Below are 54,867 nucleotides of genomic sequence, written 5' to 3' on the forward strand. Positions count from 1 at the left end.
GCTGCGCGAGCCAGTGCCGCAGCAAGCCGAAGTCGGCCTCGGCCACTCGCCGCCACGTGATCATCACGCCTCCCGAGAACCGCGTCGCTGTCGCTCCTGAGGATGATCCCCTACCGGAGTCCCCGAGGGACAGGGCCCCGTGGTCCAGTCGCCTGCCAGCCACGCGGAGCGGTTCGGCGTCTACGGGTGGTGGAGGTCGCGTGCACGGGCCAGGTCGACGGGCCCGTCCTTGCCAAGGTGGAGGAAGTAGTCCACCTGCCATACCTGAGTGCTGCCCGCCTGCCGGTTGGTCGTGGTGACCCAGGGCGGATAGACACGGAACCCCCGCTTCCCACCGACGCCGTTGCGCGAGACGATGCCGCGCTCGCTCAGCACCTCGCGCGGGAAGATGAACTGCCCGAAGCCGTCGTCATCCCGGCTGCTGATGACGAAGAGATCCACGCCGTCGGCCGCGTCGAAGGGCCGGATCGGGCCCTCTTCGGACCGCTGCCACACGGTGACGAACTGACCCACCTTCGTCGGGGTTGTCTTCGCCACGCGGAACCGGACCGCGAGGCCGTCGAGCGTGTACGCGTGCGCCGCGTACTCGCCGCTCTCCGGTTCGGCCACCGGCAGTGAGCAGGAAAAACCGCAGGGGTCGTACACCAACGTCTTCGCCGCCAGCAGATCACCGTGAAACCCCGTCCACGGTTGATTCGTCACCATGCGGTCATCCTGCCAGGCCGACCGCCGAGCCCGCACACGCGTCCGGTGGCCGGCCCTCCGCCCCGTACACCGCACGACGAGCCCATCCTGGCAGGTCAGACGGCCTGGCCAAGGATCAGGGTGACAACGACCGGGGCGAGATACAGGACGGGGAAGGCTACGGTCTTGTAGGAGCGTGCCCGCAGTACGGCAACGACCGCGCCGAGGAAGTACAGCACCAGCGCGATCCCGGCCGCGATGCCGATCCCTGGGACCGCCAGACCGACCAGCAGTCCTGCCGCGCCGGCGGCCTTGGCCAGCCCCAGCAGCGTCCACCAGGAACGCGGGACGCCGTACTCGACGAGCGGCTGCGTCACGAAGTCGGCCCGGCGCAGCAGGGAAAACCCGGAGAAGCCGACCCAGGCGGCGGTGAGAACGGCGACGATGACATAGGCGTTGGACATCGGAAACTCCCGTACGTGTGGATGCAGCGGACGATCTGGAGCAAAGGGCCCGGCATCGCTGCGCGAACCCCCTGCACCACGCTGAACCGCGAGAGTCCTGATGTGTGACACCGTCGGCATGGAAACTTGAAAACTACTTTTGCCCGGCGCACGCCACCCGGCCGCGTCAGCCCTGGTCCGCCACGAAGGACGCCATCCGGGTCAGGGCCGAGTTCCAGTTGACGGTGTGTTCGTTCGTCGACCAGGACTGGATGTCGTCGATGTAGCAGAACTGACCGACGCAGCCCTGGAGTTTGCTCTGCGCGAAGGGGTCCTGGATGCCTGAGTTCGGGCCCCCGGCCAGGGTGCCGTCGGGTGGGTTCGGCTGGCTCGGGTCGAGCTGGTGGGCGTACCACCGTGCGTGCTGGTTGTGGGAATGAGCCTCGCCGTAACCCGTCACGTACGACATGTTCAGTGCGTTGCGGCCGAGGATGTAGTCCATGCTCTGCACGGCGCCGTCCCGGTATCCGGATGCGCCGGTGAGGTCGTAGGCGGTCGCGATGACGACGGCGTTGTGCAGGATCTGGTGGTTGGAGCCCCAGTCGTATTGGTTGCCGTCGGGGGCGTACGGGATGCCGTACGGGTGTGCCGTGAGCGTCGCCAGGTAGCGGTCGGCGCCCTTGATGACAGAACGGCGCACCGTGTCCCGGCCGGGCAGGTTGTTCGGCACGGTTGCCAGGTCCAGCCGGGCCGCGGCCGCCGTCCTGGACCAGTCGTAGCCGAGGGGGCCGAAGATGTCGGCCTGATGGAGCGGGGAGTGCAGGACGTATTCCTTGAACGTCCGCTCTCCTGTGGTGAGATACAGCTCGGCGGCCGCCCAGTAGAACTCGTCGCTGACGTTGTCGTCGGCGTAGGTGCCTCCTCCGGTGCCGTCACTGGCGGAGGCGTACATCCCCGGGTGCGCGAGGGCCGCCGTCCATGCCTTGCGGGCGGCCCGCAGTGCCTTGGCGGCGAAGGCGTGGTCGTAGGGCCGGTACAGGCGGGCCGCCTGCGCGGCCGTCGCCGCCAGGTTGAGGGTCGCCGCGGTGGACGGCGGGTGCAGTTCACGGTTTTGCGGGTCGTCGCTGGGCAGCAGCGGCAGGCCCGTCCACTTCTCGTCGTGGATCTTGTGGTGGGCCATACCGGCCAAGGGTTGCCCCTCGGGCACCTGCATCTTGAGCAGGAAGTCCAGCTCCCAGCGGACCTCGTCGAGGATGTCCGGCACCCCGTTGCCGCTCTCCGGGATGGCGAGAGTGTGGTCACCCAGCTTGGCCGGGTGCCCGGTGCGGGCGTGCAGGGAGCGTTCGTAGGTGCTCAGCAGCTCCCAGGTGGTGATGCCGCCGTTGACGACGTATTTGCCCTGGTCGCCCGCGTCGTACCAGCCGCCGGTGACGTCGAGGGTGTAGTCGCAGACGCCCGGCTGGCAGGGCACCGCGCCGTCGCCCCGGTTGGGTGCGACGTCGACGTGACCGGCGGGGCGGGCGTATCCGGGCCGCAGGTCGTCGCGTATCGCGATACCGCTGCGCTGCGTGTAGTAGTACTTCGCGGCATCGAGGCGCAGTTTCCGGTAGGCGGCCGTACCGATGTCGAAGGGACGGCTGGTCTGCCCGTCAGCGACGAGGGTGTAGCCCTGTCCCGGTGTGCGGTAGGCGCTGAAGTCGATGGAGTGGACGTTCTGTGCGGACGAGCCGTCGATGCCTCGCGGGACCGTCCAGCCCCAGGCGACCGCGTCGCCGTGGGCGTTCTTCAGCTGCCACGGGAGTTTCGTGGTCGCGTCGGTGACGAGCGTGGCCTTCTTCGGGCCGGTGGGGAGGTAGGCGACTTGGTTGACGCGCACACGTGGCCCGGTGTCCGGTTCGTACTTCTCGGGTGGTACGCCTGCCAGCAGCGACGCGTCGTCCACGCAGAAGCGCCAGGGGTCCGCACTGCCGCCGAGCTGGAAGGCGACCTGGCCCTGCGGGGTGTCGACGGGCGAGGTGAAGGTGTACGTGTAGGCGTTGCCAGAGACGCTCAGCTGCGGCGTCACCTCGAAATACGTGTCGTACGGTGACGAGGACAGGCCGACGATCGCCCGTATCCTGTGGCCCTCGGGGGCGCCGTCGGCGTAGAAGGAGAAGCGGTAGTTCTCCCCCTTGACCAGGGCGATGTCGTTCTGGCCTATGCCCGCCTCCCAGGGGTTGGCGGTGCCGCCGGGCACCTGCGCGCAGAGCCGGCCGCCGGACAGGTCCGCGGTGAGGTTGCCGGTCGTCCACCAGGGGTCGCTGGTGGTGTCGAAGGTGCTGTTCTTGAGCTGCTCGGACTCGTCCGCGCCCGCCGCGGCGGGCGGGAACGCGGCGAGACCCGCCGCCAGGAGCGCGGCCAGGGACAGCAGCGTGGTTCCGCGTCGTTTCACGCGTGGGCTCCTCTCAGAGGATTCGGGTGCGACCAGAGCTGGTTGGCGGTGGCCCAGCAGTCCCAGATCTGCGGCAGGGATCCGTTGGTGGAACCTGCCGCCGTCCACCGCTGGTTCCAGTCGCCGGAGCAGTCCCACAGCTGGGCCGGGGTGCCGTCCGCGCTGCCCCATTCGCTGAGGTCCAGGCAGCATCCGCTCTGCCGTCCGACGATCGCGCCGCCCGTCGCGGCGCTCCCGTCGGGCGTGTAGGAGAAGTTCTTCACGCCCAGGCCGGGGCCGCCGACCCACGGCTCGAATCCGGCTTGCACGCTGGTCATGTACCAGGAAGGTTGCAGATAGCCCCGCGCCTTGGAGTCGTTGGTGAAGTCCTTGATGTTCACCGTCAGGGAGTGGACCGGCTGCTGCCTCACGTACGAGACGGTGTTCCACGTGACGGTGACACCGCCGTTGGTGCTGCTCTGCGGGCCGTACCACACGTCCCAGTTGGCGCCCTCCAGCCAGACGGTGCCGACTTGGCGGCCGTACGGTGTCGGGGGGCCCGCGTGGTCGGCCCAGATCATCAGCTCCGCGCCGTTGTTCTGCCCGGTGGGGTGCGGGGCGGTGTCGAACCAGATGTCGTAGGCGGCGTCCCACTGGCCGTCGCCGGTGGTGGTGAAGTCCACGTGGGACTGCGGGTTGGTGAAGGACGACACCTGCTGCGGCAGTCCGTTGCCGCTGGAGCAGTTGCCCCAGTGGCAGCCCGCGTAGATCGACGGATACCCCGCCGGTGCGGGACTGCCGGACAGGTTGTGATACCCCGAGGTGTACGTGAAGCCGCCGTCGAAGGCGTTGATGCACTGCCCGATCGTGTCGCCCCACTCGTTGTTCTGGACGATGTACGTGCCGCCCGACACGGGTGCGCTGCCGTACTGGTCGCAGAGGGGGCCGGTTGCCGACGCCGACGGCGCTGTCACCAGTGACAGCGCGCCTAGGAGCAGGGTGGCCAGCAGACCCGCTGTGGTCGCGGCTCCGTGCCGTAGCCACCTGGGTAAGTCACGCATGGCGGTTTCCTCTCGGTCACCCGGGTGCGTCCCGCCGCACCCGGTGGGTCCCAGTCCGCTTCCAGCAGGCCGAGTTCGCACTTCTGCAACAGCACCGCCGCGCCGCCCGATCCGCCAACTCCTCGGTGGTCAGGCCCCGTTCGACCGCCGCGACGAGCTCGGTGTCGTGCGCGTGCACGGCCCGAGATGCCATCGAGGCCTTCCAATGCCGAAACTTTCAGCATGTTTCGCTGCATCGTTCCGGGCAACGTAGGGCACCCGCACAGCAGCGTCAACGGATATTTCGGGCAGGCCGCAGAGAGTCGACAGGGGTCCGCCATCGATCCCGGTAGGTGCAAAAGTTGCCGAAACACCCGGAGTTATGGCGCGTATGCTGGCCCCGACGCACCGACACAGAGACGAGGTCGCCCATGACCGGCCGACGGAGCAGCAGTGCAACGGCGGTCACGTCCGGGGCCGCCGCTCCCGCCTCCCGAGTCACCATCGCCGAGATCGCCCGTGAGGCCGGCGTGTCGGCGCCGACCGTCTCCAAGGTCCTCAACGGCCACGACCAGGTGGCGCCGGAGACCCGGGCCCGCGTCGAAGAACTGTTGCGGCGGCACAACTACCTGCGCCGCCGCGCCCGTCCGAAGAAGACGGTCGGGCTCATCGACCTGGTCATCCGCGAGGTGGACAGCCTGTGGGCGGGCGAGGTGCTGCAGGGCGTGCAGGGCGCCGCGGCCGAGCACGGCACCGAGGTGGTGGTGACCGCGACCCACGGAACCACCGCACACACCCTGCGCTGGCTGGACAACGTCTCCAAGCGCGGCTCCGACGGAATCATCCTCGCCGTCACCGACCTCACCCCGGCGCAGCGCAAGCAGGTCAACTCCCTGGACATCCCGTTGGCCGTGGTCGACCCGGTCGGCAGTCCCGACGCCGGAGTGCCGACGGTCGGCGCGACGAACTGGCAGGGCGGTATGGCCGCGACCCAGCACCTGCTCGACCTGGGACACCGCAGGATCGGCATCCTGCAGGGCCTGGAGGAAGCCCTGTGCGCGCGGGCGCGCCTCGACGGATACCGCGCGGCGCTCGAGGGGGCGGGCATCGCGGTCGACCCGGCACTCCAGCAGCCCGGCGACTTCTACTACACCACCGGGTACTCCGGCATGCGCAACCTGCTCGCCCTCCCGAAACCGCCCACCGCCGTCTTCGCGAGCAGCGACCTGATGGCCCTGGGCGCGTACGAGGCGATCCGGCAGGCCGGGCTGCGGGTCGCGACCGACGTGAGCATCGTCGGCTTCGACGACGTCCCGAACGCCGCCTGGGCCTCGCCGCCGCTGACCACGGTCCGCCAGCCGTTGCGCGAGATGTCGGCCCTCGCCGCCCGGATCGTGCTGCAGGGCGCGGAAGCGGTACTGCCCGGCCCCACACTGCGGATGGAGCTGGCGACGCATCTGGTCGTCCGGGAGAGCACCGGCGCCGCGCCCGGCGGCAGGTCCGCCGGCTGAGCCCGCCTCCCGACCTCGTCGCGCTGCCGCGCGGGGACGCGGGACGGCGCCAAGGCGGCTGCAGAGCGCTTCGAAACTTTCGGGCCGAGCATTCCATCGTCAAGTCTGCCCGGCCCAATTGAAGTTGAGGGTGCGCAGTGTGTTGACGCCAGAGGAGGGTGCTCCTATGGTCCCTCACGCAAGTCGGGAATGATTCCGAAACTTTCGGACAGCGGAGTACCCGCCTTGACCGGGTGCACCGCCGGACCCTGCCCACCCCCCACCCTGAAGAAGGGGACGAGATGGCATCCCGCACGACCATCGACCCACCTCCTCAACGTCGGCCCCGACGCTCGCGCACCCGCGCCGCACTCGTCATCGGCACAGTCGCCCTGCTCGCCGCGGCCGGCGCTCCCGCCCTCGCCGGGACCACCCAGGCCGCCGGCACCCTCGGCGCCGCGGCCGCCGAGCAGGGGCGCTACTTCGGCGCCGCCGTCGCCGTGAACCACCTGGGCGAAGCCCCGTACGCCTCGACGCTCGACACCGAGTTCAGCTCCGTGACGCCGGAGAACGAGATGAAGTGGGACGCCACCGAGCCCAGCCGCGGCACCTTCACCTTCGGCTCCGCCGACCAGATCGTGAACCACGCCCGGAGCAGGGGCATGAAGGTCCGCGGCCACACCCTGGTGTGGTACTCGCAGTTGCCCGGCTGGGTCGGCAACCTCGGCCCGGCCGACCTCAGATCGGCGATGAACAACCACATCACCCAGGTCATGCGGCACTACCAGGGCAAGATCCACTCCTGGGACGTCGCCAACGAGGCCTTCCAGGACGGCGGCAGCGGCGCCCGGCGCAGCTCACCCTTCCAGGACAAGCTCGGCGACGGCTACATGGAGGAGGCGTTCCGCACTGCCCGTGCCGCCGACCCTGCCGCCAAACTCTGCTACAACGACTACAACATCGACGGCATCAACGCGAAGAGCAACGCCGTCTACAACATGGTCAGGGACTTCAAGGCACGCGGGGTGCCGATCGACTGCGTCGGCTTCCAGTCCCACTTCAACAGCGCCTCCCCGGTCCCGTACAACTACAGGGAGAACCTGCAGCGCTTCGCCGACCTGGGCGTCGACGTACAGATCACCGAGCTGGACATCGAGGGCTCGGGCACGGCGCAGGCCGACAACTACCGCAACGTCGTGCGAGCCTGTCTGGCGGTCTCACGCTGCACCGGCATCACCGTCTGGGGAGTCACCGACAAGTACTCCTGGCGTGCAGGCGGAACACCGCTGCTCTTCGACGGCAACTACAACAAGAAGCCCGCGTACAGCGCGGTGCTGGCCGCGCTCGGCGGCGGCGGCAGTTCCGGCGCCGCCTCCTGCACGGCCACCTACAGCCAAGCCGAGGAATGGAGTGACCGCTTCAACGGCAAGGTGACCATCACCGCGGGCAGTTCGGCGATCAGCAACTGGACCACGACCGTCACCGTCACACCGCCGCAGAAGATCTCCGCAACCTGGAACGGCACACCCACCTGGGACAGCAGCGGCAACGTCATGACGATGCGGCCGAACGGCAACGGCAGCCTGGCCGCCGGAGCATCGACGAGCTTCGGCTTCACGGTCATGCGGAACGGCATCAGCACACCCCCGGTGCTCGGCTCCTGCACCGCGTCCTGACAGCCCGCCACCAACTCCCACCGACTCTCCCGGTACGTGTCCGGTGCGAGGCCCACGCCGCCCGCGCCGGACACTGCCGAGGGGTCTGTTTCTCAGAGGCGCAGCCCCGGCAAACCCCCGCCCATCTACCAGGGCACCACGTTCCCTTCGTAATCAAGAAAGCGCAGACCGCGCTTCCCCTCGTGACGCTCCATGGTCTCCACCACCCCGGGCACGCTCTCCTCCACGCTGAGTTCGGCCTCGGCTCCGCCGAGTTCGGTGCGGACCCAGCCCGGGTCCATGAGCAGCAGTGTCCGTGTGTTCTCGGCGTCGCGGGCGGCGTAGCTGCGCATCAGCTGGTTCAGCGCGGACTTGCTGGCCCGGTACAGGTCCTGTCCGCCTTCGGTGTTCAAAGCGATGCTGCCCTGGTCGGAGGACATGATGCCGATGGTCCCGGTCGGGGCGACCAGCGGGCCGAGGGTCTCCACGACGCGCATCGGGCTGAGGGCGTTGGTGATCATGACCTCGGTGAACATGTCCGTCGGGACCTCACCGATCGGCAGATCGCCGCGTGTGATGGCGGCGTTGACGAAGAGCAGGTCGAGCGTGCGCTGTGACAGCCGGTCGCGCAGAGCCGATATCTGCTCGGGGTCGGTCATCTCCAGCGACTCGATGGTGAGCCGGCCCTCGGACGTTTCGGCGAGGTCGTGGAGGCCGGTGCGTCGGCTGCCGCGGACCGTGCCGATGACGTCCCAGCCGCGACGGAGGTACTCGTCGGCGAGCCCGAGGCCCAAGGTGCGTGAAGCCCCGATGATGACTGCGGTCTTGCGGATGTCGTTCATGTGATCCTCTGGTCTGGTGGGTCAGGGCACCTGGCCGTCGCGAAGCGGCGTTCACGGCGGTCGTTGGTCGACGACTGCTCGCCGTGGAGGGCCGTCTCGGGGAGCAACGCGGCAGTCCCGTGGTGTGGCCGAGGTGCCTGGCGTCATCGTGTGAGCCGGTCACGACCAGCCGCGGAGCACGGGAGTTGACTGCCCGCGCCGACTGCCGGAGTGGTCGCGCCGATCACGCTGACAAGTTTCCGAGCTGCCCGACCGGGCGTCCAATACCCTTACCAACCGCATTGATACCGTGACGGCATGGATCTGGATCTGCGCAAGCTCCGCTATTTCATGGCGGTGGCCGAGCATCGGCACTTCGGCCGGGCGGCACAGGCACTGTTCATCGCGCAGCCGGTTCTGAGCCGGCAGATCCGCGCGTTCGAGCAGGAGTTGGGATGCCTCCTGTTCACGCGGACCACGCGCAGCGTCGAACTGACGCCTGCGGGGCAGCAGTTGTACGACGAGGCGTCGAGGATCACCACGGTGGTGGACATGGCGCTGCGGCGCGTGCACGAGGCCCAGCGGGGTGAACAGCGGCTCGTCGTCGCCTTCTCCGGCGGGCTGCACGTCTCGGAGGCGATCCGGGCGTTCACGCTGAGCCATCCGAACGTCGAGGTCGATGTCCTTCCGCTGCCCTGGTCGGAACGGGACGCGCCGCTCCGCGACGGCCGCGCGCACGTGGGATACCTCCGGCGCCCCTTCGACGACTCAGGGCTGCACACCATCCCCATCGGTCACGACACCAAGGTCGCGTGTCTGCCCGTGACACATCCGCTGGCCGACCGCCACACGCTCACCTCGGCCGATCTCGACGGTGAACCGATCCTCGACGGCCGTACGCGGCGGACGTCCTCCCTGGATGAGAAGTTCGAGCTCATCGCCTCCGGGCAGGGCATCGCGCTGGTCCCCGTCAGTATCGCCGCCTCGTACTCACGCCCTGACCTCGTCTATCTGACCGTGACCGACGCCCTGCCCGTCGAGACCTGCCTGGCGGTACCGGAGAGCAACCGCACGGGCCCCGTACGGAACTTCCTGGACATCGCCACCGCGATACTGCGCCAGAACTCCGGCGACTGAGAGAGGCTGGACGAGGCCAACTCAGGTTGCGTCGGGTGGTGTTACTTCCACGAGGCGGACGGAGGAGAAGCACCAGCGGAGCCACAGGACGGATTCGATGTCCCAGTAGGGAGGGGCCGTCAGCCCGTCCTTGACGGCGAACCTGAAGCCTTGGGTGGCGAGGATCGCGCGGAGGGTGACGTGCACCCCGGCGTAGTCATGGGCGGCCTTGTCCCAGTCGGGAAAGACGGCGCCGTCGTGCACGCGTGCGTATCGCTCGACGAAGGCCGCCCATTCACCGGCTCCCGTGATCTCAAGGACTTCCGCCGCGGGGTCGGTGACCTGGAGTTCCCAGGTGTGCCAGGGCCGTGGATGGAGGTTCGATCCCTGGTCCAGGTACATGCGCCACATACCCGGACCGTCGCGTTGCGCCGTGGAGGTGTACAGACCGAAGTGGAACGGTTTCGTGCTGGGGGAAGCCGGTTCCCCGCGAGGGGTGGTGAACCGTGTGCGGGCCAGCGTGGGCTGCCTTGACGGCATCAGCTCGTGGGGGCCGGTGCCGATCCAGTGCTGGCGCGTACGGTCCAAGGGGCCTCGTACGAGGCTCGGCTCGTCGCGTGAGAGGTGGCGCAACAGTACGCAGCTGTCGGCCACCTCGTCCGCGTCGGCGGCTTCGACGACAGTTCGGCCCCCGGTCCGGGCGGCCGTCTCGGGCTCGGTCCACAGCGACATGACCGCGGTGAAATGGCGCAGCCCCACATCGGCGGGGGCGTCCGGATCCGTCGACGCGTCGAGGTCCGCCGCCCTGCGAGCCAGGATCCGGATCGGTGGGGGGTGCACGCCAGGTCTCCTTCCCGGCGGCACCCCCCGTGCACATGTGGCCGCCTTCCGGTAGCGGCGGATCAGCAGGAGATGGGGACTTCCAGGCCGAGGCCGTTGGCGGACCTGGTGGGCGGCTGGTAGCCGGGCGGGAAGACGACCTTGAAGTACATCCAGCCGCGGTAGTTGCCGGGGCTGCACCGGACGGCCGCGTTGTTCTGCGCCGCACGGGTGTTCCTCTGAGTGCGCAGCGCCGACTGGTTGACGAGCTGTCCGTTCTTGTACAGGGCCGCCCGTGTGGTGATCTCCGGAACCGGCGCCGAGCACGAGACGGTGACCACGACGTTGACCGTGCCGGGTACGTGAGTGGAGTTGTGCGGACGCTGCACCTGCCCCTCACACCGGATGACGGCGGCCGCGTCCGCGTCGGACCCGCTTCTGCCGGCGTCGACGGCTCCCGCGGCGGGGGCCTTTCCCACGGGGACGGTAGTCGGCGCGGACGGATCCCCCGCCGTGGGCCCCGCGGCGGCGAGAGACGTCCCGGCGAGGAGCCCGACCATCGCCATCGACGCGGCCGCAGCCGACATCCTCCGCTTACGCATGTATCTCCTTGAGGGAAGAACAGTGCGACGCGCGGCCCGGCATCCGAGAACCGCACCGGCCTCGCGTGAACGCACGGCAGCCTACCCAACGTATCCAATGCGCTACACAGAGTGGCACAACAGGTCACCCCTGCGCGCTACAGCCGACTCCTCACGACGGCGTAGCGTGATGGCCGCTGAGGTGGATCGGCTGTCACTTCGCACACAGGGCCGTGTCGACGAACCGCTGGACGTTGTCGGTCTCCTTTCCGTTGGGCGGGCTGAGGGCGGTGACGGCGGCGCTGGCGGCGCGGCCGCCGTCGGTGACGGCCGCGATCGTGGAGTAGCCGGGGATGCCGCCCCTGTGGCCCCAGCTCAGCCCGCCGCAGCTCAGCGGCGTGCTCACCAGCCCGAGGCCGAACCGGATGCCGGAGCCCGGCTCGAAGTCGTCGGGGACCGCGACGGTGGTACGCATCTGGGCCAGCTGAGCGGGCTTGAGGAGCTCCTCGCCGCCGATCAGGGCGGAGAAGAAGCGGTTCAGGTCGCTGGGGGTGGAGATCATCTGCCCGGCGGCCCAGCCCCAGGAGGGATCCAGCTCCGTGACGTCGTCCAGCGGCGCTCCGGGTTTCGCCGCGTGGTACCCCTTGGGGTGTGCTTCTCGGATCCGCTCATCGCCCACACCGGGGAAGTAGGTGTGCCGCAGCCCGAGCCGGTCGATGACCCGCTCGGTGATCTCCTCGGCGACCGGGCGCCCGGTGACCTTCTCGACGAGGAGGCCGGCCAGGACGTAGTTGGTGTTGCTGTAGGACCAGCCGGTGCCGGGGTCGAAGAGCGCCTTGTGGGCCAGCGCCATGTCGAGCAGCGTGCGGGGCTGGTAGTAGGTGTGGCGGCCCTTGCCGTAGAGGTCGTCGTCGGCCATGAACTCGGTGTAGTCGGGCAGTCCGCTGGTGTGCTGGAGCAGCTGGCGCACGGTGATGTCACGCCCGTCGATGCCGTCGCCGCGCACCAGGTTGGGCAGATACTCCTCGATGGGGGTGTCCAGCGCGACCCTGCCCTCGCCGACGAGCTGGAGGACGACCGTGGCGGTGAACGTCTTGGTGTTGCTCCCCACCCTGACCTGCCCGTCGACCGGCACCTTCGCCCCGGTCCTCACGTCCCCGACACCGGCGGTGTAGTTACGGGTGCGCCCGTCGCGGTCGACGGTGGCGGCCAGGGCGGCGGGGTACTGGTCCTCGGCCACCAGTCGCTCCAACCCCTTGCGTACGACATCGCGGGAGGTGTGGGACCCCGCCGCCGCGGGTAGCGTGCTGACTGCGGTCAGTGCGGCGGCGACCACGGCCACCACTGCGGCTGCCCGCCCCGGCCTGCGCGGAGATGTGATGTGAACACGCCGACAGGGCTTCTGAGAATGGTCGGACATGGGTGAACTCCCTTGTGCGGCTTGCTGGTTGCATTGGATGACCGGACGCGTCCAGCCTGCGCGACCAAGATCCACTGAACCAACCGGGCAGCAGGACCATGCGATGTAGGGACAACCCCCCTACAGCCCCCGCACCCCACCAGACCCCCTGTGGCCAAATCGCAACATTGCGTCGTTAGGGTGGCGGAAGCAGGGCAGAACGGCCGGGAGATCCGGGGCTGGGACGAGGAGTGCGGGCAGTGTGGGACGGTGCGGCGGCCGATGGGCCCGGACGGCTGATCGCGGGGCGCTACCGGCTCCTGGAGCAGATCGGCCGCGGCGGTATGGGCACCGTGTGGCGGGTCGAGGACGAGCTGCTCGGCCGCCACGTCGCACTGAAGAAGGTGCACTTCCCACCGCACCTGGGCGAGGACGAGCGCGCCACGCTGCATGAGCGCACCCGCCGCGAGGCGCGCAGCGCGGCCCGGATCACGCATCCCAGCGTCGTAGTGGTGCACGACGTCGTGGAGGATGCCGGGCTGCCGTGCGTCGTCATGGAGTACGTGCCGTCCCGCACGCTCGGTGACGTACTGAAGAACGATGGTCCGGTGGATCCCGGGGAGGCCGCCCGGATCGGCCGGGCCATGATCGCCGCCCTGCGGGCCGCGCACGCCGCCGGGGTCCTGCACCGCGACGTCAAACCCGCCAATGTGCTGCTCGGGCCCGACGGACGGGTGGTCCTGACGGACTTCGGCATCGCGATCGCCTCCGGCACGTCCACGCTCACGCGCACCGGCGAGCTGGTCGGCTCCATCGACTACTGCGCCCCGGAGCGGGTCAAGGGCGCGCCGCCCGGCCCGGCCGGGGACCTGTGGGCGCTGGGCGCCACGCTCTACCAGGCGGTCGAGGGGCGGCCCCCGTTCCGTCGGAGCACGCCGATAGAGACGGCGTACGCGATCGTCGCCGACCCGCTGGAGCCGCCGCGTCACGGCGGTCCGCTGACCCCGCTGATCATGCAGTTGCTGGCCAAGGAGCCCGAGGACCGCCCGACGGCCGAGGCCGTCCAGGCACGGCTCCGGGATTCGGCGCGGCCGCACACTCCGGCGCCCGCTCCTGCGGGCCGCGCGGTCCGGACGGAGTCCGCCGCCCCAGGGCCCGACCGCCCGGGCACGGCGGCGACGGCACTCCTCTCCCCCGATGCGGGAGAGTCCCCTTATGCGAGAGAGGACACCTCCGCCCGTGGCCGCACCGGCCGCCGGACGGCCGCCTGGGCGGCGGTCGCGGCGATCCTGGCCGCGGCGGCGCTCGGCGGCACCTACCTGGCCCTGCACGATACGGGCCGCACCGCCGCGAGCGGCGCACCTACTCCGAGCACCTCCGCCTCTCGGACCCCTGGGCCCTCGTCGGCGCCGAAGGGCTACCGGCTGGTCGAGGAGAAGGCGTTCGGCCTCGCCTTCCCGGTTCCCGACGGCTGGACCCGCAAGAAGCTCGACGACGACGCCGAGGGGGTCGCGTACATCGACCCGACCGGGATGGCGAGCCTGCGGATCGCCGCGCTCGACTTCGCGAGCACCGACCCCCTCCAGCGCTGGAAGGACGACGAGGCACGGTCCATCAAGCAGGGCAAACTGCCCGGCTACCGTCAGCTGCGGATGCAGAACACCACCTACCAGCAGCGTCCGGCGGCGATCTGGGAGTTCTCCTGGCAGGGCCGGGCACGCCAGTGGCGCGCGGTGGACCTCGGGTTCGGGAACCCGGGCGGCACGGAGTACGCGATCTACCTCTCGGCACCGGCTGCCGACTGGGACCGGTACAAGCCGGTCTTCGACCACGTACGCGACGGCTTCCGCCTGCCCGGCCAGGCGCGGTAACGGGCAGCGGGTGCGCCGAGCCGTGCCGCCTCGCTGGTCAGCGCTCCAGGCCCGGCCGGCCGGGCCGGTCAGGCACGGCAGCGCAGCATCGCCAGCGGCGGGTGCGCCAGCAGGTCCGCCCAGAAGTCCTCGCCGAACTCTCGGATGCCGGCTTCGGACACCGCCAGCGGAACCCACTCGATCTCACTGAACCCGGTCGCCCGCAGACACTCCTCGTAGACCTCGCGGCGCGGGGCACTGCTGACGATACTGATCGGCTGCGGGTCGAGGAGAGCCGTGACCCGCACCCGCGTACCCGTCTCGATCTCCTCCCCGGTCGGCTCGCAGAGGAACCCGTACTTGTCCAGGGACGGACAGTCGAACCGGTAGTCGGGGTTCTGGGCGAGCACGAAGAACTCCCCACCCGGCGCCAGGTTACGGTGGATCTTGCGGCACATCTGCTCCATCGCCGCGATGTCCTCGGCGTAGTTGAGGCACTGCACCCCCAGCGCGACGTCGAAGTGCCGGTCGAGAGAGCGCAGTTCGGCTACGTCCCCGACCTCGTAGCGCACACCCAGCGGGTCACGCTGCTCGATCTCCCGCGCGGCGGCGATCATCTCGACGGAGATGTCGACCCCGAAGACATCCGCGGCGCCGCGCCGCTTGAACTCCCTGCTGTAGAAACCGGTGCCGCACGCCAGGTCGAGAACCGACTTGCCACTCACGTCCCCGACCAGACTCAGGAAGCTCGGCACCTCCCCGAAACGCATCAACGGCAGGGACTTGAACCCCTCGAACGCCTCGCCGATCTGGTCATACTGCTGCACGCTCATGTGCCGTCCCCTCGTGTGCTTCATCCTGTACGCGGCCACGACAGCGCTGCGGACCAGAAGGCCCGCCGGATCGCGGCTGTGGCAGGAAGTCTCCTCCGCGCCTGACCGACCGCCGTACTGGCAGATGACACAAAGAAGTTGACCGATGGCCCTCGTATCACCCAACCATGCGGTCCGGACGCGGGAGTTGCACCGCCACCGCCATCTGGGCTGACGCCGTCGCACGACCGGGACCGTGTGGTCGAGGGGCAGGGTGAAGGCAGGGGTCTTCGTGCCGGACCACGTCGATGGTGTGTACCAGCCGCGTACGAGCCGTCCGCCCTGGCCGCGAAGGGCACCCTTGATCATCACAGCAACTCCGCGGGCAGGCTGCACACCCCCGTGCGCCGCCGCGCCTACCGGGGGTTGTCCCGGAGCCAGTTCAGGACCTGCCCGGCGTGCTCGTTCGGCGGGAAGATCGGATAGAAGACGTGCTCGATCACCCCGTCCCGGACGATCAGGGTCAGCCGCTTGTAGAGCGTCAGCCTGTTGGTCCGGAACGTGGGCAGACCGAGTTCCTGTGCGAGGCTGCGCGCCGGGTCGGAGAGCATCTCGAACGGCAGGTGGAGCCGCTCGACGACCTCACGCTGGTAGTCGGTGTCCTGGCTCGACAGGCCGAACACGCCGTCCGCACCGGCGGCGAGCAGGTCCTGATAGTGGTCGCGGAAGCCGCAGGCCTCGGGGGTGCAGCCGCGCGCCCCGGGTATCGAGTTCCAGCCGTCGGGCAGGTCGGTGTCCGGGCGGCCGGTGAGCGGGTACACGTATATCACCGTGCGGCCCGTGCCAAGCGCCCCGAGGCGGATCGGCTTGCCCCCGGTGCCCGGAAGCTCCAGGTGCGGCACCTTCATACCGGGCAGATGCGCGGCCGCGCCGTCGTCCTCGGGGACGGGCAGGCCGGCCGGCAGACTCATGTGATCAGTCATCAGATCCTCTCCTTCGTTGACCGGTGGGACAGCGAGATGGCGATGGGCGGCCTCGTGCAGGTGCGCGACCAGTACGGCCCGGCGCGCGCTGAGTCCCTCGATGCGCTGGGTGAGGTCGTCGATCGCGTCCCGGTACCCCGCCAGCGAGGACGGGCAGTCGTCGGCGTGCCGATGGCCGGCCGCGAGGCAGTCCAGGAACGGCCGGGTGCGCTCGACCGGGATTCCCAGCCCGGCCAGCGCCCGGATCTCCTGGGTGATCCGTACGTCGTGCTCGTCGTAGTCCCGGTAGCCGTTGGCGAGTCGCACGGGCACGAGCAACCCCAGCGATTCGTAGTAGCGCACCGCTTTGGTCGTCACGCCCGCCCGCCGGGCCAATTCGCCGATCTGCATGTCCCTCACCCCCGAAAGAACGCTAAACCTTACCCTCGGGGGCAAGGTCAAGCCGGGATGAGGAGGATGGACGGCCCGGCACGAGCGTGCGATCCTCCCGACGCCGTCCGGTTCAGCCCTCCACTCCCGTGGAGGTGTGCGCGGCCCCGACGGGCTTGGACTCCGGGGATCCGCGCTGGCGCAGGTATACGGAGAGGATGGCCATGGCTGCCACGGCAAGCAGTTCGGACTGCCAGTTCTGCAGGGAGCGGTTCCAGAAGTCGGCGGATGCCAGGTAGGCGCCCCAGGAGACGGGCGGCTGGAGTTGACGCAGTTGCTGTTCGTTGTAGGCCGCCGTACCGGCGATGGACTGTGCGAGCCAGGACAGGAGGAACAGCAGGGCCATCACGCTCCCCAGGGAGCGCGAATAGAGTCTCTGCCGCCAGTCCTTGGTGCGGGCCCAGCGGGGTGAGTCGGCTTCGGCGTGGTCGCCGACGCGCTGTTCCCGGTCGCTTTCCGGACCTGCCTTGTGGAGTTTCTTGGACTCGGGGGAGCCGCGCTGAAGGAGCCAGACGGTGCCGAAGATGTAGAGGAAGAACTGCAGGAACTCCGACTGCCAGTTCTCGGTGACGTCGACGGCGAAGTCCGAGGACATCAGGTACTCGCCGAGGGTCAGCTGCTGCAGCCCGTCGGTGGCGAGCTCTTCGTTGAAGCCCGCATGCCCGGCGAATGCCTGGCCTGCCAGAACGAGCAGGAACGCGCCCCCGAACGCGAGGGTCAGGCTGTTGTCCCGCCAGAAACCGCCCCTGCGGCGCCCGCCGTTCACCGGTACAACGCTCCGATCGTGATGAAGTAGGCCAGCCCGCCCACGATCGTCAGCAGGCAGGCAATGAACAGCAAGCGCACGTCGTCAGCCGCCTTTCAGCGAGCAGCGGTAGGGTTTGTCGCCCTGTGGGACACAGCCCGCGGTGACCACCTTCCAACCATCCTTGAACTGCGACAGGAACAGCGTGTCCTTCCGCAGACGCAGCAGGGCCTGGCGTCCGTAGACCTGCGTGCCGTACACCTCACCGGCCGCCGCCAGGTCCTGCCCGCGCAGCGCGGAGCCGCACGGCTGGTGCTCGTCCTCTTCGAGCTGCTGCCGGGTCCGCGGCGCCAGCAGGGCGCAGGCCCGTGGGTAGTCGGCGGCGCCGAGGGCCTGCTCGAAGGCTCGCCCGGCCTGCCGTGCGCCTTCGAGCCGGGCCGCCGGTGCACCGCACCCGCACAGCACCATCGCGACGGCTCCCGCCACCATCACCGCCGACCCACGGTGCCGCGCGCCGCGCCGGACCCGGTTTCCGACGACGGTCGGTTGGTCCCCACGCAGCAGCACGATCGCGTCCATGGCCGTCTCCTCCGCCGGGGCATACGCACACCGGTGCCTGGCCGGGCACCAGCCACACCATCGCCCCGCAGCCGTGAGGACCCCTGCTTTGCGCGCTGGACACGCCGTAGACCGCCCGCCCGGACCAGCGTTTCCCGCCTCGCACGCCAACGACTTGAACCTGACACCAGGCGCTTGAGGTGGCCAGGGAGATCGAGGCCGAAAGTGGCAGGGCTGTCGTCATCCAGGCCGACCTGACCCGTCCGACGGCCGCGGCGGAGGCAGTGGGGCAGACGGTGAAGGAGTTGGGCCGCCTCGACATCCTGGTGAACAACGCAGGCTTCCTCACCTACGGACCGCTGGAAGAGGTGTCCGCCGAGGAACTGGACCGGGTGCTCGCCGTGGACGTCCGGTCGGTGTTCCTGGCCGCCCGGGCAGCCGCCCGGCACATGGGCGACGGCGGGCGGATCATCAACATCGGGTCGCGCTTCAACGGACGTGTTCCCGGCGCGAACTTCGTCCTGCAGGCGATGGCCAAATCCGCGCTCATCGGGCTGACCAAGGGGCTTGCCCGCGAGCTGGGGCTACATCACCGGCACCGCCCTGGCCATGGACGGCGGCTACACCGCCTGACCACACCTCAGTGACCGCGTCCCACTCACCCAAGGGTGATGGCTGCGCGTTGGGTGCGGTTCACCCTGACGTCTCATCACGTTCGACCGAACCGGTCAGCTTGGCCACTGTCACACGACCTTTCGGCCAGGAGGCCCCCGATGGCATCGCACGCCCACAAGCAGCGCACCGTACGACGTTCCCTGGCCGCGGCCATGCCCATCGCCCTGCTCGCGGCGATCGGCGTGGCCGGGACCGCGGCCGGTGCGCCGGGCCCCGAAGACGGCGGGGCGCGGGGTGCGTATGTCGAGGGCAAGGCCACCCTCGCGGACACTCCGCTCGGTGCGTTCAGCAACAGCCTCCTGCCCGGTTCGGTCGCGGACGACCGAGGCATCGACCTCGGCGGGATCGGCAGCGACCTCTATCCGGCAGGCCGCAAGGGCGAGTTCTGGACGGTGACCGACCGGGGTCCCAACGGCCAGATCAAGGTCGACGGCAAGAAGCGCCGCACCTTCCCGGTGCCCGGTTTCGATCCGGCGATCGTCAAGGTCCGGGTGTCCGGCGGCCGCGTGCAGGTGCTCAAGGCGATCGCGATCACCACGCGGTCCGGCAGGCCCGTCACGGGGCTGCCCAACCAGGCCTCGCGTGACGAGGCCCCGTACACGTACGACGCGAAGACCCCGCTCCCGTACGACCCGAACGGTCTGGACACCGAGGGCATCGTGCGGGCGGCGGACGGCACCTTCTGGCTCGCCGACGAGTACGGGCCCTCCCTCGTGCACGTCTCGGCGCGGGGAGAGGTGCTCACGCGGTACGTCCCCAAGGGGCTGAACCTCAAGGGGGCCGACTATCCCGTGGTGGAGTCGCTGCCCGCCATTCTGCTCAAGCGCAAGACCAACCGGGGCTTCGAGGGTCTGGCCCAGCTCCCGGGCGGCGACCTGGTCCTGGCGGTGCAGAGCCCGCTGTCCGTGCCGGACACGGCCGCCGGTGAGAAGTCCCGCAACGCGCGGCTGCTGCGCTTCTCGCCGAAGAAGCGCGCGGTGACGGCCGAGTACGCCTACCGCTTCGACGCGGTGGACGTGGTCGATCCGGGCGAGGACGACCCCTCCGAGCTCAAGATCTCCGCGCTGGTGGCGATCGGCGGTGACCGGCTGCTGGTGCAGGAGCGCACCGACAAGGCCTCCCGGATCCACCGGGTCACCCTGCCGCGCGGCCGGGGCATGCTGGGCAGCGCCTGGGACGACCCGACGACCTCTCCTTCGTACGAGCAAACGGAGGACCCGGTCACGGCCGGTGTGCCGGTGCTGCGCAAGACGCTCGTGGTCGACTTCACCAAGGTCGTGGGCGTACCCGGCAAGGTCGAGGGCATCGCGCTGACCGGCCGGGACACCCTCGCGCTCATCAACGACAACGACTTCGGCATGACGGACGGCCCCGGAGCCTTCGACACCCATGGCCGACTGGTGGACAGCGGCATTGATACGACGGTGACGTACGTGCGTCTGCCCAGGCCCCTGCGCGGCTGAACTCAGGCACGGCAGGCCGTCAGCCCGCCTCCCAGCGCTTCAGGGAGGCGGGCGTGCGGCCGGTGAAGTCCCGTGCCGTACGGGTGAGATGGGCCTGGTCGGCGAAGCCCGCGCCGGCTGCGGCCAGAGCGGCCGTCGAGTCCGGCAGGCCCGCGATCGCGGTCCGCAGCCGGCCCCATCGGCGCAGGTGGGCAAGGGAGATACCCACGTCCTGGCGGACCAGGGCGCGCAACCGCGGCGCCGACAGTCCGACCTCGGCGGCGATGGAGGCGATGGGCAGGTCCGGATCGCGCAACGTACACAGGTCGACGGCGTGGGCGACTCTCGGATCGAGCGGGGACGGGCGCCCGGCGAGTGTCCGCAGCCCGGCGTATCCGGCGCCCAGGTCCGCGCCGACGCCGGGGCCGTCGGAATCGGTGGTGCCGAGCGCGGCGAGCAGGCGGCGGACCTCGCCGCCATCGAGCTGTACCGGCCCCGGGCACGGCGGCAGCAGCCAGGAGTCGATGAACAGGGCGAGGTAGGGCGAGGTCGCCGCGCAGGCATGGACGAGCTGCGGCGGCACGATCAACCCCGGCGCCGCCACCAAGGGCCGCCCCGGCTGGAGGAGTTCGGCGTGGCCGCCGATCGGCAGCACGGCTTTCCAGGCGGGCAGGCGGTGTCGGGCGACGTGGAACGGGCGGGACTCGGCGAACATCGTCGCCTCGGGGCCGGTCGCGAAGACGGTGCGGCGATCGTTTTGTTCAAGTGCCCAGGCACGAGGTGAACGGATCATCGTGCCATGCACGCTATCGCTTCCGTCGTCTTGGCGGTGTTCCTGGTCGTCACGGGGGTCATGCACTTCCTGTCCCCCGGCTACTTCCGCACGCTGATACCCGCATGGCTCGGCCGGGAGCGGCTCCTGGTGGCCGGTAGCGGGGCGGCCGAGGTCGTGGCGGGTGTGCTGGTGCTGGTCCCGGGCGGCAGGCAGGCCGGGGGTTGGGCCGCCGCCGCCCTGATCACCTGTTACCTGGTGTCCCACGGGGACGCGCTGCGACGGGCGCGGCCGGATCGGCCCCGGCTGCTGGAGCGGCCGGTCGGAGCGGTGGCTCGGCTGGTAGTGAACGCCCTGTACATCGCCTGGGCGGTGGCGGTGGCCCGCTCCGCGCCGTGATCGCGAGGCGCGGCGACCGACCGTCCGAGGCGGTGCGGAAGCCGCCCGTAGCCACACCCGTAGTCACCGTCGTCATCACAGAGGAAGTCATGCCATGAGTCATCGCCTCGTCGTCGTGGGAGCCGGTTACGCCGGTCTGTCGGCGGCCAAACTCCTCGCCCGCAAGCTGCGCCGCGACAATGTCACGATCACGCTGGTCAACGCCTCGGACCGGTTCGTGGAACGGGTCCGGCTCCATCAACTGGCCGCCGGACAACGCCTCGTGACGCTGCCCTTGCGCCAGCGCCTCGCCGGTACATCGGTCCGGCTGGTCGTCGCGCGCGTGACCGCGATCGATGCCACTGCCCGAAGCGTGAGTCTTGACGTCGCTCCCGGAGCGATCGGCTACGACACCCTGGTGTACGCGGCGGGCAGCCGGGCGTGGTTCGACGGTGTCCCGGGTGCGGCCGAGCACGCGTACACCGTCGCCGACCTTGAACAGGCGACGCGGTTGCGGCGCAGGGTCGCCGCGATGGCGTCGGGCGACACCGTCGCGGTGGTGGGGGCAGGGCTGACCGGGCTGGAGACCGCCTCGGAACTGGCGGCGAGCCACCCCGAGTTGCGGGTCCGGCTGGTCACGGGGGCCGATGATGTGGGGTCCGGGCTCGTGCCGCGGGCCCGGACCCATGTGCGACGCACTCTGGACCGGCTGGATGTCTCGGTTCACCCGGGGACGGTGGTCGCCGCGGTGCGTCAGGACGGCCTGGACACTCTTGACGGCACGTCGTTCGCCGCTGACGCCGTGGTGTGGACCACCGGGTTCCGTGCGCCGGAGCTGGCGCGGGCGGCAGGATTCGCCACGGATGAGAACGGCCGGATGCTCGTCGACGCCACCTTGCGCTCGGTCTCGCACCCCGAGGTGTACGCCGTGGGTGACGCGGCCGCCGGGATCTGCGTGGGCGGGGCGCCGAGCCGTATGTCCTGCCAGGCGGCCCTGCCCATGGGCCGGGGCGTGGCCGAGGTCGTCGCGGCGCGGCTGTCCGGCCGGGAACCCGGACCCGTACGGATCGGATACGTCTTCACCAACATCAGCCTCGGCCGACGCGACGGTGTCGTCCAGTTCACCCGCCCCGACGACCGCCCGCGCAGGTTCGCCCTGACGGGACGCGTCGCGGCGGCCCACAAGGAGGCTGTCGTGCGAAGCACGGTGGGGTTCGGAGCGTGGGGTGCGTCGAGCACGTACGAGCAGGATTCCTGACGATTACGCATAGTGATGAGAGACTCGCGGATCCGGGGGATTTACTTGAAGTCTCACATTGTTTTATGGTCGCAAGCGAGGCCACCGCCTCACCCTTCGCCGCCCTGGGAGAACTCCATGCCTGTACGCCGCCTCAACCACGCGGTGCTCTACGTGCGTGACGTCGCACGAGCCGTCGAGTTCTACACCGACGTCTTCGGCTTCAAGCTCGACGTCGACATCCCCGGCCGCGCCGCGTTCCTCAGCGCCGAGGACACGCTCAACGACCACGACCTCGGCCTCTTCTCCGTCGGACCGGACGCACCCGGGCCCGAGCAGGGCCGCGTCGGCCTCTACCACCTGGCCTGGGAAGTGGGCACCCTCGGCGAGCTGGTCGCCGTCGCCGACAAGATCAACAAGCGTGGCGCCATGGTCGGCTCCACGAACCACGGCGTGTCGAAGTCCCTGTACGCCAAGGACCCCGACGGCAACGAGTTCGAGATCATGTGGCGGGTCCCCCGCGAGGACTGGCCGACCGGGGCCGAAGAAACCCGCCCCGGCCCGCTCGACCTCGAGGAGTCACTCAAGCGCTGGGGCCCCGACCGCAAGACCGGCGCCGCGGCCGGATCCGCCACCTGAGCGACGATCCGTCGTCACGTACACCGTCGAAACCCTGTGACGGGTTGGACGGGTTGACGGACCAGCTTCCCGGAAGGGGCATTCTGACCGACTGCCCCTTCCCGGAGACCGCCGATTCTCAGGCGCTCATCGGGCTTCCCGTGGCGTGACCGCACGATGGAGCGAGTCCAGCAACCAGGCGTGTGCCGCCCCGACGGTGACGTCCTCGCCCGTGATGTCCCCGACGAGCTCCCAGTACCGGTGCAGGCCAGGACTCCGGTCGGCGGCCCCGGTGCGTGCCAGGGCGTGCCGGAACGCGGGGCTGTCGCGGGTGCCTCGTGTGGCCGCGTGCACGTCGACGAACCGGTCGAGCAAGGGCCCGGGGCCCGGCTGCCGACCCGCCCGTACGAGTGGGCGTGCGAGCTCGCACACTTCGCCGACTCCACCTTCGACCAGAGCGTTCCGATACGCGAGGAACTCCTCGCCCGTACGGGTGCGTGCCCAGAACCGCTGCCGCAGCCGCTGGTCCTGCACTATCGCGACCAGCGTGGCGTAGGCAACCATCTGCTCGGGGGCGGGGTCGTCCGGCAGCTCGGGAACGCTGACCGAGATGACCATGGCGGCGCCGTCTTCGGGCAACGAGGGCAGGGCCACGCGGCTCCAGAACGCCTCCAGGGCGTGCCGGGCCGCCCCGCCGTCGGCGACCGCGGCCAGCAGTTCCAGCCTCGGTTCCCGCTCGGCCGGTGGAGCCTGCTCGACCGCGCGCAGCGAGGCACGGCGCCAGGCCAGTGCCGCCAACTCGACGTCGATCTTCTCGCGTTCGCGCGCGGCCGCTTCGGCGACGGATCCCCGACCACTCAGTACGGTGTCGATCGCCGCCAGTCCGAGTCCGAGTGCGCGCAGCCGACGCAACAGCGTCAACCGCCGGACCGCCTCCGCCCGGAAGCGGCGGTGTCCACCCGTGCTGCGCACCGGATCGAGGAAGCCCTCGTCGCAGTAGAAGCGGATCGTGCGTACGGGCACGCCGGTTCGCTGGGAGAGCTCGCCGATGGACAGGGTCTCCTCGCGCACTTGAACCTCCACCGGGGTGGAGTTCCTACCCTACGCCGCATGACGCAGCCTCATATCGACCGGCTGGCCTCGGGCCTGCTCGCACAGACCGCGGCGTTCGCGGACGCCGTGGACGGCACGGACTGGGACGCCTTCGTACCGACCTGCCCGCGGTGGCGGCTTCGGGTCCTGGTCGGACACCTCGGACAGGCGCCGCGCTGGGCGGCGGGAATCGTACGCGGAGACCCGCCCGGCGCCGTCCCCGACCCGCACGAAGCGCGGCCTCCGCAGGACTGGCGGGCCTGGCTCCTCACGGGCGCCTCGGAGCTGGTCACGGCCGTACGGGAGACCGGCCCCGACGCGCCGGTCTGGACGGTGGCGGGGCCGGCACCGGCGTCGTTCTGGCTACGGCAGGTCACCCACGACACCGCGGTGCACACGGCCGATGCCGCGTTCCTGGCGGGCGTGCCGTACACCGTCGAACCCGACCTGGCGGCCGACGCCGTGACCCAGCTCCTGGAGCTGCTGTCCGCACCCGTCATGGCGACCCTGAAGCCCGCGGTGGCTTCGCTGCGGGGAAGGGGCTCGATCGGGCTGCGGGCTCGCGAGGAGTCGGTCGAAGGGTGGGTGATCACACGCACGCCGACGGGGGTGTCATGGCGGCGGGGCGCGGGACCGGCGGACGTCACCGTGACGGGTCCGATGCGGGACCTGATGTTGGTACTGATGCGGCGCCTGCCGCCACAGCGCCTGACGATCGACGGGGACAGGCCGCTGTTCGACCACTGGCTGGCCCACTCCGCCTTGTAGGCACGCGCCGGTGACGGCAATCCTCCGGTGGCCGCCATCCGGGCTGACGAAATTCCAGTACGGCCTGGGCCACGCAACCCCACAGGGGTGCTAGACGGTCAGGACGATCTTTCCTCGCGTGCGGCCCGCCTGGCTCAGGCGCCACGCTTCGGCGGTCTCGGCCAGCGGCAGCGCGTGTTCCACGGGCACCGTCAGCTTGCCCGCGTCCGCGAGCGCGGCGAGCGCCGCCAGACCGTCGGCATCGGGACGCACCCAGACATAGTGGCCGCCCGTGGCCGTGGCCTCCCCGTCGGTGATGGACGCGACCCGGTCGCGCTCGCGGAGCAGCTGCTGGGAGACGCCGACCGCGCCCTCGCCGATGAAGTCGAGGGCCGCGTCGACGCCGTCGGGTGCCAGGTTCCGTACGCGGTCGGCGAGCCCGTCCCCGTAGGTGACCGGTTCCGCGCCGAGCTCGCGGAGGAAGTCGTGGTTGCGTTCACTGGCCGTGCCGATCACCCGGGCGCCGAGCGCGACGGCGATCTGCACGCCGAGCGAGCCGACGCCGCCGGCCGCGGCGTGGATCAGCACGGTCTCGCCCTTGGCCAGACCGACCCGCTTGATCGTCTGGTAGGCGGTGAGCCCCGCGAGCGGCGCTCCGGCGGCCTGCTCCCAGCTCAGCGCGGCGGGCTTCTTGGCCAGGGTGCGCACGGGCGCGGCGACGAGCTCCGCGTACGTGCCGTTCTGCGCCCAGTCCTTGCGTACGTAGCCGAAGACCTCGTCGCCCACCGCGAACTCGGTCGCGTCCAGGCCGACCCGTTCCACCACACCGGCCATGTCCCAGCCGGAGATCAGCGGGAAACGAACCTCCATGATCGGGTCCAGGTAACCGGCGGCGAGTTTCCAGTCGACGGGATTGACCGCGGCCGCCTTCACCCGGACGAGGACCTCACCGGGCGCGACCTTGGGATCGGGCAGCTCGACCAGTCGCAGGTCGTCGGCGGATCCGTACGATTCGAGCGCGATTGCCTTCATGGTCCAGAACCGCTTTCCGGCCGGTCGCTGCCTTCCGGCCCAGTCGATGGGGCTTTCCCTCTGCTGTGTCCAGGATTCACACGGGCGGGCGACGCAGGCAACTCCAGCCGGCGACGCCGGCGGCCTACCAGGGCGGCCGCACAAAGCTGCCGGTCAGCCGCCGAAGCGGCGTACGTAACGGCGCTGCCAGGGCGTCTCGACGGCATGGCGGTCGTAGTTCCGCCGTACGAAGTCCACGGCCTCCTCGGCAGCCACCCCGTCAAGGACGGCGAGACAGGCCAGGGCGGTGCCGGTACGCCCCCGGCCGCCGCCGCACGCGACCTCGACGCGCTCGCGTTCCGCACGCTCCCACGCCTCGCGGAGCACCTTCGCCGCCTGGCCTCGGTCACTGGGCAGCCAGAAGTCCGGCCAGGGCAGCCACTCGAACTGCCAGGGGACGTCTGGCGGCGGCTTGCCGAGCAGATAGACGGCGTACGAGGGTGTGGGGCCTTCCGGAAGCGGCCGCCGCAGACCCCGGCCTCGTACCAGCCGCCCGGACGGGAGGCGCAGAACGCCTGCCCCGGTCGGCTCCCAGGATTCACGGCTCGCGGTCACGGGGCCACCGTAGCGTCGTCGAACGGTCGATCAGCATCGTCGAACGGTGGATCTCACCCGGCGGCTCGCCGCTGCCCCCCCTGCGCCCATGTCAGTGGGCAGCAGCACCACCACGCATCGCCTCCCAAGGGCCGCCCCACGCACCCCCATTGACGTCCCCGACCACCATTTCGCTGATCCCTCCGATGACATACGCTGCCGAATGACTAGATGATCCACATGGTGAACCGAGAGGTCGAGGGCGCGGGAGTCGATGACACACCGACGTGACGCCGGTCTGCCGGGGGTCGCTGCCGATGGGGCGGCAATGCCCCGGGGCGACGGCACCTGGGACTCGGCGCTGTCGTCCGAGGAGTTCGCCGCGATCAAAGGCGCCGGGTTCGAGCCGGTCGGGCAGGTGCTCGGCACGGCCGTCTTCACCATCGGGTCCACCGGCGTCTGGGGGTGCCCGGGGGCGTGGTCGGTCGAGGACGGCAGGAAGGTGCCGCCGTCCTCGGCGTGGACGTCGTCGTTCTCGCAGTTGGTGCGGGCGATGTACACCGGGCGAAGGCTGGCGCTGGACCGCGCGGTGGCCGAGTGCCGCGCGCTCGGCGGCGACGGGATCGTCGGGGTGAAGCTGCGGGCCCACTCGCCCGGCTGCGGAGGGTGTGCCCGAGGATGCGATGCGGCGGCTCGCGCAGCTCCAGCCGGGGGAAAAGGGCTCGCTCTTCACCTCGGATCTGACGGTGAACGAGTTCCTGCTGGTGCGTGAGGTCGGCTTCCGCCCGCTCGGCCTGGTCCTCGGCTCCTCCGTCTACCACGTCGGCCTCCAGCTCGGCCGGTAGTCGAAGAACCAGGAGCTGACCAAACTGTCCCAGGCCATGTACCACGCGCGTGAGCTCGCGATGAGCCGGATGGAAGCGGAGGCGAGCACTCTGGGGGCGGACGGGATCGTGGGGGTGCGGCTGGACATCGAGTTCAAGGAGTTCGGCTCGGACATCGCCGAGTTCATCGCGATCGGCACGGCGGTGAAGGCGGACGGCGCGGATCCGGGGCCGGGCGGGACCTGACTCAACAACAAGGGCAAGCCGTTCACCTCCGACCTGTCCGGCCAGGACTTCTGGACGCTCATCCGGGCCGGATACGCGCCGCTGGACATGGTCATGGGCTCGTGTGTCTACCACGTTGCCCACCAGCGCTTCGCCCAAGTGCTGAGCAACACGGGCCGCAACGTCGAGATCGAACCCTTCACCCAGGCACTCTACGAAGCACGCGAGCTGGCGATGAGCCGTATGCAGGCCGAGGGAAACGCCCTGGAGGCCGAGGGGATCGTGGCTGTCCAGCTGAGGCAGCACACCCATAACTGGGGCACGCACACCACCGAGTTCTTCGCCATCGGAACAGCCGTGCGCCCGCTTCGCGACGACCACGTCATCGAGCGGCCGACCATGGTGCTGAGCCTCGATGCCTGACGCGACCCCGGAAAGGGAAGTGGAGCTGCTGGCCGCGGCGCTGCGCCGGGACAGCGCGGACCTGAACCTGTACGCCAAGGTGCTGTCGGCGAGCCTGGCGGACTCGCTGCCGCCCGGCGCCGTACGGGTCAAGCGCAGGCGTTCCGTCGCGGAACGGGTGGCCGGGCGCGAGGGCTCGGTCGCCGAACTGGACGTCGCCCTCGGGGAGCAGCGGCTCTCGCTGCGGATGGATCAGGGCCGGGTGGCCGGGGAGATCCGCCACGAGGTGCGGGGCATCGTGCTGTCGCGGCGCCGCGTGGGCCTGGACGAGTGGATCGACGCGCTGGCCCGGTGTCTGGCCGACGCCGCGGCCTCGAATGCCCGAGCCCGCGAGGCCGTCGAACGCTTCCTGGGCTGACTTCCGCCGGACTCCGTGGCGCGGCGTCACACACCTGCGCGGAGCGTCTCCAAGAGGCGGACCGCGATGGCGGGTATCAGGCTCTGGTATCCGAGACGTGACGCCCCTGGGCCGAGAGCGTTAGGGATGTCGTGCGCTCCTGTCGTACGCGGCATCCCCCCTCTCAGCCCGAGCAACGCGATCCCCGGAGGCCCGAAACCGTGGAGTCCGAGTCCCCTCTCCCCCCGCGCAATCGGCGTCGCGTCCTGCTGGCCACCTGGGGTACCACCGGTGACATCGCCCCCTACACAGGACTGGCCACTGGTCTGAAGAACGCGGGGCACGATGTCACCGTCGTGACATCCAACCGCTATGTGGACGCCTTCCGTCAGCATGGTCTGGGCGTCCGTGCAATGCCGCTCGACCAGTACGAGGCGGCGATCGGCCAGTTGCCGACGCGGCGCGCGCGCATCGGCAACGCCCGGGAGATGGCGACGGTGGCGGCGCGGTGCCTGCTGGAGGCCGCGAGCGAGGGGACCGATGTGCTGCTCACTCATCCTCTCCTGCACCCCCAAGCCGCCCTCATCGGCCACGGACTGGGAGTGGCCTGTATCGGTACGTACACCGTCTCCCACGCGATGATGCTGCCTCGGCTGCTGGCAGGAAACCCCCGCCATCGCTATCGCCTCGCCGACACGGTGGTCAGGATGATCCTCAGCCCGATCTACAAGCCGGGCACCGCCTATCTGCGACGGGAACTCGGCCTCGCGTCCAGCGCCGTCGAAGACATGGCGCTGCCCAGCTCCCGGCACACCGTCCGCTACGGATTCAGCACACCGCTGTTGCCCCGTCGGCTGCGGTTCCCCGCCTCCCACCGGGTGGTCGGCGCCTGGAGCCCGGTGCGTCCGGCGGGCTGGCAGCCGGATGCCCGGCTTCAGGACTTCCTCGACTCCGGCCCCGCCCCGGTCTACTTCGGGTTCGGGAGCATGCGCGGCATCGACCACGACCACCTCGCCCACGCCATCACCGGGGTCGTCCAACGCCTCGGGATCCGCGCCGTCGTTCAGGGCGGCTGGGCCGAGTTGCAGAGCCACGGTGACGACGTCCTCAACATCCGGGACTGCCCGCACGACTGGCTCTTCCCCCGTATGCGGGCCGCGGTCCACCACGCGGGACCGGGTACGACCCACGCCTGCCTCCAAGCCGCCACGCCCGTCCTGCCCGTCCCCGTCGCCCTGGACCAGCCCTTCTGGGCCGCCCGGCTCCACGCCCTGGGCCTCGCTCCCACCGTGATCCCCCAGCAGCGGCTCACCGGCGCGAACCTCACCCGCGCCCTCGAACAGCTCCTCACCGACGACCGCTACCGGCTGCGGACCGATCGCATCAGCCGAGCCGTCCGGCAGCAGGACGGCACCGCGGCCATCCTCGACGACCTCGCCCGGCCCCTGGGAAGCGGACACCTCACGGGATGATCTCGGCGGTGCAGTCCGGCAGATCGTCCAGGGGCGCGCCGTGCAGGAAACGCGTGAGGGCGGCGGCGAAGTCGGCGTCGCGTTCCAGGTGCAGCAGATGGTCGGCGTTCCTCATCACGAGGAAGGTGGCGCCGGGGATGGTGGCGGCGACGGCACGGTTGTCCTCGACGGTGGTGGCGGTGTCGTGTTCGCCGACGCCTACCAGGGCGGGGACGCCGGAGATCCCCCCTGCGGGAAGCGGGTCGCGCAGCAGCAGGAAGCCGCGGTCGAAGACGTAACGCACCAGGGGGTCGTGAGGGGACGCCGTGAGTTGGTCGAGCATCACGCGCGCGGCGGCCTTGATGAGCAGGTGGTGTTCGGCGGCCCGGGTGTTGGTCAGGACATCGACCAGTTCGGCCGCGGTGCGTCGGCGGGCCGCGGGAGAGTCGGCAGGTGTGGGCGCGGCTTCGCGGCGCAGGCCTTCATGGATGAGCGCGGTGAGTCGGGGGCTGGGGTGCGGGGCGGCGCCGAAGAGCATCAGCCGGGTGACGCGGTCGGGGTGCCGTTGGGCGAGCCGGTAGCCGATGGGGTAGCCGGAGGAGACGGCGAGGACGGCGAAGCGGGGGACGGACAGCTGGTCGACCGCGCTCAGGGCGGCGGCGGTGAGGTCGTCCCAGGAGAGGCTGGCACGGGCTTGTCCGGGTGAGCGGGCGGGCGGCAGGTCGGGGATCAGGACGGTGCGGTGGGGGGCGAGGTGGCGTTCCAGCCGTGCCCAGGAGTGCCGATTCTGCAGGCCGCCGCCGAGTACGAGCAGGGGTTCGCCGGTCGTCGCACGCGGGGTGACAACCCGGCAGGGGTAGGAGGCCGAGGGCCAGGCGATCTCGTGGTCGCGGATGCCGGTCTCGGTGAAGGTGTCGGCGTCGACATCGGTGGCGTGCATCGCCGGTCCTGCCGCGAGGTGGGTCACGCGTTGGCCGCCTGGTGACGCTCGATGAAGGCTGCCAGGTCAGCGATGGTGGAGTTGCCGGAGAGGTCTGTTTCGGTGATCACCACTCCGTGGTCGTCCTCGAGGACCATGGCCAGGACGGCGATGGCCATGGAGTCCACGCCCGCCTGAGTGAGGGTGGCCGAAGGTGTGACCGGGGCGGCAGGCAGTCCGGCTTTCTGCGTCAGGGTGTCGATGACGATCCGCAGCATGGGGCTCATGGCTTCTCCGTGAACGTAACGAACGGTCGGGGGCGGTCAGTTGGGCGAAGGGGCGGCTGGTGCGGCCTCAGCGGTTCCGGCGGTCGGCTCATCGGTTTCACAGACACGGCGTGACATCCCGGGGCCAGATGGTGGTGGTCGCGGCCCAGGACAGGCCGCTGCCGAAGGCCACCATCACCACGCGCTGGCCCTCTTTGACCGTCCCGTCCCCGGCTGCCTGCGCGAGCAGGATCGGCACGGAGGCCGCGGCGGTGTTTCCGATCGTCTCGATGTTGGAGGGCATCCGGGCAAGGGGAAAGGGCAGCGCCGCCGCCAGCGCGGTGGCGATCGCGGCGTTGGCCTGGTGGGCGATGAGCACATCGACGTCCGACAGGTCCCAGCCGACGGCCGCCGCCGCCCCGGTCGCGGCCGCCTTCATCCGGCGCACCGCGTTGCGCAGCACTTCGGCGCCGCGCAGGTGCAGATAGAGGTCGTGACCGTCGGAGGAGGGGGACCCGGCGCGCTGCCGGGAGCCGCCCGCGGGAATGGCGATGGCGTCGGCGAGGGTGCCGTCGCTGCCCCAGACGGTGGGCCCGAAGGTGGACACCTGGCCGGGGCGTGCTCCGCGCAGCACGGCGGCGCCCGCACCATCGCCGAAGATGGGGGCGGTACTGGAGTCCGCGGGGTTGACCATCGTGGACGTGCTCTCGGCGGCGATCACCAGGACGGACGCGGCGGTGCCGGTCGCGATCAGCCCTTTGGCCAGCTCACAGGCGTAGAGGAAGCCGGAACAGCCGGCGTTGATGTCGAAGGCGGCGATCCCGGTCATGCCCAGTCGGCTTGCCACCTCGGGGGCGCCCGCGGGGCAGAGCCGGTCGGGTGTGGTGGTGGCCAGGATCAGCGCGTCCACGCCTTCGGTGTGGGCGGAGGCGAGGGCGCGGGCGCCCGCTTCGGTGGCCAGATGGACGGTGGCGGCTCCGTCGCTGATGCGGTGCCGTTGCGCGATGCCGATGCGCCGCCGTACGAAGGCGTCCATCTCGGGGGCCATCAGATCCGCGTTGGTCACGATGGTGGGCGGCAGCCAGCACCCGAGACCGGCCACGGTGGTGTGGGTCATTTTTGCCCCGATCGTCTTCCTGGGTGGTGCGGTGCCGTACGGCCCTGTCCGGCCGGGGCCGCCGCGGTGCCCCGTGGTGCGGCGGCCACTCAGTTGCGTACGCCAGCGGCAGCGGCGGTTCCGACGGCGGCCGCCGGTTCCACGAGGTAGTCGCGGTCCTCCAGCGGCTGGTCGGTGAAGAAGCGCATCACCAAGTCGCTCGCCTCGTCGCGGCGTTGCATGAACACCCAGTGATCCGACTCCGCGATCGCGGCGAAGGTGCAGTTCTCGATGGTCTGCGCGAACTCGCGCTGTTCCGCCAGGGAACTGATGGTGTCGTGCTCGCCGCAGAAGACGAGGGTCGGAACGTCCCGGAGGCCGCCTTCAGGGTCGAGGTTTTCCAGGACCGACCGCTCCATCGTCGTGAATCCGTGGGCGTTGGCGGTGACGCCGCGCAGCGTCATCCGCGTCACCAACTGGCGTACGATATCGCGGTTCCTGATCGTGGCCCGCGAGTCGGCGCACAGGAACATCTCCGTCAGCACGTTGACGAAGCCCTTCGCGTCCCCACTCGCCATCCGCTGTGCTCCGCGGTTCCACAGGTCGACGAGCTTGTCGCTGATACGGACGGGGACGCCACCGAGCGCCAGCTTGGCCAGCCGTTCCGGCCGGCGCTGCGCGCAGCGGTAGGCGACGGCGGAGCCGAAGGAATACCCCAGGAAGTTGACCCGCTCCAGGCCCAGGTCGTCGATGATGACCTCGGTGACCCGGCACATCGTCTCCAGGCCCTGCTCGGGCCGAAGCGGCGTGGACTGGCCCGCGCCGGGCAGGTCCACCGAGATGAGGTCGGCGTGCGGCAGGACGTGGCGCTCCATGATGGACCAGCCGTGCATACCCTGCAGGACGCCTCCGATGACGAGGACAGGGTCGATCCGGGGGTTCTCGGCGGGCACCACCTGGTAGGAGAAGGACAGTCCGTCCAGGGACAGCGTGCGGGTGATCGCCTCGGTCACGGCTCTCCAACAGTCGTACGAAAGGGGTGAGCATCGGGTGTGGGGGCTCAGGAACGTGGGGTCCGGCAGCGGGCCGGGCCGTGGTGGTCAGCCCTGCGGCACGGCGCTGTCGCTGTCCTGGCGTTGCCGGCCGATGCCCTCCAGTGCCTCGGTGATGAGCTCGGCTGTCTGACGCAGCGTCATCTCCCCGTTGGCGAGCGAGTCGTCCAGGTGGATGCCGTAGTGGTCGGAGAGCGTCACGAACATCTCCACCTGGGCGATGGAGTCCAGTTCCAGGCTCTCGAAGGTGCGGTCGGCGGTGAGTTCACCCGCGGGGATATCGAACGCGGAGGCCAGGTAGGTGCGGACGTGGTCGAGGTGCTGCTGGGCGGGCTGGCTCATGGTGGTGGGCTCCTTCACGGCGTGGGTTTGATGTCGGGCCAGGTCAGTCCGACCGCGCCCCACACCGCGCCGCCGCCGAACGCGGTGAGCAGTGTCCTGCTCCCGCGGGGGACGGCGTCGGTCCTGATCAGGTCGTCCATGACCAGGGGAATCGAGGCGGAGGAGGTGTTGCCGACCTCGCGGATGTTGGCGAAGCGGCTGGCGGGCGGCACGCCCACCAAGTCGGCGACCTTGTCCAGGATGCGCTGGTTGGCCTGGTGCCCGATGAACGCGCCGACCGAGTCGACCGGCCATTCCAGCCGTTCGAGCAGCAGCCTGGACACCTCGGTCATACGGCGTACCGCGTGGGCGAACATGTCGGGGCCGCGCATCCGCAGGCAGCGGTCCGCCAGTTCGGCGGCGCCTTCGGGGTCGGGGCGGCGCGAGCCGCCCGCGTCGACGACGGCGAGGTCCTTCTGCGTGCCGTCACTGCCGAGGCAGACGGCCTGGACGGCACCGGGTTCGTCCGAGCCGCCGCTGCGCAGGACCGCCGCGCCGGCGCCGTCGGCGAAGACCACGGCGGTCCCCCGGTCGGCGGGGTCGGTGATCGTCGACAGCGTCTCGGCCGCCAGGACCAGCACGCAGTCCGCCGACCCCGACCGGATCCAGGCGTCGCCCACGGCCAGGCCGTAGGTGAATCCGGAGCAGGCGGCGGCGATGTCGAATGCCGGGACAGTGCCGAGGCCCAGTCGTGCAGCAACCCAGGGGGCCGTTCCCGGCGAATGGTGATCGGGTGTCGTGGTGGTCAACACCACCAGATCCACCACCGGGTCGCCCGCGCTGCGCAGAGCGGCCCGGCCCGCCTCCACCGCCAAGTCCCCGGTGCTGGTGCCCGGGTCCACCCAGTGTCTGCGCTCGATGCCCGTCCGGCTGCGGATCCACTCCGCGGTGGTGTCCAGCTCCGACAGCGGTGGATCGCCGTTCGCGATGATGCGCGGAGGCAGGAAGGACCCGATGCCGCAAACGACAGAAGCCAGGCTGGACGCCATCTGAATCCTCAATAATCGGCAGCGGCTGCGCTGGTCATTCGACATCCGTGCGCACATTTCCGGGCCCGCATGCAGTGCAACCGGGCCGCATTCTAGGAATGCCGGAACACCACTGTCAAAGACGGGAAATCCGCCCCGAATAACGGGTGATGCTCTTTTCCGGGAATAGGATTTCCCGCTTTTCCGACCCTCGCGGCGTGGCCTGTGGACACTGCTCGGCGATGATCATCGTCCGTTAATCGCTCCCGGTCCGGGCAGACGGGTCGCTACGGTGACCGTATGACCACTGACTCCGTCTCAGGCGATGACATCTCCTCGCTGCCCCGCGCCGGGTTCGCCTTCCCGGGCCCGCTGCGTGACCAACTCGTTGCGGCCATCCTCGATGGCTCCAAGACCTCCACCACCGGACTCGTGATCGATTACGAGCATGCAGGGGATCCGCTGCCGTCCATCGGGAGCCGCTCGGTGGTCGTCGATTCGGACGACCATCCGGTCGCGGTCATCGAAGTCACCGGCGTGCGTGTCGTGCCGCTCGCGGAGGTGGATTTCGCTCATGTGGTGGATGAGGGGGAAGGCGACACCAGCATCGCCGGGTGGCGGGCGAACCACGAAGGGTTCTGGCACAGCGACGAAATGCGCGCAGCCTTGGCAGACCCGGAATTCACCGTGGACGACACGACCTTGGTGGTACTGGAACGCTTCCGTCTCGTGACCGACCTTCGCGCGGCTGGCTGACCCTCCGCACGGGCCGCGCGTCTATACGGGTACGGCGTACAGTCGCTCGAAGGTGCTGACGTAGACCAGGCCGTTCGCCACGGCTGGCGTGGACGCGGCCTCGTGGGTGGGGAACCTCCACCGCTGTTCGCCGGTCGCGGCATCCACCGCGTACAGGTACTTGTCGTCGCTGGCGGTGGCGACATACACCGCCCCGTCGCCGCCGACCGCCGGTGAGGAGGGGGCGCCGCCGACCGGGAAGACCCACCGCTGGTTTCCCGTGGCAGCGTCCAACGCGTGCAGCATCTTGCCACTGCCGCAGTAGTAGACCAACCCGCCGGACACCGCCACCGAGCGACCGCCGCCGCCGGGGAATTCCCACTTCCGCTTGCCGTTGGCGGCATCCACCGCGAAGAGGCTTCCACCGGAGGTGGTGCAGTACACCACGCCGTCACCGACTACAGGCCGCTCCGAGGACACGATTCCGACGTCGGATCTCCACCGCTGCTCACCGGTGGCGGCGTCCAGCGCGTACAGCATCCCGTCACTGATCTTGCCGACGTACACCACCCCGTCAGCCACCGCCGGAGCGGCCCGGAAGGCCGTGGCGTCGGTACGGAACCTCCACCGCTGTCTGCCGTCGGTGGCGTCCACCGCGTACAGGTAGGTGTCGCCGCTGACGTAGGCCAGTCCGTCGGTCGCCCCCGGCGAATGCGCCTCCCCGCCGGTCGGGAAACTCCACCGCCGCTTGCCGGTGGCCGTGTCCACCGCGTACAACCGCTTGCCGCCGCAGACGTACACCAGCCCGCCGGACATGGCCAGTGACGAAGGCGCTTCGGCGTCCTCGACGGTGTCGAACTTCCACCGCTGCCTGCCCGTGGCGGCGTCCAGCGCGTACAGAAATGTTTCGCTGCCGCTCACGTACACCACGCCGCCGGACACCAGCGGTGTCGCGTAGATGGAGGCGCCGTCGGCGGATGTCCACCTGGGTTTGCGTCCGTCGCTCTTCACGAAGTACCAACCTGCGACGCTGAGTCCGCCTGCTGTGACGGTCCCGGCGAGGCCGAGCAGGGCCCGTCGGCGGGACACTCCGGTGGGCCCGGCGGGTACAGCCGTGTTGGGCTGGGGCGCCCGGCGGGGAGAGTGCGCGTATGCGCGGGGGCCGACGACAGGAGCGGTCTCGGGGGACGTATCAGGCGGCTGAGCAGTGGTAGCCGGAGACGTGTGGCGCGGCTGGGCATCCGTGCGGTCCTGCTCGGCGATGGTCCGCGCGGGCGGCACCGCGTCGGTGGCGGGTGGGGTGGCGCTCCGCGGTTCCGGGTCGGAGGTCCGCGCCGGTGTGGGGCGGGGTGGTGGCGAGGGTGCGGTGGTCCGCAACTGTACGGTCCGGGCGACGGCCTCCGGCATCCAATCGGCCTCGGTGGGGGCGACGGGGACGGCCCGGTCGCCTCCGGCCGACTCGGCCAGCTGGTGCAGCAGTTCGGCCGGGCTGGGCCGCCCTCCGGGGTCCTTCGTCAGACACCGTGCCACTATCGCTCGCACGGCCGCGGGCAGCCCGGTCAGGTCGGGTTCTTCGTAGACGGTACGGAAGTTCACGGCGTGCGCCGAGCCGGTGCCGAACGGCGCCGCGCCGGTGGCGGTGAACGTCAGCACCGCGCCCAGGGCGAACACGTCACAGGCCGGCCCCACCGGCCGGGCGGTCAGTTGTTCAGGGGACATGAAGCCGGGGGTACCGGGCATCACGCCGGTCCGGGTCAGCACGCTCGCCTCGCCGGCCAGCGAGATCCCGAAGTCGATCACCCTGGGCCCGTCGGCGGCCAGGAGCACGTTCGACGGCTTGAGGTCCCGGTGGACCACCCCGGCCGCGTGGATGACCTCCAGCCCTTCGGCCAAACCTGCCGCCAGCGCCAGGACGGGCTCCAGCGGCCACGGCCCGTGCGCGGCCACCGCCTCCCCCAGCGACAGCCCCGGCACGTACACCGTGGCCAGCCACGCAGGCGCCCCCTCCGGATCGGCGTCCACCACTCCTGCCGTGAAAGCCCCGTTCACCCGCCTGGCCGCAGCCACCTCACGGGCGAACCTGCGCCGGAACTCCGCGTCCTCCGCGAGCTCGGGACGCACCACCTTCACGGCCACCGCACGCCCGCCGGGCGTGCGGCCCAGGTACACCCGCCCCATCCCGCCCGCGCCCAGTCGCGCCACGATCCGGTAGCGCCCCACCTGACGCGGGTCCCCCGCTTCCAGCGCCTCGAACACCCTTACCCCACAACCCCTTTGGCCTGCCGACGGGCCGACCCTCCGGCCCGGACGGAGAGAACCCACATGATGCCCGAATCCCCACCGGCGTGAAGACGGCCCCGCGCATTGCGTAGCACGAGCGGGACACGAGGGCGACACCCCGGAGACCGACGCCTCGGCCCGCCCACGGACAAGCCGCCGCATTGAGCAGCCTCAGTGATAATCTGCTGCACTGTCGACCTGCTCAGAGCTCTTCCCAACACGCGGAGGTACGAGCGCAGATGACGGATTCGGCGGAGTTCTGGGACCGTCGGTACACCCACGGCGACCTCGGCTGGACGCTCGTACCCCATCCGCTGGCGGTCGCGGAGCTCGCGCTCGTACCGCCGGACACGTCCGCCGGGCCGAACGCGCCGGGATGCCAGGCCCTCGACCTCGGCGCGGGCGCCGGGCGCCATTCACTGTGGCTCGCCCGCCGCGGTTGGCGGGTGACGGCCGTGGACTTCTCCGCGACGGCTCTGGAGCGCACCCGGCGGCAGGCCACGGCCGAGGACCTGGAGGTGACGACCGTCCTCGCGGATCTGGCTTCCTACGAACCGCGGCAGAACGCCTTCGGCCTCGTCCTCGTCACCTACGTACACCCCGAACCGCCGCAACGGGCCGCGCTGTTGGCCCGTGCGGCCAAGGCGCTGGCTCCCGGCGGGCGGCTGGTCGTCGTCGGGCACCATCTCGACAACCTCGGCAGGGGCCTCGAAGGCCCGTCCGACCCGGAGCGGATGTTCACTCCGGAGCGCCTCTGCGCCGAGCTGCCGGATCTGCGCGTCGAACGGGCCGAGCGGGTGATCCACACCGTCACCACCGCGTCGGGCGAGCGCGAGGCGTACGCCACCGTGATCCGGGCCGATCGCGCCACCGCCGACCGCCCGGGCCGGCCCGGGTCAGAGACCGGGCTGCCGCACCACGAGCCGTACCAGGAGATTCCGTAGGGCCTCACGCTCCTCGGCGGACAGGGGGCCGAGGAACTCCTGATGGACCTCGGCCAGCACCTCCTGCGCCTCCAGCAGGCGCGCGATGCCCTGTTCGGTCAGGTGCAGGGCCGACGTCCGGCGGTCGGGGCCGCGTCTGCGCTCCATCAGCCCCGTCCCCTCCAGCTTGTCGACCAGGGCGACGATGGTCGTGCGGTCGATCCGGAGCTTGTTGCCCACAGCCCGCTGGTTCAGTCCCGGTTCGGCCGCGACGACACTCAGGACACCGAATTGACGCATCGTCACTTGAAGGGCGCACAGGTTCCGTTCGGCACATTCCGTGACCGCCTGGGCGGCCTTGCGCAGCAGGAAGCCGTGCCACTGCTGAAGCCCTTCGAACAAAGGCCGGTCCCCAACGCCGAGTTCTCCGCTCACCGTCAATTTTTCCGGCCCCCTCGGATCCGACAGCGACACTGGCTGTCTTTCAGACAGAACATCAACGCTGCCGCGGCCCGTCAAGCCTTCAACAGAGGGCACATATCCGTGACGAGCCGGACAAGTCGCCCGTAGCCTCAACTGGGTTTCCCACCAGAGCAGTTGGTTCTCGCGAGAGCCTCCCCCGCGTTGACGATTCCTCCTGCCGGTCCCATACTGACCCATCAGGGTCTCTGACTATCAGCTTCATTGATGAATCGGCCTTCGGGGACAGTCATGGAGGCAAGAGCGTGCGCAGCCGCGCCCGTCAGCAGGCCACCGGGCCGGAGGGAACACGATGAACAAGCACGCCAACCACGCCCAGGACATGCGGCTGGTCTACGCCGGGTCCTTCCTCGGCAACTTCGACCGGATCGTGATCACACCACTGCTGCTGCCCGCGTCCAAGGGGCTGGGCGTCAGCGTCTCCCACGTCACGATCGCGCTCACGGTCTATCTGCTGCTGTTCGGCCTGATGCAGCCTGTGCACGGCCTCATCTCCGACGTATACGGGCGCGTACGGGTCATGCGGGCCGCCCTGTTCGCCATGTGCGTCGCCGACCTGGTGTCCGCGCTCGCCCCCAACCTGGGCGTGCTCATCCTCGGACGCGCGCTCGCGGGCGCGTCGGCGGCCGCCCTGCTGCCCGTCATGGTGGCGTACGTGGGCGACCGGCTGCCCTTCGCCCAGCGGCAGCGGACCGTGGCGAGCGTGCTGGCGGCCGGGGCGGTCGGCACGGCCGCCGCGACCGTGGTCGCCGGTGTGTTCACCCACCTGTGGAGCTGGCGCGCGGCGATCCTGCTGGTCGCGATCTGCTCGCCGCTGCTCGCCCTCGCCTTCGGCCGTCTGCCGGAGGCCTCTGCCCCGGCGCCCAGCGGCACGAGCGTCAGGACCCGGCTCGGCATGGTCTTCCGTATCGGCTGGTTCCGGTTCCTCGTGGTGTTCGCGGTCTTCGAAGGCGCGGCCATGCTGGGCTTCTTCAACTTCTTCAACACAGCACTGCAGTCGGGCGGACACAGCGTCGTGTACGCCGGTCTCGTCACCGGCAGCTACGGACTGGCCGCGGTGGCGGGCGGCGTGGCGGTGCGCACCCTGGGCAACCGGGTGTCGGCGGCGACCCATTTCGCCGTCGGCAGCGTCCTGCTCGGCGTGGGCTATCTGGTCTGCGTGCCCGCCCAGTCGATGGTGACCGTGCTGGCGGGCAGTGTGCTGTCCGGGCTCGCCTTCGCGCTGGTCCAGTCGACCGTGCAGACCTGGGGAACCGAGGTCGCGCCGCCCCAAGTACGCGGCATCGCCACCTCGTTGGTGGCGTGCGCGGTGTACACCGGGGCCGCGCTCAGTACGTATCTGGTGAGCGGGCTGGCGGACGACGAGCACTTCGGCACGCTCTTCGCGATCGCCGCCGCCGTCACCCTGCCCGTCGCCCTCGTCGGCCCGGTAGCCCGCGCGCGGTTCTCGGCCGCGCTGGTGGGGCGCCGCGAGCAGCCGCCCCACCCGGCCGAGGCGCCGCCGGCCCGTCCCGCCGGCCAGAACCCGTAGCGGCCCGGCCGGGGTTCGGGGCCGTCACGCGGCCACGGTGTCCCACGTCATCTGCGACGAAGGGCGGCGGGGGCGCTGAGGTGCGCGCTCGGCGAGCGTCGCCATCCAGGCGCCGATCTCCCGCAGCTCCTTGCGCCCGAGGGCGGCCCGTACGCGCGGGAACCAGCGGTGGTCCTCGGCGTCCATATGCCGTTCGACGATGTCCATCAGCAGCCGGGCCTTGGCATCGAAGCCGACGGCGTCGGGACGCATGTCGTACAGCTCGGCGGCCAGCACGTCGGCGATGTGGTGTTCCTCCGTGAAATCCAGGATGTCCGGCTCGGTCTCCGGGACGAGGATGCCGACGCGCGGATACATGCCCTCCCGCTCGATGTACGTGTACACGGTCAGCGCACGGAGGAAGGGCCCTATCAGCGAGGCGTCCCGCTCGGCTCGATAGGAGTGGATCAGCCGCCTGATCTCCTTGTGGCCTTCCCTCAGCATCACGATCGCGTCGGTGGACATGGGCAGCTCCCTGAGGCACAGGACTCACTTCCGTCCAGCCCCATACCCGGCGAACCGGATGATCACGCACCGCTTTTCGGGGCGGCTCGCACATGTCCCGCCCGCGCGTCCCGTCACTTGCCGCCGAGTGCGCGCTTGAGCTGGGCCTTGTTCATGTCGGAGCGGCCGTGGATGTTGCGGCGCTGGGCCTCGGCGTAGAGCTGGTCGTACGTCGGTCCCTCGGAGCCGCTGTGCGAGCGCTGGCCCCCGCGCTTGGAGGACGACATGTCCTGCGTGGAGCTCTTACTGGCGGTCTTGGACTCGCCGGAGCGGGCGCGCTCCTTGTTGACGGTCCTGGCGGCGATCTCCTTGGCGCGCTTGGTGCTCTCGCCGCGCTGCTCGGCGCTCTCCTTGATGTGCTCGTACTGGCGTTCCCGCTTGGGGCTGGATCCACGAGGCATGACGACTCCTCGACTACTCAGGGTGATGTGTCGCGTACGTACTCTCACCTTGTACTGGTGCGGTCGGCTCCGCAATCGGGCGCGGGCCGACGAGATTCGGCCGCCGGGACCGGGCCGGGGGTGGCTGGGTGGCCGACTCCCGGAGGATGTCTCCCTCGCGGTCGAACGTACGGTTCATGGTCACCGGGTGCCCCGCTGACGCCGGACGATGCGTCCGCCAGCTATCCAGCAGGGAGCCGCCCCTTCTTCTCCACGGCCGGTGGCACCGCGGTCTAGGGGCGCCCCATTGCCCGCAGGCTCCGGCTGGCGGTCGTGAGTGAACGGGGGCGTGGTGGGTTGCGCCACGGGTTGTCCTTGAGCAGGTCCTCGGCCGTGCCGATGGTCCAGCGGCGCGCGGTGAGGTCCGGGTCCGTGACGTCGGTCCAGGCCAGGGGCGCGGCGATCGGGGCTCCGGGAAGGGCCCGGACCGCGTAGGGGGCGACCGCGGTCTGCGCGTACGCGTTGCGCTGGACGTCCAGGTAGAGCCGGCCCCGGCGGGCCTTCTTCCTCGGCTCGGTGGTGAGTTCGTCGGGGTGGCGGGAGGCGAGCAGTTCGGCGGCGTCGTGGGCGAAGCCGCGTACCTCGTCGAAGGGCGCCCGGCGGTCGAGGGCCACGACGACGTGGAGGCCGCGCGAGCCCGTCGTCATCACGAGCGAGGGCAGATCCAGCTCCTCCAGCAGCTCGCGCAGGCCCAGTGCGGCCGTGCGGACCGGTTCGAAGTCGTCGCCCGAAGGGTCGAGGTCGAACACGAGCCGGTCCGGATGGTCGGGCCGGTCCGCCTTCGACAGGAAACGGTGCGGGGTGACGCACGCCTGGCCGGCGAGGTAGAGCAGGGTGGCGGTGTCGTCGCAGACGGCATAGGTGACGGTGCCGTCCTCCTTGGGCAACTCGGCGCGGTGGATCCAGTCGGGGAAGTGGTCGGACACGGCCTTCTGCATGAAGGCGGGGCCGTCGATTCCGTCGGGGTGGCGTTCCAGCATGAGCGGACGGCCGCGCAGGTGGGGCAGCATGCGCTGGGCCACCGTGCGGTAGTACGCGGCCAGATCGGCCTTGGTGATGCCGTCCCCGGGGAAGAGGACCTTCTCCGGCCGGCTCACCTCCACGGTGTGTCCGCCCACCCGGAAGGTCTTCGTCGTGGTCATCGTGTCCTCCCGGGTGGTCGGCTGTTCACGACCGCTCCCCGTCCTGGTGCGCGGCTTCCGTCTCCACCTGCCCCAGCGTCCGGCCGGTACGAGCCGACCGGGCCCGCCTGGGGTCGGGCGTCCCGTCGGCGCGGGCATGTCCGTCGGTGTGCTTGACCAGCAGCCACGCCTCGCGCTCCCCGTCCTGCTCGGTGCGGAAGCGGGTGAGCGAGTAGCCGCCGTGCAGCTTGCGGCCGTGCAGGCTGAACGAGGCGTGGCCCTGTTCCAGCGCCCGGGTCAGGGGGATCTCCCGGCCGTCGCGGCCGGAGGAGAGGTTGCGGTAGGTGCCCTCGTCCCACACGATCACCGTGCCGCCACCGTATTCACCCTTGGGGATGACGCCCTCGAAGTCGCGGTACTCCAGCGGGTGATCCTCGGTCGGGGTCGCGAACCGCTTGTCGTGGGGGTCCTTCGACGGCCCTTTGGGAACGGCGAAGGACTTCAGGACCCCGTCGGCCTCCAGCCGGAAGTCGAAGTGCATGCTGCGCGCGTCGTGGATCTGCACGACGAACGAGGGCTGCTCGGCGGGCTGCCGGGCCGCTCGTCCCCGGGGTTCGGCGGTCTTGGCGAAGTCGCGCCGCTGCTGGTAGCGCGCCAGCGCCTTCTTGGCCGACATGGCAACCTCCTCACGCGCAGCCCCCTACGGGCGACCGCCGACGGGCCGGGCCGCGGTGTCAGGGCAGACCGGACGCCCCGGCTTCAAGTGTCGCTGCTCTACGGCGCGGCTTCCCGCCGCCGGGCTGTTTACGCGCACCACACTCGCCCGACCCGGCGAGGACGGGGCGTTCGCCCGCCCCTCACCCCAGGGCCTGGCCGAACGGGCCGTCCTCGAACTCACGCCATTTCGGGCTGCGGCTGCAATTCCGGTTGCCGTGCGGTCGCGGCCTGCGGTTCCCACATTTTGGTGGTCCGCGCATAGCTGTAGACGACCGAGCTCAGCGCCAGGATGAGAAGCGGTCCGAACACCCACGGGTGCTTGGCCATTTCCATCGGCAGATAGCGGTACGACACCAAGAGCGCGGAGAAGACCGCTGTGCCATAAGCGACCAGCTGAATTGCCGACCGGTCCCAGCCTCGGTTGAACGAGCGCATCGCCGCCTCGATCGTCAGCGCGAACACGACACCCGCGATGAGATCCGCGCCGTAGTGGTAGCCGAATCCCAGCGTCGCGCTGAGCGTGGCGACCAGCCAGAACGTGCCCGCGTATCGCACTCCCCGTGAACCCTTGCGGGAATGAATGAAGATCGTCGTGGCCCATGCCGTGTGCAGGCTGGGCATGCAGTTGCGCGGGGTGATCTCGTCGTACGGCATCGGGTGCGGGTTCAGCGGCGGCGGCGTGTTCGGCCAGAGCTGGGCCAGCGCCCAGTGCCCGCCGCCGGTACCGAAGGCGCCGTCGCCGTAGGCGAAGACCGGTCCGACCACCGGGAAGATCATGTAGATGGCAGGCCCGAGCAGCCCGATGACCAGGAAGGTGCGCACCAGATGGTGTTCCGGGAAGCGGCGCTCGACCGCCACTTTGCGCAGCTGGTAAAGGGCGACAAGAGCCGCCGCCAGCGGAAGCTGACTGTAGACGAAGTGCAGGAGGTGGGAGCCGAAGGGGCCGCTGGCCTCCACGACCTGGCCCGCCAGCCACGACGGATTGCCCAGCGCGTGGTCGGCGGTCGCCACGTACTGGTCGAGCACCATCGGCCGGGTCTTCGACGTGATGAGCAGCCAGGTGTCGCCCGTCTTGTGCCCGGCCACCAGCAGCAGGCCGAGACCGACGCCCTTCAGCAGCAGCGCACGCTCACGACCGGTGCGACGTGTAAGGGCGATGACCGCAATGCCCAGGATCACCCACAACGCGCCATTGCCGAAGGCCAGCTTGGCATCGAGCGCCCAGCGCAGCAGCAGGACAACGGCGTCGATGCCGACCGCGACACCGATCGCGATGAAGCGCTGCCGCCAGGTGAGCACCACCATCGTCAACGCCATACCGGCATACAACAGCGGCCCCGATTTGGGGGCGAATATCACCTCCTGCGCCTGATTGGCGATCGGACCCGGCAGGCCATAGTGACGCGCCGTGATCTCCAGGCCGATGAGGAATCCGAGGGTTACCACGCCCGCCGTGGCCCACAGAATCGCGCGCGGCTGACGCAACGCGGCGAAGTCAATTCTGCGGGTTATTCGCGAAAGCACCCGCGTTGTTATAGAAGTCAATTGTATGGCCGATTTGTTAGATTTATTTGTTTAGGTCATTTTCCGTGCCGGACAGTATAAATCCCGGTTAAGGGCGGGCGACGGGGAGGCGACCACCGTTCGATCATGCTATCCGAGCGATGCGGGTGGCTTTGGCGGGTCTCTTACGCCTCGGAAGTCCTCGGGGCGGCGGCTTCCAGGTCGTCGATGCTGCCCGACATGATCGTCCGTATGTGTTCGGTGATGTGCTCGGCCGGCCAGTCCCACCAGGCCACGGCCAGCAGCCGGGCGATGTCCTCGTCGCTGTAACGGGTGCGGATGAGGCGGGCGGGATTGCCGCCGACGATCCCGTAGTCGGGTACGTCCGAGGTGACCACGGCCCCCGAGCCGATGATCGCGCCGTGCCCGATCCGCACTCCGGCCATCACGGTGGTCCCGTATCCGAACCAGACGTCGTTGCCGACGACGGTGTCCCCCCGGTTCGGCAGGCCGGTGAGCAGGTCGAAGTGCTCGGACCACGAGCCGCCCATGGTGGGAAAGGGGAAAGTCGAGGGGCCGTCCATACGGTGGTTGGCTCCGTTCATGAGGAACCGCACCCCCGTGCCCAGCGCGCAGAACCTGCCGATGATCAGCTTCTCGGGCCCGTAGTGGTAGAGCACGTTCCGCGTCTCGAACGCCGTCGCGTCGTCCGGGTCGTCGTAGTAGGAGTACTCCCCGACCTCGATCAGCGGTGACTTCACCAGCGGCTTGAGCAGCACCACCCGCGGCTGCTCGGGCATCGGATGGAGGACCGTCGGGTCGGCGGGGACAGGCATGGCGAGTGATTCCTTCCGAGCCGGGTGGTCGTATCCGGCTTCGCTCCATGATCGCCGTACCGCGCCGGCCAGGAAACCGCTTTGTGTGTATGAGGACAGGATCAGCTGATCGGTTCCACCATCGGTGCGGGCCTGTCGAACATGGCGCACATCGCCGCGCTCTGGAGCGTCTTGGCCGCTTGGGTGAGTACGGGGAAGGCTTTCGGGTGCTCGGCGAAGGCCTCCGTCGCGACGAGGACAGTCGCCGTGCGCCTGCCAGTGGGGTCGGTGACGTGGGTGCTGAGGTAGCCGGGAATGCCGCCGTCGTGCGCCCACACCCTGCCGCACGGGGTCGCGGCGGTCTGGATGCCCAGCCCGTAGCCGGGCCCACCCGGATCATTCGGATCCATGGGCACGGTGGTGCGCATCTGGGCCAGCTGGGCGGCGGGCAGCAGCTTGCCGGACATCAGCGCGGTGTAGAACCGCGCCCAGTCGTGCGCCGTGGACACCATGGCCCCGGCTGCCCCGCCCCACGAGGGGTTGTTGCGGGAGACGTCCACCTGACCGTCGTGGTGCGCCCCGGCGAAGTCCCTGGCCTCGGCGGGCACACCCGGCGGCATGTGGGCCGCGTCGGGTTCGTAACCCCGGGCGTGCGGGCCGCGCCAGGCGGAGTCCGTGGCGTAGTAGGTGTGCTCCAGGTGGAGCGGACGGGCGATCCGGTCACGGACCAGGTCAGCCAGACTCGTGCCCGTGGCCCTCTCCAGGACGGCGCCGATCGCCGCGTAGTTGGTGTTGCTGTACGACCACTGGGTGCCCGGCGGGAACAGCGGATCGTGCCGCACGCCGAGTGCGAGCAGTTGCTCCGATGTCCATCGCCTCGCGTCCTTGCCCATGGCGGAGGGCAGGATCGCGGGGTCTTCGGTGTAGTCGGACAGGCCGCTGGTGTGGTTCAGCAGCATGCGCAATGTGATCGCGCGGCCGTTGGGCACCTGGCCCGGCAGCCAGGTCTCCACCGGGTCGGTCAGGGCGAGCTTGCCCTCACCGACCAGTTGCAGCACGAGCGTGGCCATCATGGTCTTGGTGTTGGAGCCCATCCGGAACTCGTCTTCCGCCCGGAGCTGGTGATCCTTCCTGGTCCAGGGGGCCTGCTCGGTGATCTCGACGGGGCGGCCGTGGCCGTCGTCCACCCGCACGATCACTGCGGGCGCTCCGGCTGCCACCAATTTCCGTGCCAGGCGCTCCAGTTGGGAGTGGTGGGGCGACTCGGCCGCGGAGGCGGGAGTGGCATGCGCGGTCGGCGGAGTCGCGGTCGTACGGGCGGCCGCGTGGCCTTCGTAACCGAGCGTGCCGACCAGGCCGGTCACCGCCAGGAGGGATACCGCGACCATGAGGCGCTCACGACGTCGGCGGGCGGCGGATCGAGGCCGGGACTGTTCGTGCGCGCTGGTGTTGCGCGAGCCTGTCGTCATGCTGTTCACCCTTACCCACCCGGGGACGGCGGGTCACTGCGGCACGCCACCCACTTGAGGGTGGTGCCTGCCCCCCTCCCCGGCAACTCCCGTCCAACCAGGCCGAGTCCACGGCGGCGTCACCGTCACGCGACCGTACGCACGCCGTCCCCCACGCCCCCTCGGTTCCTTGTTCGGAAGCAATGCGGATGGAAATATCACTGGTTGCTCAGAGCTGCGACGCCGTTCCGCATTCCGTTCCCTCAACTGAGGGATCCATCAGCTTACGGAGACCGCTCATGCCCGATGCCAACAGCCCCTACCAGCCCGGTACTCCCTGCTGGGTCGACCTCATGGTCCCCGACCAGCAGGCGGCGCTCGACTTCTACTGCGGCCTGTTCGGCTGGGAGGGGGAGGTGGGGCCGCCGGAGACCGGTGGGTACGCCGTCTGCACACTCAACGGCAAACCGGTGGCGGGCATAGCGACCGCGATGTTGCCCGACGGCGGGCCCACCCGGCCGACCGTGTGGACCACCTATCTCGCCACCTCCGACGCTGACGCCGACGAGAAGAGCGTCGTCGGCAACGGCGGCACCGTGATCATGCCCGGGGTGGACGTCCTCACGCTCGGACGTATGTCGCTCGCCGCCGACCCCACGGGCGCGGTGTTCGGTCTGTGGCAGGCCCACGACTTCCTCGGCGCGCAGGTCGTCAACGAGCCCGGCGCGTTCATCTGGAGCGAGCTGAACACCGGCGACCCGGATGCCGCAGCACTCTTCTACGCCGACGTCCTGGGCATCACGAGGGCCCCGATGGACGGCGAGGACGGCTACTTCGCCCTCCGAGTGGACAAGCGGACCGTCGCCGGGATGCAGGGGCTCGACAAGATGCCGCCGGGCACGCCCTCGCACTGGCTGACGTACTTCGCCGTCGACGACACCGACAGCACCATCGAGGCCCTGATCCGCGCGGGCGGCAACGTCCTCAGGCCGCCGTTCGACATGACCGCGGGGCGGATGGCCGTGGTGCAGGACCCGCAGGGCGGCAAATTCGCCATCATCACCCCTTCCTCCACCGAATCCCGCTGACCCCGGCCGCACCAGGCACACAGACGCGGGCCAGGCTCTCGGCGCCCGGATCGGCCCGTCCGCCGACATGGCGGGCGGGCCGGACGTCGGTGGCCCGCTCCAGGAGCCCGGCCACCGGCGATGAGTTTCGCCGTGGGTTCCGGTCTCTATCGGCAGACACGATCAACCGCACTCAAGGAGAGCGTCATGTCCGCCACCTACACGTTCGACGTCTTTTCCAGCCTCGACGGCTTCGGCGGCGCCGGCGGCGACTGGACCGGCTACTGGGGCAAGCAGGGCCCCGAGCTCCTGGACCGCCGCCTCGCCCTGTACGACGAGGAGCAGCGGATGGTCTTCGGGGCCAACACGTATCGCGCGTTCGCGCAGATGCTGGCCGCGAGCACCGAGGAGTCCGATGTACGTGACCCCTGGGTCACACGGATGAGGAGCCTGCCGGCCACGGTGGTGTCGACCACGCTGGAGGAGCCCCTCGACTGGCCGGACGCGAACGTCGTGAGCGGCGACGCCGTCGATGTCGTCGCCCGGCTCAAGCAGGAGTCCGCGGTACCGCTGCGCTCGCACGGCAGTCTGTCGATGAACCGGGCTCTCATGGCGGCCGGGCTGGTCGACCGCGTCCAGGTGACGCTCTTCCCCGTGATCACGGGGAAGACGGGGCTGGACCCGATCTTCCAGGGTGCGGCCGACTTCGACCTCGAACTGATCGAGCACCGGACGCTCGACGGCCATATCCAGGAGCTCATCTACCGGCCCACCCTGCACGCCTGAGTCCATCGACGTAATCGACCCCGCCGATCAGCCGAACCTGAACCTGACCCTGAACCTGACGGAGGCTCCCGCCGACCGACATACCGACGACTGCGGGGTGCTGTGACCACTGTGCGGACGGTCACCTTGACGACCATCGACGCTTAGGCCAGCCTTACCTTCGCTCACCGATTGCTGGTGCGAGCGTGCCTGCAGAAGATCCCTGGAGCAACCATGTCCGCCGCCGACGCCCCCGCGACCCCCCACAGACCCGGACGGGAAGCAGAACTGCTCCAGCTTCCCCACTGGTGTCGGACCGCGGCGGCGTCCCTCGCGGTATGCGCCGGCTGGGCGGCCACGACGTGGATCGCCTTGCACCTGCAAGCCGACGCCACGCTTCACACCGCGGCCCTTTTCGTCCACCTCGCTTGCCTGGTCCTGGGCTTCGGTGCGGTCCTCGCCGTCGATTACTACGGTGCCCTGTGGCTCACGGGCCGCAAGACGCTCCGCGAGGTACTCGACTTCACGGGGCCCTTGCACGTCCCGGTGTGGGCAGGTCTCGGCGGCCTGCTCTTCAGCGGTGCCTTCCTGCATCCCGATCTCGGTTCACCGCTCACGTGCGTCAAGCTCGGCCTTGTTCTTCTGCTCGCGCTCAACGGTGTCCAGGCGTCGGCCCTGCACCGCCGCCTGACCGCCGTCGACGGCGACCCGGTCGGCCCCTCGCTGTTGGTCCGCAGCGCTGTGACAGCAGCCGTTTCCCAGGGGGCCTGGTGGGGCGCGGTGACGATCGGCTTCCTGAACAGCCAGCGCTGAGCGGTTCGGGCGCGGCGGTACGGCGCTGCGCGCCCGGGAGCCAGGACTCGATCATGCGCGTGGGCCCTCCACATACGCATGCGAGCGTGCGCGTTCGTCCTGCCTGATGAGTGGCTCACACGAGAAGGGCCTCGCCCCATACCCTGTGAAGTGACTTGCTGCGCGGAGATGAAAGGCATGGCCGTGTCATCTGATGCAACTCCGGACCCGTACGTCGACCCTTTGAAGTTCGGCCAGAGAATGCAGATCCTCCGCGAGCGTCGAGGCATGAGCCGAACTGTTCTGGCCGGTCTCGTCGGCATGTCGGCTTCCTGGGTGAAGCGGATCGAGAACGGCCAACTTCAGGCGCCGGGCCTGGAAATGGTCATGCTCATCGCCGAAGCCCTCCGAGTCCGGGACCTCGCCGACCTCTCCGGGCGCCCGGACAGGCACGTGAACCTGTTCATCGGCCCCGGACATCCACGCCTCGCCGCGGTCCGGGCCGCGATCGACTCGTATCCTCTGAGCACAAGCCGGGAGGCCCCGCCCGCCGAACACCTCCGCGCTCGCCTCGAACGCGCCTGGGCGGAACGGCACTCGGCCCCGAACCACCGCGAAGTCATCGGCGAGCTGCTACCGAGCCTCATCGAAGACGCTCAGCTCAGGGTGCGCCAGGCACAGCAGTCCGCCGAGTGGCGCGCTGCCCAGGCGGTGCTGGCCGAGGTCTACTCGCTGGCTCAGTTCTTCGTGGCTTACCAGCCCGACAGCAGCCTGCTGTGGCGCATCGCCGAGCGCGGCATGGTCGCAGCCCAACAGAGCGACAACCCCCATGCGGTGGGCGTCGCAGCCTGGCTGATGGCACAGGCTCACCGCGACTCCGGGCCGGGGCACTACGACGCGGCTGACGCGGTCACCCTCGAAGCCCTGCGGTACTTGGCACCTCAGCTGCCGGACGCGGCTGATCCTGTCCTGGCCATCGCTGGAGCCCTCACGTTCGAGGCCGGGTATACGGCGGCGCGCCGGGGCGACACGGGGACGGCGTGGCGATACTGGGACACGGCGCGGGACATGGCCGGACGGCTACCGGGCGACTACTTCCACCCCGTGACCAGTTTTTCGCAGGCCATCATGGGTGCGCATGCCGTGACAGTGGCGGTCGAGCTGCACGCGGGCCCGGAGTCGGTGAGGCAAGCCGCGCGCGCGGACACCACCACGATCCCGTCGCGGCCGCGCAGGGCCCGGCATCGGATCGAGGAGGCTCGGGGCTTCCGGCTCGACGGACAGCCGGACGTGGCGATCGCGACGCTGGACAAGGCGTACGAAGCGGCGCCGGAGACGATCCGGTACAACGGCTACGCGAAGTCGATCATTCTTGAGGAGACGGAGTCGAAGGTCAGTGCCCGCCGGCGCCGAGCGTCCGAACTCGCACTGAAGATCGGCCTGCTCGCCGCGTGAGCAAGGGGACACAATCAGTGTCCTCAACTTCACTGACCCGCCCCTACGTTCGTCATCGACCAGACCACCGACGACGACAGGGACTCACCGTGTTCGCTATTCCCATCGGAACCGGCAGAGGCGACAGCCGCGTGAGCGTCGCCTTGTACGCCTGTGTCCCAGACGGTACCGAACCCGACGCGACGCTGGACGAACTGCGCGAGTACGCCACGTCTCGGGCGTGGACGGTGACGGCCGCTCTGCACGACGTCGGGCCGCAGGATCGCCCCGTGGGACAGCGGCCCGGCCTGCGGCGCGTGCTGAGGCTCATGGAGGACGCGCGGGTCCAGGGTGTGGTGACGCCGTCGGCAGCTCACCTCACCGTGGCGCTGCCTCTCCGCAGTCGCGCTGCCGCCGCGTTCCTCTGCTACCCCCAGCCCACTGAGGTGACGCGGTGAAGAGCCGAGCCAGCAAGGCAATCACTGACTGGCTCGCCTCCGCGCACCGCCTGCCGTCGCAGGCCCGGCGCGAGTTCGACGTGGGTATCGTTCTCTTGCCGACCGGCGAGAAATTCGACGCGATCCGGCTGCCCGCCGAGGTCGTCCACGCGGCGGCAGGTGGTGATGCCCCGGAGGCCGTCGGCGCGTTCCTCGCCGAAACCCTGGAGAACGGGGCGGTCATCCACGACGCCTACGGCGTCGGCGTCTGCTACTACGCCCTCGTCCCGCCTGGTACAGGCGACAACTGGCGGACGGGCAGGACAGGCTGCGACAGAAGACCAGGACCGAGCAGACGCTGCTCCCCGACTGCGTCGGCCAAGCCGACCGACGAGGAGCTCGCCGCCCTCGGCCTCGCGGAGCGGGAACGCACGCTGCAGGCGTGGAGCCGCGAGAAGCAGGGGGCGAGGACGAACAAGGATCCAGGGAAACAAGCGCGTAACGCTCCCTGGCTATGGTCGCCCGATGACCAGCGAGGTGGAAGGGGCAAGCGTGAGTGCGCGGATTCGGGCCGGTGGTGAGGACGACCTGGAAGAGTTGACCCGTATCTACAACCATTACGTCGTCTCGACCCCGATCACCTTCGACATCGAGCCGTTCACCGCCGAGCAGCGTCGCCCCTGGCTCGCGTCCCACCCCGATCACGGCCGGCACCGGCTTCTCGTGGCCGAGGAGGGGGGAAAGGTCCTCGGCTACGCGACCAGCAGCCCGTTCCGCCCGAAGCAGGCGTACGAGACCTCCGTCGAGACCAGCGTGTACGTGGCGCCCGAGCAAGTGGGGCGCGGCGTGGGCGGTCTGCTGTACGCCTCGCTCTTCGAGGTGCTCGCGCACGAGGACGTACGCCAGGCCCTCGCCGGTATAGCCCTGCCCAACGAGGCGTCGCAGCGGCTCCATCTGCGCTTCGGGTTCCATCCCGTGGGGGTGTACCGGGAAGTCGGGCGGAAGTTCAGGAAGTTCTGGGACGTGGCCTGGTTCCAGCGGTCGCTGGCGCCAGACCCCGCCACACCCTGATCCTTTCCGTCAGATGCTGTTCGAGCTGGAGCGGCCGAAGAACTCGACTTCCGCGACGGCGACCTGCTTGTCGCCCGAGGCCGCGTAGGCCGACTCGATGGTGAAGCGGACCTTGACGGCCTCGCCGACGCGGAAGGAGCGGCGCTGGCCGCCCGCGCCCTGGTCGAGGGTGATGTCGCGGGTCGTGGTCTTCCCGTCCTTCAACGTCACCGTCGCCTTGATGCGGTGCGGCAGCGCCGACGCGCCCAGTTTGTCGGCGCGGGCCGAAACGCCGGGGGTGATGATCACGTCCAGGAGGCGGGTGGGCTCGGCGAAGGTGGCTTCGAGCCACTCGCCCTGGCCGGACTGCGACACACCGGGCCCCCACCAGGTGTTGCTCCGCTTGTCGAAGGCGAGCGTCGGCTGGTGCCCGGGGTAGGAGTGGGAGGCCCGGAAGCCGTCCGGGGCGACCGGGGCGCGCTTGGCGAAGTGGTCGCGCCCGGCCTGGACGCCGTCGGGGACGAAGATGACGGCGAGGACGACGAGGGTCAGGGCGACCGCGGCGGCCACCCAGGTGCCGATGCGGTCGAACACGCGGCGCAGCGGCGGCCGTTCACCGGCCCAGGGGGTGTCCCGCTGCCGGTCGAAGAGGCGGCGCCACCAGGGACGGCGGCCCGGGGGCTGCGCGGCGGCGTCCTCGCCCGCGAGCGGCATCGCGCAGCGGACGCAGAAGTGCCGGTCGGTGCGGTTGGGGGTGGCGCACCAGCGGCACGGCGGGCCGTTGCCGATGTCCTCGCTGAAGCCGGGGCCACGGACCTGCGGACGGTCGGCGTCGGGGCGGCCGGGCAGCACGGGCACGACGGCGGGCGGCGGGGCAGCGCTGGAAGTGTCCGGGTCGGCGACAGGGACGAGCAGGGAGCGGGCGCGGTCGCTCTCCGGGGAACTGTCCCGTGAACGTTCCCGTGAATAGTCCCGTGAACTGTCCGGCGAGCTGCCCGGTGAGTTGTCCGGCGCGTCCACGCCGGTGCCCGATGCCGGGACGGGAGCCACCGGGACGGTGGGCGCGGTGTCACCCGCGCCGGGAGCGGGTGGTGTGTTCCCGACGGTGGCGGGGCGGTTGCCTCCGTCCGCCGTCGCGTCGGTGGCGGGGCGGTCGCGCCCATCCACGGTCGCGTCGGTGGCGGGTGCCGAGTCCGGCATCCCCCGTCGGGCGGGCGCCGAGCCACCGGCGGCGCGCGGGCCGGAGTGGTCCGCGGCCTCCCGGGGGACGGCGGCGGCCGCGGGGCTGGACGTCCGGGCGCCTGCCCGGTCCCAGCCGAGTACGGCGCCGCAGGAGTCGCAGAAGGACTGGCCCGGTTCCGCGCGGGTTCCGCACTCGGCGCAGTGCTGCGTGGTCATCGCTGCGGTGTCCTTTCAGCGGTGGTTACTTCGACGGTGTACGGCATGTGGGCGGGGCGGGCCGCGGCGACGAGGGTGTCCAGGCGGTGGATGTCGGCCGGGACGGGGGCGGGCAGCCGGAGCGTGACGTGGAGGTGCGGGCGCGAGGTGCCGGGGAACGGGCCCAGAGGGCGCGCGTTCCAGTTGGCGCCGCCGCTCTCGGTGATGTCGGGCGTCACGCCGAACACGAGTCGTATCGCCTCTTCGAGGCCCCGCCGGGTGCCGCGTACCCGGTGCAGAGCGGCGGCCGCGGCGACGGCGGCGCGCAGCCGCGGCTCGGGCTCGGTGCCGTCGGTCTCGGCGCCGACCCAGGTGCCGAGCCACTGGGCGAAGTCGGCGGGGGTCAGGGCGGGGTCGAAGTAGGTGTCGAGGCAGTCGAGGACGTTGAGGATGGGGGCGAGGACGTCGTCGAGCCCGGCGACGAAGCGCTGGGCGAGGTCGTCGTCGGCGAACACGGCCGGGAGCATGGCACCGATGGGCGCGGAGGAACCCAGGCCGTCGACGGAGCCCCTGCCGCCGCTCATGCTCCGTCCCCGATGACACGCACACGGTGGTCGTAGGAGAAGACGAGGGACGGGGCGTCGAGGTCGATGCGGTCGGTGGGGTCGCCGCGTTTGCCGGTGAGGGGGTCGGCGGGGTGCAGGACGACCTCGTCGACGAGTTCGACACCGGGGACGCGTTGCAGGACGGCGAAGACCTCGCCGGACTGCACCGGGCGGCCGAAGGGCCAGCCGCGGCCGTCCGCGCCGCCGGTGAGCGGGTCGAGGTGGCGGTAGAGGGCGTCGTGGGCCTGGCGGCGTACGCGGTCGGTGTCGGTACCCCGGAAGGCGTGCACGGTGGCGACGACCGTGACGCCTTGGTAGTAGGGCGGGCCGACGGCCAGGCGCGTGCCGATGAGGCGGCGTTCGTCGAGGTGGCGGGTGATGCGGCCGAGCAGGTCGTCGCCGGGCACGAGCTGCTCGAAGCG

60 protein-coding genes (2 of these 60 running past the window's edge) are annotated in these 54,867 nt (G+C 70.2%); 25 read left to right on the forward strand and 35 right to left on the reverse strand.

The genetic code is table 11. From position 1 onward, the window contains the following. The 5 genes from BX283_RS04120 to BX283_RS04140 all read right to left on the reverse strand — a co-directional run. Window positions 1-64 carry the beginning of a GNAT family N-acetyltransferase gene (locus tag BX283_RS04120; protein ID WP_101386296.1) on the reverse strand. It extends 500 nt beyond the left edge of the window, so 64 of the gene's 564 nt are visible here — the first part of the coding sequence; the start codon lies at window positions 62-64; its stop codon lies off the left edge, out of view. 116 nt (window positions 65-180) lie between these two features. Next, complete coding sequence (locus BX283_RS04125; RefSeq protein WP_101386297.1) at window positions 181-705, reverse strand: MepB family protein; 525 nt, start codon at window positions 703-705, stop codon at window positions 181-183. 95 nt (window positions 706-800) lie between these two features. Then, window positions 801-1,148, reverse strand: coding sequence for a DoxX family protein (locus tag BX283_RS04130; RefSeq protein ID WP_101386298.1), 348 nt, complete (start codon window positions 1,146-1,148; stop codon window positions 801-803). A 166-nt stretch (window positions 1,149-1,314) separates the two neighbouring features. Next, window positions 1,315-3,558, reverse strand: a complete 2,244-nt coding sequence (locus tag BX283_RS04135) for a glycoside hydrolase family 9 protein (protein ID WP_101386299.1) — start codon at window positions 3,556-3,558, stop codon at window positions 1,315-1,317. Then, entirely contained in the window at window positions 3,555-4,598 is a 1,044-nt protein-coding gene (locus BX283_RS04140) for a glycoside hydrolase (RefSeq protein WP_101386300.1), read from the reverse strand. The genes BX283_RS04135 and BX283_RS04140 overlap by 4 nt, the downstream gene beginning before the upstream one ends. Before the next feature lie 410 nt (window positions 4,599-5,008). On the opposite strand from BX283_RS04140, the gene BX283_RS04145 reads away from it, so the two are divergent. Next, window positions 5,009-6,088, forward strand: a complete 1,080-nt coding sequence (locus BX283_RS04145) for a LacI family DNA-binding transcriptional regulator (protein WP_101386301.1) — start codon at window positions 5,009-5,011, stop codon at window positions 6,086-6,088. A gap of 281 nt (window positions 6,089-6,369) precedes the next feature. After that, the gene (locus BX283_RS04150) at window positions 6,370-7,743 is read left to right on the forward strand and encodes an endo-1,4-beta-xylanase (protein WP_101386302.1); all 1,374 of its coding nucleotides are present in this window, start codon (window positions 6,370-6,372) and stop codon (window positions 7,741-7,743) included. Between the two features lie 125 nt (window positions 7,744-7,868). Here BX283_RS04150 and BX283_RS04155 read toward each other — a convergent pair whose 3' ends face one another. Beyond that, window positions 7,869-8,564 (reverse strand): SDR family NAD(P)-dependent oxidoreductase, encoded by a 696-nt coding sequence (locus tag BX283_RS04155; RefSeq protein WP_101386303.1) that lies wholly within the window; start codon window positions 8,562-8,564, stop codon window positions 7,869-7,871. Between the two features lie 297 nt (window positions 8,565-8,861). On the opposite strand from BX283_RS04155, the gene BX283_RS04160 reads away from it, so the two are divergent. Next, window positions 8,862-9,680 (forward strand): LysR family transcriptional regulator, encoded by an 819-nt coding sequence (locus BX283_RS04160; RefSeq protein WP_101386304.1) that lies wholly within the window; start codon window positions 8,862-8,864, stop codon window positions 9,678-9,680. A gap of 21 nt (window positions 9,681-9,701) precedes the next feature. Here BX283_RS04160 and BX283_RS04165 read toward each other — a convergent pair whose 3' ends face one another. The 3 genes from BX283_RS04165 to BX283_RS04175 form a co-directional block, all read right to left on the reverse strand. Beyond that, on the reverse strand, window positions 9,702-10,499 hold the full coding sequence (locus BX283_RS04165) for a hypothetical protein (RefSeq protein ID WP_101386305.1): 798 nt from the start codon (window positions 10,497-10,499) through the stop codon (window positions 9,702-9,704). Between the two features lie 62 nt (window positions 10,500-10,561). Then, window positions 10,562-11,080 (reverse strand): hypothetical protein, encoded by a 519-nt coding sequence (locus BX283_RS04170; protein WP_143676377.1) that lies wholly within the window; start codon window positions 11,078-11,080, stop codon window positions 10,562-10,564. A 193-nt stretch (window positions 11,081-11,273) separates the two neighbouring features. After that, complete coding sequence (locus BX283_RS04175; protein WP_373979117.1) at window positions 11,274-12,299, reverse strand: serine hydrolase domain-containing protein; 1,026 nt, start codon at window positions 12,297-12,299, stop codon at window positions 11,274-11,276. 419 nt (window positions 12,300-12,718) lie between these two features. On the opposite strand from BX283_RS04175, the gene BX283_RS04180 reads away from it, so the two are divergent. After that, complete coding sequence (locus BX283_RS04180; protein WP_257581914.1) at window positions 12,719-14,329, forward strand: serine/threonine-protein kinase; 1,611 nt, start codon at window positions 12,719-12,721, stop codon at window positions 14,327-14,329. Window positions 14,330-14,397: 68 nt separating this feature from the next. Here the strand turns inward: BX283_RS04180 and BX283_RS04185 are convergent, their stop codons facing one another. The 4 genes from BX283_RS04185 to BX283_RS04200 all read right to left on the reverse strand — a co-directional run bounded on the left by BX283_RS04185 (window position 14,398) and on the right by BX283_RS04200 (window position 17,856). Continuing rightward, complete coding sequence (locus tag BX283_RS04185) at window positions 14,398-15,141, reverse strand: class I SAM-dependent methyltransferase (RefSeq protein WP_101386308.1); 744 nt, start codon at window positions 15,139-15,141, stop codon at window positions 14,398-14,400. 395 nt (window positions 15,142-15,536) lie between these two features. After that, the gene (locus tag BX283_RS04190) at window positions 15,537-16,493 is read right to left on the reverse strand and encodes a redoxin family protein (protein ID WP_101386309.1); all 957 of its coding nucleotides are present in this window, start codon (window positions 16,491-16,493) and stop codon (window positions 15,537-15,539) included. 112 nt (window positions 16,494-16,605) lie between these two features. Then, window positions 16,606-17,298, reverse strand: a complete 693-nt coding sequence (locus tag BX283_RS04195) for a DUF6766 family protein (protein WP_101386310.1) — start codon at window positions 17,296-17,298, stop codon at window positions 16,606-16,608. Between the two features lie 84 nt (window positions 17,299-17,382). Next, entirely contained in the window at window positions 17,383-17,856 is a 474-nt protein-coding gene (locus BX283_RS04200) for a hypothetical protein (protein ID WP_257581919.1), read from the reverse strand. Between the two features lie 179 nt (window positions 17,857-18,035). Between BX283_RS04200 and BX283_RS04205 the strand changes: the two genes are divergently transcribed. Together BX283_RS04205 and BX283_RS04210 are read left to right on the forward strand one after the other, a co-directional pair. After that, the gene (locus tag BX283_RS04205) at window positions 18,036-18,482 is read left to right on the forward strand and encodes an SDR family NAD(P)-dependent oxidoreductase (protein WP_101386311.1); all 447 of its coding nucleotides are present in this window, start codon (window positions 18,036-18,038) and stop codon (window positions 18,480-18,482) included. A 126-nt stretch (window positions 18,483-18,608) separates the two neighbouring features. Then, window positions 18,609-19,973: an esterase-like activity of phytase family protein gene (locus BX283_RS04210; protein WP_101386312.1), complete on the forward strand. Its 1,365-nt coding sequence runs from the start codon at window positions 18,609-18,611 to the stop codon at window positions 19,971-19,973. A 19-nt stretch (window positions 19,974-19,992) separates the two neighbouring features. On the opposite strand, the gene BX283_RS40465 is transcribed toward BX283_RS04210, so the two are convergent. Continuing rightward, entirely contained in the window at window positions 19,993-20,745 is a 753-nt protein-coding gene (locus tag BX283_RS40465; protein WP_257581920.1) for a helix-turn-helix domain-containing protein, read from the reverse strand. 6 nt (window positions 20,746-20,751) lie between these two features. Here BX283_RS40465 and BX283_RS04220 point away from each other — a divergent pair, with 6 nt between their 5' ends. The 3 genes from BX283_RS04220 (at window position 20,752) to BX283_RS04230 (ending at window position 22,978) form a co-directional block, all read left to right on the forward strand. Beyond that, a complete protein-coding gene (locus BX283_RS04220; protein WP_101386314.1) occupies window positions 20,752-21,123 on the forward strand; it encodes a MauE/DoxX family redox-associated membrane protein in 372 nt (123 codons plus the stop codon). 94 nt (window positions 21,124-21,217) lie between these two features. Then, complete coding sequence (locus BX283_RS04225; RefSeq protein ID WP_101386315.1) at window positions 21,218-22,360, forward strand: NAD(P)/FAD-dependent oxidoreductase; 1,143 nt, start codon at window positions 21,218-21,220, stop codon at window positions 22,358-22,360. A 117-nt stretch (window positions 22,361-22,477) separates the two neighbouring features. Then, window positions 22,478-22,978 carry a VOC family protein gene (locus BX283_RS04230; protein ID WP_101386316.1) on the forward strand — a complete coding sequence of 167 codons (501 nt, stop codon included), beginning with the start codon at window positions 22,478-22,480 and terminating at the stop codon, window positions 22,976-22,978. Window positions 22,979-23,104: 126 nt separating this feature from the next. Here BX283_RS04230 and BX283_RS04235 read toward each other — a convergent pair whose 3' ends face one another. Further along, window positions 23,105-24,028 (reverse strand): MerR family transcriptional regulator, encoded by a 924-nt coding sequence (locus BX283_RS04235; protein ID WP_101386317.1) that lies wholly within the window; start codon window positions 24,026-24,028, stop codon window positions 23,105-23,107. A gap of 39 nt (window positions 24,029-24,067) precedes the next feature. Here BX283_RS04235 and BX283_RS04240 point away from each other — a divergent pair, with 39 nt between their 5' ends. After that, a complete protein-coding gene (locus BX283_RS04240) occupies window positions 24,068-24,817 on the forward strand; it encodes a maleylpyruvate isomerase family mycothiol-dependent enzyme (protein ID WP_180357041.1) in 750 nt (249 codons plus the stop codon). Window positions 24,818-24,907: 90 nt separating this feature from the next. Here the strand turns inward: BX283_RS04240 and BX283_RS04245 are convergent, their stop codons facing one another. After that, window positions 24,908-25,828: an NADP-dependent oxidoreductase gene (locus tag BX283_RS04245; RefSeq protein WP_101386318.1), complete on the reverse strand. Its 921-nt coding sequence runs from the start codon at window positions 25,826-25,828 to the stop codon at window positions 24,908-24,910. A 153-nt stretch (window positions 25,829-25,981) separates the two neighbouring features. Further along, a complete protein-coding gene (locus tag BX283_RS04250; RefSeq protein ID WP_101386319.1) occupies window positions 25,982-26,422 on the reverse strand; it encodes a protein-tyrosine phosphatase family protein in 441 nt (146 codons plus the stop codon). A gap of 647 nt (window positions 26,423-27,069) precedes the next feature. Here BX283_RS04250 and BX283_RS41015 point away from each other — a divergent pair. The 5 genes from BX283_RS41015 (at window position 27,070) to BX283_RS04265 (ending at window position 29,721) form a co-directional block, all read left to right on the forward strand. Next, on the forward strand, window positions 27,070-27,246 hold the full coding sequence (locus BX283_RS41015) for a hypothetical protein (protein WP_218976504.1): 177 nt from the start codon (window positions 27,070-27,072) through the stop codon (window positions 27,244-27,246). A gap of 24 nt (window positions 27,247-27,270) precedes the next feature. Beyond that, window positions 27,271-27,471 carry a heavy metal-binding domain-containing protein gene (locus tag BX283_RS41020; protein WP_373979536.1) on the forward strand — a complete coding sequence of 67 codons (201 nt, stop codon included), beginning with the start codon at window positions 27,271-27,273 and terminating at the stop codon, window positions 27,469-27,471. A gap of 93 nt (window positions 27,472-27,564) precedes the next feature. Then, entirely contained in the window at window positions 27,565-27,873 is a 309-nt protein-coding gene (locus tag BX283_RS41025) for a heavy metal-binding domain-containing protein (RefSeq protein WP_218976506.1), read from the forward strand. Then, window positions 27,866-28,270, forward strand: coding sequence for a hypothetical protein (locus BX283_RS04260; protein ID WP_101386320.1), 405 nt, complete (start codon window positions 27,866-27,868; stop codon window positions 28,268-28,270). Before BX283_RS41025 ends, BX283_RS04260 begins: the two co-directional genes overlap by 8 nt. A 200-nt stretch (window positions 28,271-28,470) precedes the next feature. Beyond that, window positions 28,471-29,721, forward strand: a complete 1,251-nt coding sequence (locus BX283_RS04265; protein WP_180357043.1) for a glycosyltransferase — start codon at window positions 28,471-28,473, stop codon at window positions 29,719-29,721. Here the strand turns inward: BX283_RS04265 and BX283_RS04270 are convergent. The 6 genes from BX283_RS04270 to BX283_RS04295 form a co-directional block, all read right to left on the reverse strand. Next, on the reverse strand, window positions 29,711-30,640 hold the full coding sequence (locus tag BX283_RS04270) for an alpha/beta fold hydrolase (RefSeq protein WP_101386322.1): 930 nt from the start codon (window positions 30,638-30,640) through the stop codon (window positions 29,711-29,713). The two genes, BX283_RS04265 and BX283_RS04270, sit on opposite strands and share 11 nt — an antisense overlap. A 23-nt stretch (window positions 30,641-30,663) precedes the next feature. Continuing rightward, a complete protein-coding gene (locus BX283_RS04275; protein WP_101386323.1) occupies window positions 30,664-30,906 on the reverse strand; it encodes an acyl carrier protein in 243 nt (80 codons plus the stop codon). Between the two features lie 97 nt (window positions 30,907-31,003). After that, window positions 31,004-32,002, reverse strand: a complete 999-nt coding sequence (locus tag BX283_RS04280; protein ID WP_101386324.1) for a 3-oxoacyl-ACP synthase III family protein — start codon at window positions 32,000-32,002, stop codon at window positions 31,004-31,006. Window positions 32,003-32,091: 89 nt separating this feature from the next. Further along, window positions 32,092-32,994, reverse strand: coding sequence for an alpha/beta fold hydrolase (locus BX283_RS04285; protein ID WP_101386325.1), 903 nt, complete (start codon window positions 32,992-32,994; stop codon window positions 32,092-32,094). 87 nt (window positions 32,995-33,081) lie between these two features. After that, the gene (locus BX283_RS04290; RefSeq protein ID WP_101386326.1) at window positions 33,082-33,375 is read right to left on the reverse strand and encodes an acyl carrier protein; all 294 of its coding nucleotides are present in this window, start codon (window positions 33,373-33,375) and stop codon (window positions 33,082-33,084) included. A 14-nt stretch (window positions 33,376-33,389) separates the two neighbouring features. Further along, window positions 33,390-34,403 carry a beta-ketoacyl-ACP synthase 3 gene (locus BX283_RS04295; RefSeq protein ID WP_101386327.1) on the reverse strand — a complete coding sequence of 338 codons (1,014 nt, stop codon included), beginning with the start codon at window positions 34,401-34,403 and terminating at the stop codon, window positions 33,390-33,392. Between the two features lie 279 nt (window positions 34,404-34,682). Between BX283_RS04295 and BX283_RS04300 the strand changes: the two genes are divergently transcribed. After that, window positions 34,683-35,138: an ASCH domain-containing protein gene (locus BX283_RS04300; RefSeq protein WP_101386328.1), complete on the forward strand. Its 456-nt coding sequence runs from the start codon at window positions 34,683-34,685 to the stop codon at window positions 35,136-35,138. Between the two features lie 21 nt (window positions 35,139-35,159). Here BX283_RS04300 and BX283_RS04305 read toward each other — a convergent pair whose 3' ends face one another. Next, window positions 35,160-37,373 (reverse strand): serine/threonine-protein kinase, encoded by a 2,214-nt coding sequence (locus tag BX283_RS04305; protein WP_180357044.1) that lies wholly within the window; start codon window positions 37,371-37,373, stop codon window positions 35,160-35,162. Window positions 37,374-37,636: 263 nt separating this feature from the next. Between BX283_RS04305 and BX283_RS04310 the strand changes: the two genes are divergently transcribed. Further along, the gene (locus tag BX283_RS04310) at window positions 37,637-38,341 is read left to right on the forward strand and encodes a class I SAM-dependent methyltransferase (protein ID WP_101386330.1); all 705 of its coding nucleotides are present in this window, start codon (window positions 37,637-37,639) and stop codon (window positions 38,339-38,341) included. Here the strand turns inward: BX283_RS04310 and BX283_RS40470 are convergent. Next, window positions 38,294-38,722, reverse strand: coding sequence for a MarR family winged helix-turn-helix transcriptional regulator (locus tag BX283_RS40470; RefSeq protein WP_180357045.1), 429 nt, complete (start codon window positions 38,720-38,722; stop codon window positions 38,294-38,296). The genes BX283_RS04310 and BX283_RS40470 overlap by 48 nt on opposite strands. Before the next feature lie 370 nt (window positions 38,723-39,092). On the opposite strand from BX283_RS40470, the gene BX283_RS04320 reads away from it, so the two are divergent. Next, the gene (locus BX283_RS04320; RefSeq protein ID WP_101386332.1) at window positions 39,093-40,331 is read left to right on the forward strand and encodes an MFS transporter; all 1,239 of its coding nucleotides are present in this window, start codon (window positions 39,093-39,095) and stop codon (window positions 40,329-40,331) included. A 24-nt stretch (window positions 40,332-40,355) separates the two neighbouring features. Here the strand turns inward: BX283_RS04320 and BX283_RS04325 are convergent, their stop codons facing one another. The 7 genes from BX283_RS04325 to BX283_RS04355 all read right to left on the reverse strand — a co-directional run bounded on the left by BX283_RS04325 (window position 40,356) and on the right by BX283_RS04355 (window position 46,939). After that, window positions 40,356-40,835, reverse strand: coding sequence for a hemerythrin domain-containing protein (locus BX283_RS04325; protein ID WP_101386333.1), 480 nt, complete (start codon window positions 40,833-40,835; stop codon window positions 40,356-40,358). A gap of 113 nt (window positions 40,836-40,948) precedes the next feature. Next, window positions 40,949-41,275: a plasmid stabilization protein gene (locus tag BX283_RS04330; RefSeq protein ID WP_101386334.1), complete on the reverse strand. Its 327-nt coding sequence runs from the start codon at window positions 41,273-41,275 to the stop codon at window positions 40,949-40,951. Window positions 41,276-41,547: 272 nt separating this feature from the next. Beyond that, complete coding sequence (ligD, locus tag BX283_RS04335; RefSeq protein WP_101386335.1) at window positions 41,548-42,456, reverse strand: non-homologous end-joining DNA ligase; 909 nt, start codon at window positions 42,454-42,456, stop codon at window positions 41,548-41,550. Between the two features lie 25 nt (window positions 42,457-42,481). Next, window positions 42,482-43,111 (reverse strand): DNA polymerase ligase N-terminal domain-containing protein, encoded by a 630-nt coding sequence (locus BX283_RS04340; protein ID WP_101386336.1) that lies wholly within the window; start codon window positions 43,109-43,111, stop codon window positions 42,482-42,484. Window positions 43,112-43,329: 218 nt separating this feature from the next. Continuing rightward, window positions 43,330-44,676: a phosphatase PAP2 family protein gene (locus BX283_RS04345; protein WP_257581928.1), complete on the reverse strand. Its 1,347-nt coding sequence runs from the start codon at window positions 44,674-44,676 to the stop codon at window positions 43,330-43,332. A gap of 164 nt (window positions 44,677-44,840) precedes the next feature. Next, window positions 44,841-45,491, reverse strand: coding sequence for a CatB-related O-acetyltransferase (locus tag BX283_RS04350; RefSeq protein ID WP_101386338.1), 651 nt, complete (start codon window positions 45,489-45,491; stop codon window positions 44,841-44,843). 101 nt (window positions 45,492-45,592) lie between these two features. Continuing rightward, window positions 45,593-46,939, reverse strand: a complete 1,347-nt coding sequence (locus BX283_RS04355; protein WP_218976507.1) for a serine hydrolase — start codon at window positions 46,937-46,939, stop codon at window positions 45,593-45,595. A gap of 278 nt (window positions 46,940-47,217) precedes the next feature. Between BX283_RS04355 and BX283_RS04360 the strand changes: the two genes are divergently transcribed. The 7 genes from BX283_RS04360 (at window position 47,218) to BX283_RS04390 (ending at window position 52,484) form a co-directional block, all read left to right on the forward strand. Next, complete coding sequence (locus BX283_RS04360) at window positions 47,218-48,006, forward strand: VOC family protein (RefSeq protein WP_101386340.1); 789 nt, start codon at window positions 47,218-47,220, stop codon at window positions 48,004-48,006. Between the two features lie 186 nt (window positions 48,007-48,192). Then, a complete protein-coding gene (locus BX283_RS04365) occupies window positions 48,193-48,771 on the forward strand; it encodes a dihydrofolate reductase family protein (protein ID WP_101386341.1) in 579 nt (192 codons plus the stop codon). A gap of 213 nt (window positions 48,772-48,984) precedes the next feature. Further along, a complete protein-coding gene (locus tag BX283_RS04370) occupies window positions 48,985-49,563 on the forward strand; it encodes a hypothetical protein (RefSeq protein WP_218976508.1) in 579 nt (192 codons plus the stop codon). A gap of 183 nt (window positions 49,564-49,746) precedes the next feature. Continuing rightward, entirely contained in the window at window positions 49,747-50,997 is a 1,251-nt protein-coding gene (locus BX283_RS04375; protein ID WP_257584236.1) for a helix-turn-helix domain-containing protein, read from the forward strand. Window positions 50,998-51,128: 131 nt separating this feature from the next. Beyond that, window positions 51,129-51,434 carry a hypothetical protein gene (locus tag BX283_RS04380; RefSeq protein ID WP_143676379.1) on the forward strand — a complete coding sequence of 102 codons (306 nt, stop codon included), beginning with the start codon at window positions 51,129-51,131 and terminating at the stop codon, window positions 51,432-51,434. Further along, window positions 51,431-51,994 (forward strand): hypothetical protein, encoded by a 564-nt coding sequence (locus BX283_RS04385; protein ID WP_101386343.1) that lies wholly within the window; start codon window positions 51,431-51,433, stop codon window positions 51,992-51,994. Before BX283_RS04380 ends, BX283_RS04385 begins: the two co-directional genes overlap by 4 nt. After that, entirely contained in the window at window positions 51,939-52,484 is a 546-nt protein-coding gene (locus tag BX283_RS04390) for a GNAT family N-acetyltransferase (protein WP_101386344.1), read from the forward strand. The genes BX283_RS04385 and BX283_RS04390 overlap by 56 nt, the downstream gene beginning before the upstream one ends. 9 nt (window positions 52,485-52,493) lie before the next feature. On the opposite strand, the gene BX283_RS04395 is transcribed toward BX283_RS04390, so the two are convergent. The 3 genes in view from BX283_RS04395 to BX283_RS04405 are tightly spaced (each overlapping or abutting the next) and all read right to left on the reverse strand, a layout consistent with a single transcriptional unit that may run on beyond the window. After that, window positions 52,494-53,861, reverse strand: a complete 1,368-nt coding sequence (locus BX283_RS04395) for a zinc ribbon domain-containing protein (RefSeq protein ID WP_101386345.1) — start codon at window positions 53,859-53,861, stop codon at window positions 52,494-52,496. After that, window positions 53,858-54,424 carry a phage tail protein gene (locus BX283_RS04400; RefSeq protein WP_101386346.1) on the reverse strand — a complete coding sequence of 189 codons (567 nt, stop codon included), beginning with the start codon at window positions 54,422-54,424 and terminating at the stop codon, window positions 53,858-53,860. The genes BX283_RS04395 and BX283_RS04400 overlap by 4 nt, the downstream gene beginning before the upstream one ends. Continuing rightward, a protein-coding gene (locus tag BX283_RS04405; protein WP_101386347.1) for a putative baseplate assembly protein crosses the window boundary here: on the reverse strand, window positions 54,421-54,867 show its 3' portion. 1,512 nt of this gene lie beyond the right edge of the window; 447 of the gene's 1,959 nt are visible here — the last part of the coding sequence; its start codon lies off the right edge, out of view; its stop codon occupies window positions 54,421-54,423. Before BX283_RS04405 ends, BX283_RS04400 begins: the two co-directional genes overlap by 4 nt.

Origin of the sequence: Streptomyces sp. TLI_146 (assembly GCF_002846415.1) — a bacterium.
In the GTDB taxonomy this organism is placed as follows: Bacteria; Actinomycetota; Actinomycetes; order Streptomycetales; family Streptomycetaceae; genus Streptomyces.

What these genes read in the sequence shown, in the direction of transcription:
- BX283_RS04125 (WP_101386297.1), bottom strand. Translation starts at nt 705, where the DNA reads ATGGTGACGAATCAACCGTGGACGGGGTTTCACGGTGATCTGCTGGCG.
- BX283_RS04130 (WP_101386298.1), bottom strand. Translation starts at nt 1,148, where the DNA reads ATGTCCAACGCCTATGTCATCGTCGCCGTTCTCACCGCCGCCTGGGTC.
- BX283_RS04140 (WP_101386300.1), bottom strand. Translation starts at nt 4,598, where the DNA reads ATGCGTGACTTACCCAGGTGGCTACGGCACGGAGCCGCGACCACAGCG.
- BX283_RS04145 (WP_101386301.1), top strand. Translation starts at nt 5,009, where the DNA reads ATGACCGGCCGACGGAGCAGCAGTGCAACGGCGGTCACGTCCGGGGCC.
- BX283_RS04150 (WP_101386302.1), top strand. Translation starts at nt 6,370, where the DNA reads ATGGCATCCCGCACGACCATCGACCCACCTCCTCAACGTCGGCCCCGA.
- BX283_RS04155 (WP_101386303.1), bottom strand. Translation starts at nt 8,564, where the DNA reads ATGAACGACATCCGCAAGACCGCAGTCATCATCGGGGCTTCACGCACC.
- BX283_RS04160 (WP_101386304.1), top strand. Translation starts at nt 8,862, where the DNA reads ATGGATCTGGATCTGCGCAAGCTCCGCTATTTCATGGCGGTGGCCGAG.
- BX283_RS04170 (WP_143676377.1), bottom strand. Translation starts at nt 11,080, where the DNA reads ATGCGTAAGCGGAGGATGTCGGCTGCGGCCGCGTCGATGGCGATGGTC.
- BX283_RS04185 (WP_101386308.1), bottom strand. Translation starts at nt 15,141, where the DNA reads ATGAGCGTGCAGCAGTATGACCAGATCGGCGAGGCGTTCGAGGGGTTC.
- BX283_RS04190 (WP_101386309.1), bottom strand. Translation starts at nt 16,493, where the DNA reads ATGCAGATCGGCGAATTGGCCCGGCGGGCGGGCGTGACGACCAAAGCG.
- BX283_RS04200 (WP_257581919.1), bottom strand. Translation starts at nt 17,856, where the DNA reads ATGGACGCGATCGTGCTGCTGCGTGGGGACCAACCGACCGTCGTCGGA.
- BX283_RS04210 (WP_101386312.1), top strand. Translation starts at nt 18,609, where the DNA reads ATGGCATCGCACGCCCACAAGCAGCGCACCGTACGACGTTCCCTGGCC.
- BX283_RS40465 (WP_257581920.1), bottom strand. Translation starts at nt 20,745, where the DNA reads ATGATCCGTTCACCTCGTGCCTGGGCACTTGAACAAAACGATCGCCGC.
- BX283_RS04220 (WP_101386314.1), top strand. Translation starts at nt 20,752, where the DNA reads ATGCACGCTATCGCTTCCGTCGTCTTGGCGGTGTTCCTGGTCGTCACG.
- BX283_RS04225 (WP_101386315.1), top strand. Translation starts at nt 21,218, where the DNA reads ATGAGTCATCGCCTCGTCGTCGTGGGAGCCGGTTACGCCGGTCTGTCG.
- BX283_RS04230 (WP_101386316.1), top strand. Translation starts at nt 22,478, where the DNA reads ATGCCTGTACGCCGCCTCAACCACGCGGTGCTCTACGTGCGTGACGTC.
- BX283_RS04240 (WP_180357041.1), top strand. Translation starts at nt 24,068, where the DNA reads ATGACGCAGCCTCATATCGACCGGCTGGCCTCGGGCCTGCTCGCACAG.
- BX283_RS04245 (WP_101386318.1), bottom strand. Translation starts at nt 25,828, where the DNA reads ATGAAGGCAATCGCGCTCGAATCGTACGGATCCGCCGACGACCTGCGA.
- BX283_RS41025 (WP_218976506.1), top strand. Translation starts at nt 27,565, where the DNA reads ATGGGCTCGTGTGTCTACCACGTTGCCCACCAGCGCTTCGCCCAAGTG.
- BX283_RS04260 (WP_101386320.1), top strand. Translation starts at nt 27,866, where the DNA reads ATGCCTGACGCGACCCCGGAAAGGGAAGTGGAGCTGCTGGCCGCGGCG.
- BX283_RS04270 (WP_101386322.1), bottom strand. Translation starts at nt 30,640, where the DNA reads ATGCACGCCACCGATGTCGACGCCGACACCTTCACCGAGACCGGCATC.
- BX283_RS04275 (WP_101386323.1), bottom strand. Translation starts at nt 30,906, where the DNA reads ATGAGCCCCATGCTGCGGATCGTCATCGACACCCTGACGCAGAAAGCC.
- BX283_RS04280 (WP_101386324.1), bottom strand. Translation starts at nt 32,002, where the DNA reads ATGACCCACACCACCGTGGCCGGTCTCGGGTGCTGGCTGCCGCCCACC.
- BX283_RS04290 (WP_101386326.1), bottom strand. Translation starts at nt 33,375, where the DNA reads ATGAGCCAGCCCGCCCAGCAGCACCTCGACCACGTCCGCACCTACCTG.
- BX283_RS04295 (WP_101386327.1), bottom strand. Translation starts at nt 34,403, where the DNA reads ATGGCGTCCAGCCTGGCTTCTGTCGTTTGCGGCATCGGGTCCTTCCTG.
- BX283_RS04300 (WP_101386328.1), top strand. Translation starts at nt 34,683, where the DNA reads ATGACCACTGACTCCGTCTCAGGCGATGACATCTCCTCGCTGCCCCGC.
- BX283_RS04310 (WP_101386330.1), top strand. Translation starts at nt 37,637, where the DNA reads ATGACGGATTCGGCGGAGTTCTGGGACCGTCGGTACACCCACGGCGAC.
- BX283_RS04320 (WP_101386332.1), top strand. Translation starts at nt 39,093, where the DNA reads ATGAACAAGCACGCCAACCACGCCCAGGACATGCGGCTGGTCTACGCC.
- BX283_RS04325 (WP_101386333.1), bottom strand. Translation starts at nt 40,835, where the DNA reads ATGTCCACCGACGCGATCGTGATGCTGAGGGAAGGCCACAAGGAGATC.
- BX283_RS04330 (WP_101386334.1), bottom strand. Translation starts at nt 41,275, where the DNA reads ATGCCTCGTGGATCCAGCCCCAAGCGGGAACGCCAGTACGAGCACATC.
- ligD (WP_101386335.1), bottom strand. Translation starts at nt 42,456, where the DNA reads ATGACCACGACGAAGACCTTCCGGGTGGGCGGACACACCGTGGAGGTG.
- BX283_RS04340 (WP_101386336.1), bottom strand. Translation starts at nt 43,111, where the DNA reads ATGTCGGCCAAGAAGGCGCTGGCGCGCTACCAGCAGCGGCGCGACTTC.
- BX283_RS04350 (WP_101386338.1), bottom strand. Translation starts at nt 45,491, where the DNA reads ATGCCTGTCCCCGCCGACCCGACGGTCCTCCATCCGATGCCCGAGCAG.
- BX283_RS04355 (WP_218976507.1), bottom strand. Translation starts at nt 46,939, where the DNA reads ATGACGACAGGCTCGCGCAACACCAGCGCGCACGAACAGTCCCGGCCT.
- BX283_RS04360 (WP_101386340.1), top strand. Translation starts at nt 47,218, where the DNA reads ATGCCCGATGCCAACAGCCCCTACCAGCCCGGTACTCCCTGCTGGGTC.
- BX283_RS04365 (WP_101386341.1), top strand. Translation starts at nt 48,193, where the DNA reads ATGTCCGCCACCTACACGTTCGACGTCTTTTCCAGCCTCGACGGCTTC.
- BX283_RS04370 (WP_218976508.1), top strand. Translation starts at nt 48,985, where the DNA reads ATGTCCGCCGCCGACGCCCCCGCGACCCCCCACAGACCCGGACGGGAA.
- BX283_RS04390 (WP_101386344.1), top strand. Translation starts at nt 51,939, where the DNA reads ATGACCAGCGAGGTGGAAGGGGCAAGCGTGAGTGCGCGGATTCGGGCC.
- BX283_RS04395 (WP_101386345.1), bottom strand. Translation starts at nt 53,861, where the DNA reads ATGACCACGCAGCACTGCGCCGAGTGCGGAACCCGCGCGGAACCGGGC.
- BX283_RS04400 (WP_101386346.1), bottom strand. Translation starts at nt 54,424, where the DNA reads ATGAGCGGCGGCAGGGGCTCCGTCGACGGCCTGGGTTCCTCCGCGCCC.